The organism is Nocardioides sp. GCM10027114, from assembly GCF_042659625.1.
In the GTDB taxonomy this organism is placed as follows: domain Bacteria; phylum Actinomycetota; class Actinomycetes; order Propionibacteriales; family Nocardioidaceae; genus Nocardioides.
In genome coordinates, this window is record NZ_JBHSSS010000006.1 from 115,036 (window position 1) to 171,089 (window position 56,054).

Consider the following 56,054-nt stretch of genomic DNA (forward strand, 5'->3'; position numbering starts at 1 on the left):
GGTCGTGGTCCTCGGGCCACTCGGGCTCGAGCAGGTCGGTGATCCGGAACCCGTGGCCGGCCAGCACCGCGACCCAGTCGCCCAGGGTGCGGTGGTGCTCGACGTAGGAGGGTTGGCCGGTCTCGTCGTCGACCTCGACGTACGGCGTGCGGTCCCAGTAGGACTGGCTGGCCGTGAGGCCCTCCTCGCCCGGGTCGTCGGGGAACATCCACCGCGTCGGGTGGGTGATCGAGAACGCGAACCGGCCGCCGGTGCGCAGCACGCGGGCGGTCTCGGCGACGCAGCGGTCGAGGTCGCTGACGAACTGCAGCGCGCCGAAGGACGAGAAGACGACGTCGAAGCTGTCGTCGGCGAACGGCAGGTCGGTCGCCGTGCCGAGGACCGAGGGCACCGCGACGCCGGAGGCCAGGTCGATCCGGCGGGAGTGCTGGAGCTGCCGGTGGGACAGGTCGAGGCCGAACGAGCGGCCACCGCGGCTGCGGACCCAGCGCGAGCACTGGCCCGCCCCCGAGCCGACCTCGAGCACGTCGCGCCCGGCGACGTCGCCGAGCACCCCGACCTCCTCCTCGGTGACGCCCTCGGGTCCCCACACGAACCCGGCGTCGCCGAGGAACTCCCCGTGCGTGGCCTGGTACTCGTCGGCGTAGCGGTCCCAGTCGGGCCCGTTGGCGCGTCGTGACTCCGTCTCGTCCACCGGTCGCCGCTCGACCCGGAACGGCGGGTGGGCGGGCGAGTGCGGCGACACCTCCTCCGTGCTCACGCGGGGAGCGTACTTCGGCTCGTGGCAGGGGGCCGGTGACCGGGGGCCTCGTGAGAGGGTCGGAGCCGTGGACGCCGGCGTGGAACTGACACCGCTCCCCGGGGGCTGGTCCGGGGAGACCTTCCTCGCCGAGGCCGGCGGCGAGCGGACCGTGGTGCGGATCTACGCCCGCCCCGGGGACCGGGGCGGGCGGCCCGGCGACGCCGCCCACGAGATCGACGCCTCGCTGCTGCGCCTGGTGCGGGGGCTGGTGCCGGTGCCGGAGGTGCTGGAGGTGCGCCGGGCGGACCCGGCCGCGGGCATGCCCGCGCTGCTCGTGACGTCGTACGTCGAGGGGGTGCGCGGCGACGAGGTCGTGCCGACCCTGGGCGGCCAGGGGCTGGCTGTGCTCGGCCGGAACCTGGGCGAGCTGGCCGCGGACCTCGCCGGCATGCCGATGCTGCGTCCGGGCCCGTTCGTCGACGGGGAGCTGCGGATCGGCAGCTTCGGCGACGTCGACGGCCTGCCTGCGTTCCTGGAGCAGGTCGCCCCTCCGGGGCTCGACGCGGACCGGACCGCTGCCCTGGAGGAGGTCGTGGTCGACGCCCAGGCACTGCTGGACACGGTCGGGCGGACCAGCCTGGTCCACAGCGACCTCAACCCGAAGAACGTGGTGGTGGACCCGGAGTCGCTGGACGTGCGTGCGCTGCTCGACTGGGAGTACAGCCACGCGGGCCACCCGTACACCGATCTGGGGAACTTGCTCCGCTTCGAGCGGGAGCCCACGTGGGAGCGCGCCGTGCTCTCCGCCTGGACCGACCGCCACGGCGGCTCTGCCCGGGAGGCCCTCGACCTCGCCCGGGCTGCGGACCTCTGGGCGCTCATCGACCTGGCCGCGCGGGCGGGGGAGAACCCGGTCGCCGACCGGGCACTGGCGCTGCTGCGCGGGATCGCGGACGATCGGGACGTGCACGCCGGTTGGACTGGGTGAGGCGCGGCGGCGTAGCCTGTGGCATTGCGCCTGCAGTCTGCCTGCGTCCCGGACGGAGTGGACTCTCGCTCGCTATCAGTTCCCCCGGCTTGTCGGGGCCCTCGCGAGACCCTTTGCGAGGAGCAGTCACCGGTAGTGAAAAGACCTCGGGCGCGCCCGTACGACACCTGACCATCCAAGGACTTCTTTCCCTTATGACGAGCAGCATCTCGACTCTTCCTGACACCGACGCCCCGCAGGTGGCGGTCAACGACATCGGTTCGGAAGAGGACTTCCTCGCCGCGATCGACGAGACCATCAAGTACTTCAACGACGGTGACATCGTGGATGGCACCATCGTCAAGGTCGACCGGGACGAGGTCCTGCTCGACATCGGCTACAAGACCGAGGGCGTCATCCCCTCGCGCGAGCTGTCGATCAAGCACGACGTCGACCCGCACGAGGTCGTCGAGGTCGGCGACAAGGTCGAGGCGCTCGTCCTCCAGAAGGAGGACAAGGAAGGCCGCCTGATCCTCTCCAAGAAGCGCGCCCAGTACGAGCGCGCCTGGGGCACGATCGAGCAGGTCAAGGAGGAGGACGGCGTCGTCGAGGGCACCGTCATCGAGGTCGTCAAGGGCGGCCTGATCCTCGACATCGGCCTCCGCGGCTTCCTTCCCGCCTCGCTCGTCGAGATGCGTCGCGTCCGCGACCTGCAGCCGTACGTCGGCCAGACCCTCGAGGCGAAGATCATCGAGCTCGACAAGAACCGCAACAACGTGGTCCTGTCGCGCCGCGCCTGGCTCGAGCAGACCCAGTCCGAGGTCCGCCACGGCTTCCTGACCCAGCTCCAGAAGGGTCAGATCCGCAAGGGTGTCGTCTCCTCGATCGTCAACTTCGGTGCGTTCGTGGACCTCGGCGGCGTCGACGGTCTCGTCCACGTCTCCGAGCTGTCCTGGAAGCACATCGACCACCCGTCCGAGGTCGTCGCCGTGGGCGACGAGGTCACCGTCGAGGTGCTCGACGTGGACATGGACCGCGAGCGTGTCTCCCTGTCGCTGAAGGCGACGCAGGAGGACCCGTGGCAGCACTTCGCCCGCACCCACCAGATCGGCCAGATCGTGCCGGGCAAGGTCACCAAGCTGGTGCCCTTCGGCTCGTTCGTCCGCGTCGAGGAGGGCATCGAGGGCCTGGTGCACATCTCCGAGCTCGCCGAGCGCCACGTCGAGATCCCGGAGCAGGTCGTCCAGGTCAACGACGACGTCATGGTCAAGATCATCGACATCGACCTCGAGCGTCGCCGGATCTCGCTGTCCCTCAAGCAGGCCAACGAGACCGCGACCGCCACGCACGTCGACGAGTTCGACCCGACGATGTACGGCATGACCGCGACGTACGACGAGCAGGGCAACTACGTCTACCCCGAGGGCTTCGACCCGGAGACCGGCGAGTGGCTCGAGGGCTACGAGGAGCAGCGCGCGACCTGGGAGGAGCAGTACGCCAAGGCGCACGCCCGCTGGGAGGCCCACGTCAAGCAGCAGGAGGAGGCCGCCAAGGCCGAGGTCGAGGCCGGCGAGGCCACGTCCTACTCCTCCGGCGGTGCCGACACCGGCCAGGCCGACACCGGCAGCGGCTCGCTCGCCTCGGACGAGGCGCTGCAGGCGCTCCGCGAGAAGCTCACCGGCGGCAACTGATCTGCTGATCGCCGCTGACGCAGCCTGAACGACGCTGACCCGCCCGAAGCTTTCGGGCGGGTCAGCGTCATTTGTGGGGAGGGTTCAGCTGCGGGCGAGCGGGGGGCGGAACCGCGGGTCGTCGAGGTGGGACTGCGGCGGGCGGGACGGGCCGCGCCCGTCGTGGAGCATCATCCGGATCGACTCCGCGGCGAGGACCAGGCCGAGGGCCAGCATGATCAACAGGTAGGTCATGGCATCAATCATGCGTCGTTGAAGATCCTGCCACGAGTGGCAGAGATGCCATCAAGCATTGAAATCCTGCCACTCGTGCGGCATGATCGTCGGGTGCGCAAGGTGGCGGTGCTGGTCCAGGACGGGGTGGAGCCCTTCGGGCTGGGATCGATGTGCGAGGTGTGGGCCGAGCCCTACCACCCCGACGACGACAACCCGGTCTTCGACTTCGTCGTCGCCACGCCGCGGCCGGGGCGGGTAGCGGGGCCCTCGGGCTTCGACCTGCACGTCGAGCACGGCCTGGAGGAGGCACTCGACGCCGACCTCGTGTGCGTCGCGCCGAAGCGCGACTACCTCGAGCCCTCGCCGGAGGTCGTCGAGGTGGTTCGCGCCGTCCACGCGCGTGGCGGCCTGGTGCTCGCCCACTGCTCCGGCGCCTTCGTGCTCGGTGAGGCCGGCCTGCTGGAGGGCCGGCGGTGCACGACCCACTGGCGCCACGTCGACGCCCTCGCCGAGCGCTACCCCGAGGCCATCGTCGACCGTGACGTGCTGTACGTGCAGGACGGCTCGATCGTCACGGGAGCGGGGTCGGCCGCCGGCCTCGATGCCGCGCTCCACCTCGTGCGGCAGCAGTTCGGAGCCCGGGTCGCCGCGACCACGGCCCGCCGCATGGTCGTCCCGCCCCACCGCGAGGGCGGGCAGGCCCAGTTCATCGCCCGCGCCGTGCCCGACGTCGAGGCGGAGACGTTCGGGCCGCTGCTGAGCTGGATCGGCGAGCACCTCGCCGACGACCTCAGCGTCGAGGCGCTGGCCCGACGCTCACACATGTCCCCGCGCACCTTCGCCCGCCGGTTCCGCGCGGAGACGGGCGCCACCCCGCACAGCTGGGTGACAAGTCGCCGGGTGCAGGCCGCCCAGGAGCTGCTCGAGCTGACCCACCACTCCGTGGAGTGGATCGCCGACGAGGTCGGGTTCGGCAACGCCGCCACCCTTCGTCACCACTTCGTCCGGTCGCGCGGTGTCAGCCCGCAGCAGTACCGCCGCACGTTCTGTGGAGCGGTCGCCGCCGGCGAGGCGTCCTGATCACCCCCTGATCAGCCCGGACCACGCAGCAGGTCGCGGCGGACCTTGCCGGTGAGCGTGCGCGGGAGCTCGTCGACGAATGTCCACGACTTCGGCCGCTTCGGTGGCGACAGCCGCTCCCGGACGTACGCCGCCAGCTCCTGCTCGTCCGCGGTGCCCACGACGGCGGCGCAGACGCGCTGCCCCCAGTCGTCGTCGGGCACGCCGTACACCGCGGCGTCCTCGACCCCGGCGTGCTCGCGCAGCGCGTTCTCCACCTCGAGCGGGTAGACGTTGACGCCGCCGCTGATGATCAGGTCCTCGCGCCGGCCGTCGAGGTGGAGGTAGCCGTCCGCGTCGAGGCGGCCGTGGTCCCCGACCGTGAAGGCGTCGCCGCGCCAGGCGGCCGCCGTCTTCTCCGGCGCACCCCAGTAGCTGAACCGCGCGTGGTCCGGGACGCGGCACCAGATGGTGCCGTCGTCGTCGACGCTCAGCGAGCGTCCGGGGCGAGCCCGCCCGACGGTGCCGGGGCGGGCCAGCCACTCCTCGCTGCGGCAGGCGGTGAACTGCCCCTCGGTCGAGCCGTAGAACTCCCAGGTGCTGCCGGACGGGAAGAGCTCGACCAGGCGCCGCTTGACCTCGGGCGGGCAGGGCGCGCCCGCATGGGCGACCAGGCGGAATCCCGAGAGGTCGGGGACGCCGACCCGGTCCCAGTGCGCGAAAAGTCGCTGCAGGTGCGTCGGCACGCAGAACATGGTGGTCGGGCGACCGGTGCCTGCCAGCTCCCGGATCGCGGCCGTGACGCGCTCGGGATCGAACGGCCCGGGGACGACCAGCCGACCGCCGGCGAGCAGCGTTCCCATGGCGAAGCGCAGCGGTGCCGAGTGGTGCAGCGGGCTGAGCACGAGGTTGACGTCGTCGGCGCCGAAGCCCCACAGGTCGCGCTCCTCGCCGAGCAGCGACTCGGCCCGGGCCTCGTCGAGGACCCCGGAGAACACAGCCTTCGGCCGGCCGGTGGTGCCGCTCGTGACGTGCATCGGGCGGCCCAGCGGCAGCCCGGGCGAGAAGTGCGAACGCAGCTCCTCGAGCGTGTGCGCGTCCGTCACCACCAGGGCGGGGTCGACGTCGTCGAGGATGCCTCGCAGCTCCGCCGCGGTGAGGCGCGGGTCGAGCGGGACGGGGAGGACCCCTGCCGCCAGCAGGCCCGTCACGACCTCGACGTACGCCGGGCTGCCCGGCACCAGCAGCGCCACCCGGTCGCCGGGCCGGAGGTCGCTCGTCACGGTGCCGGTCACCGGGACATGCTAGGCACCGGTTCCCCTGATCCGGGGATTCACTTCGGGCGCGCCCGCGACAGAGGGTGGAGGTGCGGGGGAGACCCGGAGGTCACGACATGCGTGTTCCCAACCGCACCATCGCAGCGCTCTTCACGACGGTTCTCACGCTCGGCCTGGTCGTCGGACCGGCCGGCCCGGGCAGCGCGGACCCCCGCCCCGACTCGATCCCCATCCCGGACGACTTCGGCCCGGAGGGGATCGCCGTCGGCGACGGCAACACCTTCTTCGTCGGCTCACTCCTGGACGGGGACGTCTACCGCGGCGACCTGCGCAGCGGGGAGGGCGAGCTGCTGGTCGACGTGGACGGACGCCAGTCCGTCGGCATGCGCGTCGACCGGGCCCGGGACCGGCTCGTCGTCGCGGGCGGCCTCACCGGCAAGGCCTGGGTGTACGACGTCGACGACGGCTCGACACTCGCCGAGCTGCACCTCGGCCCGCCGGGGACGACGTTCAGCAACGACGTGGCGATCGCGAAGCACGCGTTGTACTTCACCGACACCTTCTCGCCCGTGCTCTACCGGGTCCCGATCCTCGCCGACGGCGGCTACGGCACCACCGAGGTCGTCACGGTGACCGGGCCCGCCGGCGCCACCGGCGGTTTCGGCCTCAACGGGATCGACACGACCAACCGGCGCTGGCTGGTCGTCAACCACACCGATCTCGGGATCATCGCCCTGGTCCACCCGCGGACCGGTGAGAGCCGGGAGATCCCGCTCACCGGGCCCCCGCTGGTCCCGGGGACGCTGGACGGGCTCCAGGTCGAGGGCCGGCGGGTGTTCGTCGTGCAGAACTTCGCCAACTCCGTGGCCGAGGTCCGGCTGTCGCCGAAGCTGACGCACGGCCGCGTGGTCGAGGTCATCACCTCCGACCTGTTCCGGGTGCCCACGACGGTGGCGAAGCACGGCAAGCGTCTCGCCCTCGTCAACGCCAGGTTCGACCTCGGCTTCCCGCCGCCGTTCGGGCCCGGTGCGCCGCCCGGCACGGACTACGACGTGGTGCAGGTGCGCTACTGAGACCGACCGGTCGTGATCAGGGGGACGTGAACATCGGCGGAAGCGGGGCGAAACGGGATGGCGCGGCACCCCGGTCGCGGGGCACCATCGTCCGATGACCCCGACCACCCGCCTGTCGCTCGCCGCTGACGACTGGACCGCCTTCCGCCGGATCCGCCTGCGCGCCCTGGCCGACGCCCCCGACGCGTTCGGGGCCACCGTCGCGCAGGCCGCGGCGCAGCCCGACGAGACCTGGCAGGAGCGGGCGGCCGGGCCGGGCCGGATCCTCCTGGCGCTGGAGGACGGCGAGCCGCTGGCGATGGGTGGCGCCTACGCGCCGGAGGGCGCGCACGAGGCGATGATCTGGGGGATGTGGACGGCCCCCGAGGCGCGCGGCCGCGGCCACGCGCAGCGGATCCTCGCCGAGCTGGTCGCGTGGTGCCGCGAGCGCGGTCTCGACGTCCTCCTCCACGTCACCGACGGCAACGACGCCGCGCGGCGGCTCTACCGGCGCCACGGGTTCGAGCCGGTCGGGGAGTGGAGCCCGCTGCGGCCGGGGTCCGACCTGCGGGTGGAGACGCTGCGCCTCGCCCGGTGACTAGGCTGCCGCGCATGCGAGTGGGCCTGACCGGGGGAGTCGCCTCGGGCAAGAGCACGGTGTCGGCGATCCTCGAGGAGCTCGGCGCGGTCGTCATCGACGCTGACGTCCTGGCCCGCGAGGCGGTGGCTCGCGGTACGACGGGGCTCGCCGAGGTCGTGGCGGCGTTCGGACCCGGCGTGCTGACGGGCGAGGGCGACCTCGACCGTCCGGCGGTCGGCACCCTGGTCTTCGGCGACGCCGAGCGTCGGGCCCGACTCGAGGCGATCATCCACCCGCGTGTCCGGGCGCGGGCCGCGGAGATCGAGGCGGCGGCGCCGGTCGGGGCCCTGGTCGTCCACGACATCCCGCTGCTCGCGGAGACGGGCCAGGCATCGACGTTCGACGCAGTGCTCGTCGTGGACGTGCCCGAGGAGGTGCAGGTCCAGCGGATGGTGCACGACCGTGGCTGGTCCGAGGCGGACGCCCGGGCCCGGATCGCGGCGCAGGCCAGCCGCGAGGAGCGGCTGGCCGTCGCCACCCATGTCATCGACAACGCCGGCACCCTCGAGGACCTCCGGGACCGGGTGGCCGAGGTGGTCGAGGAGCTGCGCGGGTAACCTCGCCCGGTGATCACCAAGGCATCTCTCGCAGCGGCGGCCACGCTGGCCCTGCTGGTGACCACCGGCTGCTCGACCTCGGGCCCCGTCGCCGGCCCCACCTCTTCGGACAGGCCGAGCCCCTCGTCGTCCGCCGGCGCGGAGACCGCGACCACGGACCCCGACACCCCGCTGGGTTGGGGGCCGACCACGGGAGAGCTGGCGCAGGCGCAGGAGCTGGTGGCGGGGTGGTCAGCGGAGCAGCTGGCCGGCCAGGTGATCGTGGGTCGCTTCCACGGCACCGACCCCGCCCTGGCGGCCCGGCTCGTGCGCCGCCACCACCTCGCCGGGATGAGCGTCACGACGGAGAACGTCGTCGACGAGGCCCAGGTCCGCGAGCTCACCCGGGCGATCGACCGGGCCGCTCGTGCGGGTGGCCGGGACTTCCCGGCGGTCGTCGGCGTCGACCAGGAGGGCGGCGTAGTCGCCCACCTGCGTGGCGTCGCGACCGACTTCCCCTCCTTCGCCACCGCCGGGGCCGCGGTCGCGCGCGCGCCCCGCGAGGGCCGCAGCGCGGTCGAGGCAGCCGCCGAGGCGACCGCGTGGGAGCTGCGGGACCTGGGCTTCTCCTGGGTCTTCGCACCCGTGGCAGACGTGACCATCGGTGCCGCCGACCCGACGATCGGCTCCCGCTCGCCGTCGAACGACCCGCGCACGGCCGCGGCGACCGTCGCCGCCGCCGTGTCCGGGTACTCCGACGGCGCCGTCGTCTCGACGACCAAGCACTTCCCGGGGCACGGCCGCGCCACCGCCGACAGCCACGAGACCCTGCCGGTCGTGCCGGCGCCGAGGCGGCAGCTCGAGCGTGAGGACCTGGTGCCGTTCCGGCGCGCCGTGGAGGCCGGCGCCCCCGCGGTGATGGTCGCCCACCTCGACGTCACGGCGCTGGCGCCCGGCGTGCCCTCCAGCCTCGCGCCGGAGGTCTACGACCTGCTGCGCGACGACCTCGGCTTCGAGGGCGTCGCCGTCACCGACTCGCTGGGGATGGGTGGCGTGGTCGGCCGGTCCGAGCCTGCCGTGACCGCGCTCGCCGCGGGCGCCGACCTGCTGCTGATGCCGCCGGACCCGGCGCGCACCCATGCCACGGTCACCGACGCGATCGAGTCGGGCCGGGTGACCCGCGAGCGCGCCGAGGAGGCGGCCGCGCGCGTGGTCGCGCTGCAGCTCTGGCAGCAGCGCACGTCCGCGGAGACCGAGGTCCCCGCGGACGTCGCCTCCCGTGCCGCGGCGGCGGCGCAGCGGCTGATGGCCGCCGCCTACGGCTGACGGACTCGTCCGGCGGTCAGGCCGCCATGTCCGGGTCGCCGAGCCGGCGCAGCTTCTGAAGCGCCTCGCGCTCGAGCTGGCGGACCCGCTCGGCGGAGATGCCGTGGCGGGCGCCGATGTCGGCGAGCTTGTGCTGCCGGCCGTCGACCAGGCCGTAGCGGGCCCGGATGATGTCGGCCGACCGCTCGTCGAGCAGCGAGACGAGGGCGTTGAGCCGGTCGCGGGCCTCGTGGTCGAGCACGTTGAGGTCCGGTCCGGGAGCGGTCTCCTGCGCCATCAGGTCGCCGAGCGAGGTGTCGCCGTCCTCGTCCACCGGGGTGTCGAGGCTGACGTGCTCGCGGCCCCAGGACATCAGGTCGAGGACCCGGTCCAGGTCCATGCCGAGCTCCTCGGCGATCTCGCGCGGCTCGGGCTCACGGCCGAGCTGACGCTCGAGGGTGCGCCGCGCGCCGCCCACCTGGTTGAGCTCCTCGACCACGTGGACCGGCAGCCGCACGACGCGTGCCTGCTGGGCGATGCCGCGGGTGATCGCCTGACGCACCCACCAGGTGGCGTAGGTCGAGAACTTGTAGCCCTTGGTGTAGTCGAACTTCTCGACCGCGCGGATCAGACCGGTGTTGCCCTCCTGGATCAGGTCGAGCATCGGCATCTGGGCGCGGCCGTACTTGCGCGCGATCGAGACCACCAGCCGCAGGTTCGCGGTGATGAAGGTGTCGACCGCCTTGCGGCCCTCCTCGGCGAGCCACTCGAGCTCCTCCTGGGTGGCGTAGCCGGGGGCGCCGCCCTTGCGGCGGCCGATGCGGCCGGTGCGCAGCAGGTGCTCGGCCATGAGGCCGGCCTCGATCGTCTTGGACAGCTCCACCTCTGCGGCGGCGTCCAGCAGCGGGTTGCGGGCGATCTCGTCGAGGTACAGCCCGACGCTGTCGCGCCCCTCGATCTCGCGCGTCGCAGTGGTTGCGGTGCGGGTTGCCATGTGAGAACGCCCCTCCTTCGCCGCGGGGCCGCGTCCCACGACCTCGCACAACTTTCAACGACTCCGTACCCCGTTGGATTCCCGGTAGTGCTTCGGAGTCCTCACCAGTTCCGACGGGTGGGAGGGCGAGCGAGTTGCCTCACACCGCAACTCTCAGGGACTTCTCAGGGCTGTTCCGGGCCCCGGACCGCCTCCCGGGTGGTCTAGGCCAGCCCCAGCCGGTCGAGGATCCAGGACAGCGTGAACGCCCGGTCGTGCCACGACTTGTAGCGCCCGGAGACGCCGCCGTGGCCTGCCGCCATCTCGGTCCGCAGCAGGAAGTCGCGCCGGCCGGTCGCGGTCGCCCGGAGCCGGGCCACCCACTTCGCGGGCTCGGCGTAGGACACCCGGGTGTCGTGGAAGGAGGTCTCGGCGAGGATCGGCGGGTAGTCCAGCGCCGCGACGTTGTCGTACGGCGAGTAGCCCGCCATGTAGTCGTAGACGTCCGGGTCCGCCTCCGGGTTGCCCCACTCCTCGTACTCCACGACGGTGAGGGGCAGGCTCGAGTCGAGCATGGAGCCGAGTGCGTCGACGAAGGGGACCCCGGCCACGAAGCCGGCGAACTCCTCCGGCGCGAGGTTGGCGACCGCACCGATCAGCAGCCCGCCGGCGCTCGCCCCCTCCGCCACCGTCGTCGCGGGCGTCGTCCACCCGGCCGCGACCAGGTGGCGGGCGCAGGCGACGAAGTCCGTGAAGGTGTTGCGCTTGCGCAGCAACTTGCCGTCGTCGTACCAGCGGCGGCCCATCTCGCCGCCGCCGCGGACGTGGGCGATGGCGAAGGCGGCGCCGCGGTCGAGCAGCGAGAGCCGCGCCACCGAGAAGTACGGGTCGATCGAGGCCTCGTAGGCGCCGTAGCCGTAGAGCAGCACCGGCACCGGCACCGGGCCGGTGCCGCCGCCGACGTCCTCGCGCGCGCCGCGGCGGACGACGACGGAGATCGGGATCCGCTCGCCGTCGTCGGCGTTGGCCCAGAGCCGGTGCTCCTCGTAGTCGGCCGGGTCGTAGCCGCCGAGCACGGGGGCACGGCGCAGCAGCGTGAGGTCGCGGTTGCGCACGTCGTAGTCGTAGACCGACGACGGCACCGCCAGCGAGGTGAAGCCGAGCCGGACGACGGGCTGGTCGAAGGAGGGGTTGCCGGCGGTCCCGACGGTGTAGACCTCCTGGGGGAACTCGACCAGGTGGTCGTCAGTGACACCGTCCGGCCCGAGCTCGAGGATCCGCAGCTGCGTGAGGCCACGGCTGCGCTGGTGGACCACGAGGTGGCCGGTGAAGGCGTCGACGTCCTCGAGCCGGACCGCGGGGTCGTGGGGGACCAGCGGTCGCCAGGCGGCCGGCGGCGTCGGGCGCACGGGTGCGACCGCGATCTCGAAGTCGGGGCCGGTGCCGTTGTGGTGGACGAGGAAGACGTCCTCCCCGGCGACCACGGCGTGCTCGAGGTTGTACTCGAGCTCGTCCTGCCGCGGGTGGAACACCTGCCAGCCGGCGGCCGGGTCGTCGGCGTCGAGGAAGCGGTACTCGGTCGTCGTCTTGGAGCCGCTCACCACCACGAGGAACCGGTCGCTGCGGCTGCGGCCGACGCCGACCCAGAACCGGCCGTCCTGCTCGTGGTGGACCAGCTCGTCGTCGGCCTGCGTCGTGCCCAGCCGGTGGCGCCAGACCTTGTCGGCGCGCCAGGTCTCGTCGACGGTCGTGTAGTAGAGGTCGAGGCCGTCGCGGGACCAGGTCGCGCCGCCCAGCACGCCGACGATCTCGTCGTCGAGCAGCTCCCCGGTGCGCAGGTCCTTCACCCGGACCGTGTAGCGCTCGTCGCCGGTGGTGTCGGTCGAGTAGGCGAGCAGCGTGGTGTCGGGGCTGACCGAGGAGCCGCCCAGCGAGAAGAAGTCGTGCCCCTCGGCGAGGGCGTCGAGGTCGAGCAGCAGCTCCTCGCCGGGCAGTGCGGGCTCCGCAGGGCTGACGTCCTCGGCGGGACGCGGGGGAGCCCAGTCGGCCTCGTCGAGGACCGGCACCCGGCAGGTGGCGCCGTACTCCTTCCCCTCGAAGCTGCGGCCGTAGTACCAGTAGCCGCGGCTGCGGGTCGGGACCGACAGGTCGGTCTCGAGCGTGCGCGACCGGATCTCCTCGAAGATCTTCTGGCGGAGGTCGGCGAGGTGGGCGGTCCGCTCGCGGGTCCAGGCGTTCTCGGCCTCGAGGTAGTCCCGGACGTCGGGGTGCTCCTTCTCGCGGAGCCAGGCGTAGTCGTCGACCCGCTCGCGGCCGTGGTGGCTGGTGGTGACGGGCCGGCTGGGCGCGACGGGGGACTCCATGGGCGCAGACGATAGCCGCCGGGGATAGCGTCGCCCCATGGCGGAGATCGACCTCAACGCGGACCTCGGCGAGGAGGTCACCGACGACACCGCCCTGCTCGCCGTGGTGACCAGCGCCAACGTCGCCTGCGGCTACCACGCGGGCAGTGTGGCGATCATGCGCGCGGTCTGCGAGGAGGCGGTGGCGCGCGGGGTCTCGATCGGGGCGCAGGTCTCCTACGACGACCGGGAGAACTTCGGCCGGGTGCCGCGCGACGTCCCGCACGGGGTGCTGCGGGAGCAGGTCGCCGACCAGGTCGGCACCCTCGCGGAGATCGCCGCCGCCGCCGGTGGCGAGGTGCGCTACGTCAAGCCCCACGGCGCGCTCTACCACCGCGTCGCCGAGGACGAGGAGCAGGCCGACGCAGTGCTCGCCGGCTCGGTGCTGGCCGGCTCGGTGCTGGCCGGCTCGGTCGGGCTGCCGGTGCTGGGGATGCCGGGCTCCCGGGTGCTGGCGCTGGCCGCCGCGGCCGGCCGCCGCACGCTGCTGGAGGGCTTCCCCGACCGCGGCTACGACGACCGGGGCCGGCTGCTGCCGCGGGACCAGCCGGGCGCCGTGCTGGACGACTCCGCCGTGATCGCGCGCCGCGCCCTCGAGCTCGCCGGCCGGGTCCAGTCGCTGTGCCTCCACGGCGACACGCCGGGGGCGGTGGCCCACGCCCTTGCGGTGCGCACTGCTCTGGAGAAGGCCGGCTGGCGGCTGCGCGGCCTGTGACCGGGCGGGAGACTGGTCGCGTGGACGGCATCGAGATCCGGACGGTGGGCCGCTCGGCGCTGCTGGCCGAGGTGGCCGACGCCGCGGCCGCGCGGTCGCTGGCGCGCTGGGTCCGCCACCTCGACCTCGCCGTCGGCGAGGTCGTGCCGGCGGCGCGCACCGTCCTCCTCGACGACGTCGCGGACCCGGCGGCCCTGCGCGAGGTGCTGGCCGGGTGGTGGCCCGACGCCGAGCCGGACGCCGGGGAGCTGGTGGTGGTCGAGGTCCGGTACGACGGCCCCGACCTCGCCTTCGTGGCGGGGCTGTGGGGGACCGATGAGGCCGGCGTGGTCGAGCGCCACACGTCGGTGGAGTACGTCGCCGACTTCTGCGGCTTCGCGCCGGGGTTCTCCTACCTGTCCGGGCTGGCCGAGGAGTGGGCGGTGCCCCGCCGGGAGACGCCACGGACCCGGGTCCCGGCGGGCTCGGTCGCGCTCGCCGGCGCCTGGTGCGCGGCGTACCCCTCCGCCTCACCGGGCGGCTGGCGGCTGATCGGCACCACGACCGCGCGGCTGTGGGACCCACGGCGCAGGGAGCCCGCGCTGCTGCCGCCGGGGACGCGCGTCAGGTTCGTGCCGGCATGACCCGGGACCGGCTGCTGCGGGTGGAGGACCCCGGCCCGCTGTGCACGGTGCAGGACCGGGGACGCACCGGCCTCGCCCACCTCGGGGTCCCGCGCGGCGGGCCGCTCGACGACGTCGCCGCGGACCTCGCCAACAGGCTCGTCGGGAACCCGCCCGACGCGGCGCTGCTCGAGGTGACCCTGGGCGGGCTCCGGGCCACCGGTCGCGGCGGGCACTGGGTCGCGGTCACCGGGGCGCCGGGCGGCGTCCTCGTCGACGGTGCACCGGTCGCGCACGGCGAGCCGGTGTGGCTGCCCGACGGGTCCCGGCTGGAGGTCGGCGTCCCGGCCACCGGCGTGCGCAGCTACCTCGCCGTCGCGGGCGGCGTCGACGTGCCGCCGGTGCTGGGGTCGCGGGCCACGGACACGCTCGCCTGGGTCGGGCCGCCTCGGGTGGTGGCCGGCGCCGAGCTGCCCGTCGGGAAGCCGGCCGGGCCGCCGCACCCCCAGGAGACGCCCCGGCCGCGCGCCGCCGGGCCGCTGCGGGTCGCGCCCGGTCCGCGCCGCGACTGGTTCGCCGACGACGTGATCGACCGGCTCTGCGACACCACCTGGCAGGTCGCCCCCGACTCCGACCGGGTCGGCCTGCGGCTTGGGGGCGAGCCGCTGGCCCGCCGCCGAGACGCCGGGCTGCCCAGGGAGCTGCCGAGTGAGGGGATGGTGCTGGGCGCCGTCCAGGTGCCCCCCGACGGGCAGCCGGTGGTCTTCCTCGCCGACCATCCGCCGACGGGCGGCTACCCGGTGGTGGCCGTCGTGCGACGGGAGGACCTCTGGGTCTGCGGTCAGCTCCGCCCGGGGGAGTCGGTGCGGTTCACCCCGGACCGGCCGAGCCCTCCGGGTCAGCAGGGTCGTCGGGCGGCTGCCACGCGCTGAGCGCCGGGTCGTCGACGGCGTACGACCGCACCGGCCCGGGCGGGGTGTCCGCGGTCTCGAAGCGGACCGTGACCACGCCCCGGCCCGAGCCCCAGACCCAGCCGCGGCCCATCTCGGCGTGCACCACGTCCATGCCCGGTGCCCACGTGGAGCGGTGCCGCTGCGGCAGGACGCCGTGCGAGGCCGCCTCGGCCTCGGGCGCCGCGGGCTCGTCCTCCTCGCTGCCGAAGAGGTCGTCCTGCACCCAGTCCGCGAGCCCCGTGACCCCGACGCCCAGCAGCCGGACCCCGCCGGAGGTGTCCAGCTCCGTCAGCAGCGACCTGGCCAGCCGGCCGATCGTCGCCGGGTTGTCGGTGGGGGAGGGCAGCGTCGTGGACCGGCTCAGGGTCGTGAAGTCGTGCAGCCTCACCTTGATCGTCACGGTGCGGCCGGAGAGGCCGCCCTTGCGCAGCCGCTCGGCCACCCCGGCGGCCTGCCGGGTGAGCAGCCCCTCCATGAGGCGGCGGTCGGTCAGGTCGGTGTCGTAGGTGCCCTCGGCGCTGACCGACTTGGCCTCGCGCTCGGAGACCACCGGCCGGTCGTCCTCGGCGCGCGCGAGCGCGTGGAGCCCGGCGCCGTGCGCCTTCCCGAGCAGCCGGACCAGCTCGTCGAGGCTGACCGTCTCGAGGTCGGCGACGGTGTGGATGCCGGCGCGCCGCAGCCGCTCGGCGGTGGCGGGGCCGACGCCGGGGATCACGGTCACGTGCATCGGCCGGAGCAGGTCGCGCTCGGTCCCGGGAGCCACCACCACGAGGCCGTCGGGCTTGTCGAGGTCGCTGGCCACCTTGGCGATGAACTTGGAGGTGCCGATGCCCACCGAGGCGGTCAGCCCGCCGGTCACCCCGGTCACCCGGCGCCGCAGGTCCTCGGCGAACGCCGTCACGGTTGCGACCTCGAGGTCGGGCAGGTCCGCGGCCGCGAGGTCGACGAACGCCTCGTCGAGCGAGAGCGGCTCGACCAGCGGCGAGGCCTCGCGCAGCAGCGCCATCACCCGGCGGCTGGTGTCCCGGTAGGCGTGGAAGCGGCCGGACAGGAAGGCGGCGTGCGGGCACCGGGAGCGGGCCTCCCGGGTCGACATCGCCGAGCGGACGCCGTACCTGCGGGCCTCGTAGGAGGCGGTCGCCACGACCCCGCGGCCGCCGACGCCGCCGACGACGACCGGCTTGCCGCGCAGCGAGGGCTTGTCCCGCTGCTCGACGGAGGCGAAGAATGCGTCGAGGTCGAGGTGCAGCACCGAGGCGACCTGACGCATGCGCGCAAGGTACCGCGGGCGGGCCCACGCGCCGTCCACAGCCGCCTGCTCCCGGGCCGCCGTCCCCAGCACCGTCGGGCGGTCCGGCGCGACGGGGCGCGTCGGGGGGACGGTCGGCGCATGACCACGCTCACCGCCCGCACCCCCGAGGACCTGCTCGCCGTCGCTCCCGTCGTGCTCGGCTTCCAGCCGGCCGACTCGGTCGTCATGCTGACCTTCGGCGGACCCCGCTGCTTCCACGCCCGGGTCGACCTGCCGCCGCCGCAGGGGGCGGCCGAGTGGACGGCCGAGCTCGTCGACGCCCTGCTCCGGCCGGCGCTCCAGCACGGGGTGGGCCGCGTCGTCTTCCTCCTCTACACCGACGTCCCGCTCGCGGCCGACCGCATCTGCCGCCGGCTGGTCCGCGGCTTCCGCGAGGCCGGCATCGAGGTGGTGGACGCGCTGCGTGCCGACGGGCGGAGGTGGTTCCCGCTGCTGCGCCACCGCCGAGACGTGCCGGCCGGCGGCGTGCCCTACGACCTGAGCAGCCATCCGTTCACGGCACAGGCGGTCCTCGACGGCCGCGTCCTGCAGCCCTCCCGCGGCGAGCTCGCGGCCACGCTGCGGCCCGTGCCCGCCCGCGTGGCGGCGCTGCTGGCGGCCCGCGAGGATGCACCGGAGCAGCCGGACGGTTGCCCGGACCGGGTGTCGGCGCTCGTCGGCCGGCACGTCGCGGCCGGGACGCTGCCCGACGACGCGGAGGCGGCCCGGCTCCTGGTGGCCGTCACGTCGAGCCCGGTGGTGCGCGACGCGGTCTGGGCGGGGATCCGTCGCGACGACGCCCGCTGCCACGTGGCGGTGTGGACCGACCTGCTGCGACGCGCGCCCGAGGACCTCGCGCCCGCGGCGGCCGCGCTGCTCGCGGTGTCGGCGTGGGTGGCCGGCCACGGCGCGCTTGCCTGGTGCGCCGTCGACCGGGCGCTCGAGCTCGATCCGGGCCACGGCCTCGCGCGGCTGGTCGCCGGCCTGCTCGAGGAGGCCGTTCCGCCGCCCGAGGACCCCGAGGTGCTCGCCAAGGGCGCGTCGCGACCCTAGGGTCACACCATGGGCGAAGAGGTGGAGTCACAGGAGTTCACCAGGGCGGACCGCACCCGGCACCGCGAGAAGGTGCGTCGGTGCCTCGACGTGTTCGCGCGGATGCTGCGCGACGAGGCGTTCGACACCGACGACCCGATGACCGGGCTGGAGGTGGAGCTCAACCTGGTCGACGAGGACGGCGACCCGGCGCTGAAGAACGCCGAGGCGCTGGAGCAGATCGCCGACCCCGACTTCGTCACCGAGCTCGGGCAGTTCAACATCGAGATCAACGTGCCGCCCGCCAAGCTCCGCGAGGGCGGGCTGTCGACGTTCGAGGACCAGCTGCGCAAGAGCCTCAACGACGCGGAGTCGAAGTCGTCGAAGGTCGGCGCCCACATGGTGATGATCGGCGTGCTGCCGACGTTGGCCGAGGGCCACCTCGGCCCCGGGACGCTGAGCGCGAACCCGCGCTACGCCCTCCTGAGCGAGCAGATCATGGCCGCCCGCGGCGAGGACATCGTGATCTCGATCGCCGGCGAGGAGCGCCTCGTCACCACCGCCGACTCGATCGTCCCCGAGGCCGCCTGCACCAGCATGCAGCTGCACGTGCAGACCTCGCCCGACCAGTTCGCTGCCTACTGGAACGCCTCGCAGGCGATCGCGGGCGTGCAGCTGGCCGTCGGCGCCAACTCGCCCTACCTGCTCGGCCGGGAGCTGTGGCGCGAGACCCGCATCCCCCTCTTCGAGCAGGCGACCGACACCCGCAGCGAGGAGCTCAAGGCCCAGGGTGTGCGGCCACGTGTCTGGTTCGGCGAGCGCTGGATCACCTCGGTGTTCGACCTCTTCGAGGAGAACGTCCGCTACTTCCCGGCGCTGCTGCCGATCACCGACGAGGAGGACCCGCTCGAGGCGCTCGAGGACGGCCGGACCCCGGAGCTCTCCGAGCTGCGGCTCCACAACGGCACGATCTACCGCTGGAACCGCCCGGTCTACGACATCGCCGGCGGCACACCGCACCTCCGCGTCGAGAACCGCGTCCTCGCCGCCGGCCCCACGGTCGCCGACATGATGGCCAACGCCGCCCTCTACTTCGGTCTCGTCCGGTTCCTTGCCGAGAGCGAGCGCCCGCTGTGGTCGCAGATGTCCTTCAGCGCCGCGGAGGAGAACTTCCACACCGCCGCCGAGCACGGCATCGAGGCGCAGGTCTACTGGCCGGGCATCGGTCAGGTGCGCGCCACCGAGCTGGTGCTGCGCCGGCTGCTGCCGGTGGCCCACGAGGGCCTCGAGATGTGGGGCGTGGCGGCCGACGAGCGTGACCGGCTTCTCGGCATCATCGAGCAGCGCTGCCTCCAGCACACCAACTCCGCGGAGTGGTTCGTCCGCCGGATGCACGATCGCGACGACCTCGACCGCTACGACGCGCTGCGGGCCACGCTGCTGGAGTACTGCGACAACATGCACACCAACGAGCCGGTGCACACCTGGGACTAGCCGCAGCTGCGGTCCCGGAGCCGCCGCCACGTGCGTCGTGTGCCGCTCCGGGGGTCCCACCACCCCTCCCGGGTGACCACCACCATGGTGAGTGGCCGGCCGGCCTCGCCGAACGAGACGAGGGCAGCCGACAGCCAGGCCGCGTCCGGGTCCTCCCACTCGAGCTCCCCGGCGCGGCCCAGCCACACCAGCGGGTCCGCGCCCGCCACCCCGTGGTCAAGCATCCGGGCGATCACGTCGCAGCGCAGCCCACGGTCGACCGGGCCGGCGCCGGGCGGCTCCGCCCACGACAGCACGGTGCCTCCCGGCCGTCCGAGGTGGAGCCGGGCGGCCGGGTGGCGGCTGCTGCTTCCGGTGCGCCACTGCAGGACTGCTCGCCTGAGCTCGCTGGCGAGGTTGCGGTCGACCGGGTCGAGGAGGAGCGGCACCCGGCCAGCCTGCCCTGCCGCCGCCCCGCGGCTCGCCGTCCTTCCACAGCCTCCCGTCGTTGCCGCATCTCCGATAGCGTGCTCGTGGGCCGACGGCCCACCGGCAGCGTGGCCGGCACTGATGCGAGGAGGGGTCGATGGGGACCGTGGTCGTGGGGTACGTACCGAAGCCTGAGGGCGATGCCGCGCTGGGACGCGCCATCGACGAGGCGAAGCTCCGCGGCGCCAAGGTGGTCGTCGTCAACTCCCACCGCGGTGGTCAGGAGTTCGACGGCGAGACGGCCCGGCAGGCGGAGTCCGACATGGCCGATGTCCGCGGCCGCCTCGAGGAGGCGGGTGTCTCCTTCGACCTGCGCCAGCTCGTGCGTGGCTTCGAGCCGGCCGAGGACCTCATCAGCATCGCCGAGGCCAACGACGCCGAGCTGATCGTCATCGGGCTGCGCCGCCGTTCGCCGGTCGGCAAGCTGATCCTCGGCAGCAACGCCCAGCGCATCCTGCTGGACGCCAAGTGCCCGGTGCTGGCGGTGAAGGCGGGGGAGTGACCCGCCGCTGACGCACTCCGGGCGGGGCCGTCACTCCACCCGGAGCCGCTCCTCGTGGCTCGCGGACCGGAAGACGCCGTCACCGCGGTAGGTCACGGTGACCGGGTAGCGACCCGGCCCGAGCTTGCGGTGCCGGCCGAACCTCACGACGGCGGCCCCGTCCTCCAGGTCGACCGTCTTCGTGCGGTCGCCGACCCGGACGGTGACGCGACCGCCCGGCACGGCGCGGACCTGGTCGGGCGCGGTGACGGCCACCCGGACGCGGGCCACACGGCGGGGGGCGGACGACTCGACCTCGAGGAAAGGATCGGCGGTGACCGTTCCCGTGGGGCCGGCGGTCTGCACGACGGGGTCGCTGCCCGCCTTCTCGAGCGTGACGACGCAGGACAGCGGCTTGCCGACGTCCCACGGCCGCACCCGGTACGTCTGCTCCCGTGCCCCGCGGATCCGGCGGTCGCCGCGCAACCAGCGGTAGTCGACCGAGGCGTCCTCGGGTCGGTAGCTGCCCGGGTCGACCCGCAGCTCCTCGCCGAGGTGGGCGCTGCCGGTCACCCGGGCCCGCTCCTCCACCTCGATCTGCGGCTGCTGCGCCTCGGCGATGATCCTGGCCGCGCGCCGGCGGACCTTGGGGAGCGCGGCGTACAGGTGCTTGCCGGGGCAGGCGGTCAGGTTGGTGTCGCGGTGGCCGTCGATCACGGGCAGCCGCACCGTGCGCCCGGCGGGGTAGCGGTCGCTGCCCTCGGACTCCACCCGCACCTCGCCCCGCGGGTTGCGGCCGTACGGCGCGAGCTTCCACGCCGCCAGCGCGGCCAGGCCGTTGAGGGTCGCGTTGCTGGGCGTGGCCGACTCGTGGTTGCCGATGACCGCGATGCCCGTGGACTCGTGGTTGAAGCCCAGGGTGTGGGCGCCGCGCACGAGCTTGTGCGGCCCGCCCGCGCGGCCGACGAAGCAGCGGCCGAAGCGGTCGACCAGGAAGTTGTAGCCGATGTCGGACCAGCCGAGCGTCTGCGTGTGGTAGGCGTACATGCCCCGGATGAGGGCGGGCACCTCGTCGCGGCGGTAGCTGTTGGAGTTCACCGTGTGGTGGACGTGGACCTGCTTGAGCCGGCTGAGGTACGACGGCCGGCCGTCACGCAGCGACTCGTTGGCGCCCCACTGCTCGCGGGTCACCAGGCGCGGCTTCGCGACGGTGCCCGGTTCGGACCGCGCGGACTCCTCGGTCCCGGTGGTGGCGGCGCGACCGACCGGGGCGGCGCCGAGCAGCGGGTCGCCCGGCCGCCGGCCGGGATGGAGCAGCACGAGTGCGAGGTCGGCGGGACGCTCCCCGTCCACGCGGATCTGGATGCCGTCGGCCCGGCCGATCCAGACGAGGTCGGTGCCGGTCAGCGAGGCTCCCGCGACCTCGTCCTCGGGCACGTCGTGGAGCATCGGGACGCCCTGCCACGGACCCCAGCTCCCGCCGGTGCGGCTCCGGACGGCCACGGCGGGGGCGGCCTGGCCGATGCCCCAGGTGAACGCGACCATGGAGTGGGTGGAGGTCGGCAGCCTGCTGGACTCCCACCGACCGGCCGCGGTCCTGGGGAGCAGGTCGTCGCCGAGCGGGAGGTGCAGCCGCTCCACGTCGCTGCCGGGGAATGTCGAGAGGGACAGCGCGGCCCCGGGCGCGTCGTCGTCGCGCCCCTCGAGCCGGACGAGCGCCCCGACGGACGCGATCGCAACGCCCCCCGCAGCCAGCTTCAGCAGCGGGCGCCGCGCAGCGGTCCGTGTCCGGTCTCCGTCCCCATGAGTCACAGGAGTCACCCTAGATAACTGTGGTGAACCATCGGCGGACGTGCAACCGGGGTGTCAGATACTGGGGCGCATGGCCCTCCACCTCACCGGCGACCCCGCCAGCGACGCCGTGCTCGACGAGCATCCCTTCGCGCTCCTGGCCGGCATGATGCTCGACCAGCAGTACCCCATGGAGCACGCGTTCCGCGGCCCCGCGAAGGTGCTCGACAGGTTCGGCACCCTCGACCCAGCGCGCATCGCCGAGGCCGACCCGGAGGAGTTCGCGGCGCTGTGCGCGACAGCCCCGGCCGTCCACCGATTCCCCGGCTCGATGGCAGGGCGGATGCAGGCGCTCGCCGCCCTCGTGGTCGAGCGGTACGACGGTGACGCGTCGCGGCTGTGGACCGAGGCGTCGTCCGGCAAGGACCTGCTGAAGCGGGTGATGGAGCTCCCGGGGTTCGGCAAGCAGAAGGCCCAGATCTTCGTCGCCCTGCTGGCCAAGCAGCTCGGCGTGCGCCCGGAGGGGTGGGAGGCCGCGGCCGGCGCCTACTCCGAGGACGGGCACCGGTCGGTGGCCGACGTCGTGGACGAGGTCTCGCTGCAGAAGGTGCGCGACTTCAAGAAGCAGAAGAAGGCCGCAGCCAGGGCTTCCGGCGGGTGAGTTCGGGTTCCTGGCGACGTGCGTGGCACAATTGCGGGCGCGGCTCTTGACGATACCGGGTCTTGCCGCGCCCCGAAGTCCTGACGAGAGGTGTTCGTGTCCTCGAACGCGCGCAAATCCGTTCCCGCAGATGTCCTGTCGCACCCCGCTGTCGTTGCCCTCATCGAGGAGGGCTCTCCCAGCGGCTCGGTCACCCCGGAGGCCGTCCGGCAGGCCAGTGAGGACGCGTCGATCGAGCCCAAGCACCTCAAGGGGCTCCTGGCCCACCTGAGCAGCCTGGGCATCTCGGTGCACCTTCCCGCGGCGTCGTCGCGCGCAGTCGCCGCGCGGGCCGCCCGCAAGACCACCACGGCCAGCACGGCCAAGAAGGCCGCCGCGAAGAAGACCGCGGCCAAGCCGGCCGAGGCCGGCGCCGCGACCGCCACCGAGGCGAAGCCCGCGAAGAAGACCGCGGCGAAGAAGACCACCGCCAAGAAGGCGACGGCGAAGAAGGCCGCCGCGAAGGGCGAGGCCCCCGACGTCGACGCGGTCGAGGTCGAGGTCGAGGTCGACGTCGAGCCGGCGGCCGTCGTGGGCCCCGACGGCAAGAAGGTGCTGCCCGACATCTCCGACGAGCAGTTCGAGAAGGACGTCAAGTCCGACCCGACGATCGAGGAGGACGAGAAGGAGGCGTCGTTCGTCGTCTCCGACGCCGACGACACCGGCGAGCCCGAGCAGCAGGTCATGGTCGCGGGCGCGACCGCCGACCCGGTCAAGGACTACCTCAAGCAGATCGGCAAGGTGCCGCTGCTGAACGCCGAGATGGAGGTCGAGCTCGCCAAGCGGATCGAGGCCGGCCTGTTCTCGGAGGAGAAGCTCGCCAAGGGCGGCAAGATCTCGCCGAAGCTCCTCGAGGAGCTCGAGTGGATCGCCGAGGACGGCCGCCGCGCCAAGAACCATCTCCTCGAGGCCAACCTGCGACTCGTCGTCTCGCTGGCCAAGCGGTACACCGGCCGCGGCATGCTCTTCCTCGACCTGATCCAGGAGGGCAACCTCGGCCTGATCCGTGCGGTCGAGAAGTTCGACTACACCAAGGGCTACAAGTTCTCGACGTACGCCACCTGGTGGATCCGTCAGGCGATCACCCGCGCCATGGCCGACCAGGCCCGCACCATCCGGATCCCGGTCCACATGGTCGAGGTCATCAACAAGCTGGCCCGCGTCCAGCGGCAGATGCTGCAGGACCTCGGTCGGGAGCCCACCCCCGAGGAGCTCGCCAAGGAGCTCGACATGACCCCCGAGAAGGTCATCGAGGTCCAGAAGTACGGCCGCGAGCCGATCTCGCTCCACACGCCGCTCGGCGAGGACGGCGACTCGGAGTTCGGCGACCTGATCGAGGACTCCGAGGCGATCGTCCCGGCGGACGCCGTCTCCTTCACGCTGCTGCAGGAGCAGCTGCACGCCGTCCTCGACACGCTCTCCGAGCGTGAGGCGGGCGTCGTCAGCATGCGCTTCGGCCTCACCGACGGCCAGCCGAAGACCCTCGACGAGATCGGCAAGGTCTACGGCGTCACGCGTGAGCGGATCCGGCAGATCGAGTCCAAGACGATGTCGAAGCTGCGTCATCCGAGCCGCTCCCAGGTGCTGCGCGACTACCTCGACTGACGCCAGGTCCCCTCCGGGGCGGGTCGACGGTTGGGTTTGCCGGCCACATGCGATAGGCATGTGCACGGGCCGACCGGCCCGGACCTGGAGGGGGCGGATGACCGCTCAGACGCTCGGCAGCCCGACCACGGACCCGCCCGTCGACCTCGACTCGGCCCGGGCGCACGTCGCCGCCGTGGCCCTGAGTCCCGGCGACGAGCGCCGCGTCGGGCTCGAGCTCGAGCTGCACGTCGTCGACCTCGCCGTCCCCGGCCGACGTCCCGCCTGGTCGACCGTCGCCGCGCTCGTCCGCGACGCGCCCCCGCTGCCGGCGGGCAGCGCGCTCTCCCTGGAGCCCGGGGGCCAGGTCGAGCTGTCGACCCAGCCGGCCCCCGACCTCGCGACGGCGGTCGAGGCGCTGCGGACCGACCTTGCCGTGCTGCGTGCTGCGCTGCGCTCCCGCGGGCTGGGCGGCGCCGGGCTTGGTGCCGACCCGGCGAGGCCGGCGCTGCGCACCAACCCCCACCCGCGGTACGCCGCCATGGAGGCCCACTTCGACACCGTCGGGTGCGGGCCGGCCGGCCGGGAGATGATGACCGCCACCGCGGCCCTCCAGGTGAACCTCGACGCCGGCCGCGCCCCCGACTGGGCAGGACGGCTGTCGCTGCTCCACGCGCTGGTGCCGGTGCTGGTCGCCGCCTCGGCCGGGTCGCCGTGGCTCGCCGGCCGGCGCTCCGGCTGGCACTCCATGCGCCAGGAGGCGTGGTACCGCATCGACCACGCTCGCACCGGCCCGGTGCCCGAGGCGACGGTGACGCACGGCTGGCCGGACCGCTGGGCCGACTACGCCCTCGCGGCGCCGGTGATGCTGGTCCGCGACGGCGACGGCCTGACTCCGGCCCGTCGCCGGTTCTCGTTCGCCGAGTGGACCGCGCGTCCCGCCCTGGTCGGCCGGCCCCCGACGTCGTCGGACCTCGACTACCACCTCAGCACGCTGTTCCCGCCCGTCCGGCCCCGCGGGTACCTCGAGATCCGCTGCCTCGACTCGCTGCCGGACCGCTGGTGGCCGGCGATGGCCGCGCTGGCCGTGACCCTGGTCGACGACCCGGTCGCCGCCGACCGGGCGGCCGAGCTCTGCGAGCCCGTGGCCGCCCGGCTCGAGCACGCCGCCCGCGACGGGATCGCCGACCCCGTCGTCCGCGCGGCGACCCTCGGCTGTGTCGAGGTGGCCGCTGCCCGCTGCCCGGTGCCGCTGCGAGACGGCGTCGAGCGACTGGCGGCGCTGCTCGGGGCCGGCCGCACGCCCGGTGACGAGCTGCACACGCGTGCCGACGCCCACGGACCGCTGCGGCTGCTGGAGGAGGAGGCCAATGCGTGAGGAGACCGCCCGACGGCTGGAGGCCGCCCGGGCGCGCACCCGGTGGCTGACCGACGAGGTCGACGACCGGGAGCTCACCACCCAGCACAGCCCCATCATGAGCCCGCTGGTGTGGGACCTCGCCCACGTCGGCCAGCAGGAGGACCTGTGGCTGCTGCGCGACGGCAACGCCGCCGCGCAGGGCCTGCTCGCCGCGGACGTCGAGCGTCTCTACGACGCGTTCGAGCACCCCCGCCGGGTCCGCGCCGCCCTGCCGCTCCTCACGCCCGTCGAGTCGCGTGGCTTCCTCGCCGACGTCCGGGGGCGGGTGCTCGACCGGCTCGACGCGGTCGGCGGGGACGCCGAGCCCTCCGACTACTTCGTCTACGCCATGGTCGAGCAGCACGAGCAGCAGCACGGCGAGACGATGCTCGCCACCCACCAGCTGCGCGAGGGCGAGCCGCTGCTCGGCGCCGGCAGCCCGCTGCCGCCCGGCCGCCCCCTTCCCGCGGGGGCCGACCGGGCCGTGCTGGTGCCTGCAGGCCCGTTCGTCCTCGGGGTCGACGGTGACCAGGAGCCCTGGTCACTCGACAACGAGCGGCCCGCCCACACCGTCGACCTCCCGGCCTTCCGCATCGCCCGGACCCCCGTCACCAACACCGAGTGGCAGGAGTTCGTCGACGCCGGCGGCTACGACGAGCCGCGGTGGTGGTCCGCCCGCGGGTGGCAGCACCGGCTCGACGAGGGTCTCGAGCGCCCGTTGTTCTGGTCGGCGGACGGGTCGCGCCGCCGGTTCGGCCACGTCGAGGAGATCCCCGCCGACGAGCCGGTGCAGCACGTCTGCTTCTTCGAGGCCGAGGCGTACGCCGCCTGGGCGGGTGGGCGGCTCCCCACCGAGCAGGAGTGGGAGAAGGCCTGCGCCTGGGACCCCGATGCCGGGCGTCGGCGCCGGTGGCCGTGGGGGGACAGCGAGTGGACACCCGCGCTGGCCAACCTCGGCGGCCGCGGCCTGCGACCGGCACCCGTCGGGGCCTACCCGGCCGGCGCGTCGGCGTACGGCGTGGAGCAGATGATCGGGGACGTCTGGGAGTGGACCACGTCGTCGTTCGAGCCGTGGCCCGGCTTCACCCCGATGCTCTACGAGGCCTACAGTGCGCCGTTCTTCGGCGGCGACCACCGCGTCCTCCGGGGCGGCTCTTGGGCTGTCGACGGCGCCGCGGTGCGACCCTCCTTCCGCAACTGGGACCTGCCGGTGCGCCGGCAGATCTTCTGCGGCGTCCGGCTGGCGTGGGACGTTGTGTAGGCACCTGTGCTGGCTGGGGGAGCCCCGGTCGGTCTCGTCCCTCGTCCTCGAACGGCCCCACGGGCTGCTCCAGCAGTCGTGGGCGCCCCGGCGCCAGCGTCGCGGCCTGATGAACGCCGATGGCTGGGGTGTGGGCCTCTATGCCGACGGCCGGCCGGAGCCCGTCCGCTGGCGGTCGGGACGTCCGCTCTGGAGCGACACCTCGTTCGCCTCGGTTGCGCCCGTACTGCGGTCCGGAGCGGTGCTCGCGGCGGTGCGCTCGGCCTCCGAGGGGATGCCCGCCGACGAGACCGCCAGCGCGCCGTTCACCGACGGCCGCTGGCTGCTGTCCCACAACGGCCGCGTCGACCGCGCCGTCCTGCCCGCCACCCACGCCGCCGAGTCCACGTGCGACTCCGCCGTCCTCGCCGCCCACGTCTTCGAGCGAGGCGCGGAGAAGGTAGCCGACACGGTGCGGGGGGTCGCGGAGCGCGACCCCGACGCGTTCCTCAGCCTGCTGCTCACCGACGGCGCCTCGATCACGGCCGTGAGCTGGGGGGACACCCTGAGCTACCTCGTGGAGCCCGACGGCGTCGTCGTGGCCAGCGAGCCCTGGGACGACGACCCGCGGTGGGTCGACGTGCCCGACCGCCAGCTGCTGAGGGTGAGCCCCGACGGGGTCACCGTGACCGGGATGGAGAACCCATGACCGCCCCCGACCACGACGTCCACCTCGACGCCGCCGCCCTCACCGAGCAGATGGCCGTCGACGTGCGGGCGGGGCTGAGCATGTCGCACAAGGCGCTGCCACCCAAGTACTTCTACGACGCCAGGGGCAGCGAGCTGTTCGACCGGATCACCCGCCTGCCGGAGTACTACCCGACCCGCACCGAGCGGTCGATCCTCGAGGAGCGGGTCGACGAGATCGCGGCGGTCACCGGGGCAGAGACCCTCATCGAGCTCGGCAGCGGCACCTCGGAGAAGACCCGGCTGCTGCTGCGTGCGCTCACGGAGGCGGGCTCGCTGCGCAGGTTCGTGCCCTTCGACGTCGACCCGGCCGTGCTGTCCGACGCTGCGTCCGCCGTCGCGACGGAGTTCCCCGGCCTCGAGGTCGCGCCCGTCGTCGGGGACTTCGAGGCCCACCTCGGGGAGCTGCCGCGCGGACAGGTCCGGCTGCTGGCGTTCCTCGGCTCGACCATCGGCAACCTCGACCCGGCCCAGCGGGCGGCGTTCCTCACCGACGTGCGCGCCGGTCTCGACCCGGGGGACGCCTTCCTCCTCGGCACCGACCTGGTCAAGGAAGCCGCCCGGCTGGTGGCCGCCTACGACGACGCCCAGGGCGTCACGGCGGCCTTCAACAAGAACGTGCTGGCGGTGCTCAACCGCGACCTCGGCGCCGACTTCGACCTCGAAGCCTTCGACCACGTCGCGGTCTGGGTCCCCGAACGTGAGTGGATGGAGATGCGGCTGCGCTCGCGCCGCGCGCAGACGGTGCGGCTGCCGCGTATCGACCTCGAGGTCCGGTTCGACGCGGGGGAGGAGCTGCGCACCGAGATCTCCGCGAAGTTCCGACGAGATGGCGTCGCCGCCGAGCTCGAGCAGGCCGGCCTGCGCCTGACCCACTGGTGGACCGACCCGGCCGGCGACTTCGCGCTGTCGCTCTCCGAGCCGGCGGTCGACGCGCCGGGCTGATGTCGCGTCCCGGTGCTGCCCTCGCAGCCGCGGCCCTCCTGGTGGCCGGGTGCAGCACCGCGCCGGATCCGCCGCCGGACCCCGAGCCGGATCGGACGTCGGCCCCTGCGTCCGTCCTGCCCGGCCCGACCCTGGCGAGGACACCACTCGTCGCCCCCGACGACCTTCGGGTCGGCGTGGCGGTCGACGCCGTGCACCATCTCGCGGGCGTCGTCGGCCCCCGGCACGCGACCAGCCCTGCCTACCGGCGCTCGGCTGCGTGGGTCGCGGGCCGGCTGCGCGAGCTCGGCTACACGGTCCGGAGACAGCGCTTCACCGTCCCGGGCGGGGACTCATGGGGCGTGCCGGTGGGAGCAGGGACATCCCTCAACCTGGTTGCCCGTGCCCACGGCGTCGACCCGGACATGCCACACCTGGTCGTCGGGGCCCACCTCGACACGGTGCCGGGCTCGCCCGGGGCCGAGGACAACGGCTCGGGCGTGGGGGTGCTGCTGGCCGTGGCCGAGGCGCTGCAGGCTCGTCGGAGCCGGTTGCCGGTGGTGCTGCTCGCGTTCGGCGCCGAGGAGCCCCGCGGGCCGACCGACGCCGACCACCACTACGGGTCGCGTGCCTACGTCGCGTCGCTCGGCGCCGACCAGCGGCGCGCGGTCCGCGGCATGGTCTCGCTCGACCGCGTGGGTGTCGGCGACGCCCTCGGCAGGGTCCCCGTGTGCAGTGCCCTCGACCCGCCGGGCCAGGACCCGGCGCAGGCGCGCGTACTGCATGCTGCCGCCCGCGCGGGCGTCCCCGCCACGGCCTGCCGGAACCGCTCCTCGGACCACTGGTCGTTCGTCCGCGACGGGCTGCCGGGCGTGCGCATCGGCAGCACGCCGTACGCCGAGTACCACGCCGCCGGCGACCTTCCCCGGGTGGTGGACCGCACCCAGCTGGCCCGGGTCGGGCGGGTCGTGCTGGCCTGGCTGGCGGGCGGCCGCTGACCGGCAGCGGCCCGGCACGTCGCCCCGGTCACCGTGCGGCGAAGGGACCGGTGCTGTGGGCCCACACGTCTGCCAGGACGTCGCGGGCGGCGTCCCCCCGGAGCAGCCGGGGGGCGAAGCGGTCGTCCATCCGGTAGGCGGCCGGGACCACCGAGACCAGCCGGTCGCCCCAGAACGTCGCCGTGAGGGTGATGCCCTCGAGGGTCTGCTCCATGAAGTCCATGTCGAAGACGAGGTTGCCGAGCGAGTGCGCGACCACGGCGTCGCCGGCCCGCTCCAGTCCCTGTACCCAGTGCGGGTGGCCACCCACGACGAGGTCTGCCCCGGCCGCCGCGAGCCGCCGGGCGACGAGGCGCTGGACCGGCTCGGCCCGGTGGGTGTACTGGGTGCCCCAGTGTGGGAGGACCACCACGACGTCGACGCGGCGCGAGAGATCTCGCACCAGCAGCTCGACGCGGGCGAGGTCGACCTCCGACAGCGGGCCCGTTCGTGGCGGCATCCTCACCGAGAGGGCGCCGGGCCGGCCCGGCGCGGCCGCGGGGGTCTCGCCGATCGCGTTGAACCCGAGGAATCCGAAGCGCACCCCACGGTGGCGCAGCACCACGGGCCGGGACGCAGCGGCGAGGTCGCGACCGGCGCCGAACGCCGGGAGGCCGGCCTCCCGGAGCCGGCGCACGGTCCGTGTCAGAGCCAGGTCGCCGAAGTCGCCGCTGTGGTTGTTGGCCAGCGAGACGGCGTCCACGCCGAGCTGCACGAGTCCGTCCGCCACGGCCGGGTCGACCGCGAACGAGTCGCTGCCCTGCCGCGGCGGCCCCGCCGTCGACAGGGTGCTCTCGAGGTTGCCGACGGTCAGGTCCGCGCTGCGCAGGTGCCGCGCGAGGGGGCGGAGCGCGGCCACCGGGTCGTCGGCCGGCGAGACGGCGGCCACTCGTCGGCCGAGCATGATGTCGCCGAGCAGCCGCAGCGTGGTCACCTCGCCAGGTGCCGGACCCGGGACCTGGAGCGGGTAGGCCGCGGGGTCGCCCCAGGGGTCCACCCCCGCCACCGCCACGGCGCGCACGAGGGGCCCCGCGCGCGACGCGGGCACGACGGCCAGGGCGTCGCGGTCGCTGCGCACGCGGGCCGGGCGGCGGACGAGTCGCAGCGGTTCGCCGGTGCCGTCGATCCGGTGCCACGTGTCGACCCGTCCGGCCGCGATCCGGCGCGCCAGGCTCAGCAGCACGTCGAGGTCCCCGCGGCTGTGGTGCGTGACCAGCAGCAGCGGCTCGGTGGTCGGGGGGCCGGACGGGGCCCGTGACGCGGGCGGCGCGGAGGAGGGCGCAGGGAGCGGGTCCGTGGACGGAGGCGGCGCGTCTGTGCTGCAGGCGCACACGAGCAGCGCCAGCAGCAGGCCGGCGAGCCCCGGTCCGACGCCGGCTCGCATGCCGACAGGCTACGAGGGCGGGCCTGACCGGCTCAGGTGACCGCGACCCCGACCAGCCAGGTGCCGGCCGCGAGCAGGGCGGCGGTGAGCTCGATGACCACCGCGAGGCCGACGGCGCGCAGGGCGGCCCGGGTGGACGGCCAGGCCCGGTCGGCGCCGAGCCTCCGGTGCTCGGCGAGGTAGACGCCGAGCACGAACCCGACCGGGAGGCCGACCAGCGGGAGCACGAAGAAGCCGACGACCCCGACCCCGGCGCCGCTCCACAGCGTGGCCGACGGGATGCCGGCCTCCTGCAGCCGTCGTCCGGGCACGACGTACTTCACGACGGCGCCGAGGGTCACGAGCGCCGTGACGACCGCGAGCACCGTCCAGGCCCGCGTCCCGCCGGTGTCGAGCGCCCACACCAGCACCGCGGCCACGACGAGGGCGCCGCCGGGCAGCACGGGGACGAGCGTCCCGAGCACCCCGACCAGGACGGCCACACCGACCAGCACCTCGAGCGTCGTCACGGCGGGAGCCTCTCACAGGCGGGCGCCACCACCCCGGGACGCGCCGCGGCCCCGGACCTGCTGGTCCGGGGCCGCGACGGAAGTCTGGTCGGGGGTGGTCAGGTGCTGGTCAGCGCTCGTCGTCCGGGGCGCTCGCGGGAGTGGCCTCGAGCTTGTGCGTCTCGTCGACGACGTGGGCTGCGACCTCGCGCAGCTTGTCACCGTGCTCGCGGGCGTGGTGCGCGCAGAACAGGAGCTCACCGCCGGTCTGGAGCTCGACACGAAGGTAGGCCTGGGCTCCGCAACGGTCGCAACGGTCCGCAGCGTTGAGCTGGGCGGGGGCTACGGCTGTAGTAGTCACTTCGGCCTCATTTCTCTCTCGGTGTCTGGCTCAACGTAGCTGCGGGTCTCAAAGATTCCCTCGGGGGTGTTGTGCTCGACACGTTCATGCAATCACCAAGTCCCTTCCCGCTCGCGGCGCTTTCCACACCTCGATACCCGATTTGGGGGATGCCGGGACTAGACCTGACAGTGTGACGTCACAGGGTCCCATCTGGTTGACGGGAGGCGGCATCGGGGCCGGATCGTGTCCACATCGTGACGCGGTGCGCGTCGCCGGTGTGACGGGACCCACGTGGTGTCGTGGTGGTGTCCTGGTGCTGTCGCTGTGAAGTTCTCGCTCGACCTACCGTTCGACCAAACTAGACCCGACCTGAGGGGATCCCCGGTACGCGAGCCTCCGTCGGCCGTCGGCGTGTCGCAGGTAGATTCGGACCCGCAGGACGGACGGATTTAGCGCACGCTGGGAGCCCCACGATCGACAACACGTACAACGCGGCACACCTCCTGGTCCTCGAGGGCCTGGAGGCGGTCCGCAAGCGGCCCGGCATGTACATCGGCTCGACCGACACCCGCGGTCTGATGCACTGCCTGTGGGAGATCATCGACAACGGGGTCGACGAGGCCCTCGCCGGCCACGCCCGGCGCGTCGAGGTCACCCTCCACCGCGACGACTCGGTCGAGGTCCACGACGACGGCCGCGGCATCCCCACCGACAAGGAGCCCAAGACCGGGCTCCCCGGCGTCGAGGTGGTCGCGACCAAGCTGCACGCCGGCGGCAAGTTCGGCGGCGGGTCCTACAACGCCACCGGCGGCCTCCACGGCGTCGGCCTCTCGGTGGTCAACGCGCTGTCGTCGCGGATGGACATCGACGTCGAGCGGTCGCCCAGCCAGCAGGGCCTGAGCTTCCGTCGCGGCACCCCCGGCGTCTTCGACGGTGACGGGCCCACGGCGGCCTTCACCGCGAAGTCCGGCCTCACCCGCAAGGGCGGGCGCGTCGCCAAGGGGAAGTCCGGCACCCGCATCCGCTTCTGGCCCGACCGGCAGATCTTCACCAAGGACGCCCGGTTCGAGCTCGAGGGCCTGCTCGGCCGCGCCCGGCAGACCTCCTTCATCGTCCCGGGCCTCGAGCTGGTCATCCGCGACCTGCGCGGTGAGACGCCGGTGGAGGAGAAGTTCCGCCACGACGGTGGCATCGCCGAGTTCGCCGAGTTCCTCGCCCGCGACGAGCCGGTCACGAGCGTGCTCCGCCTGCAGGGCCAGGACACCTTCACCGAGACGGTGCCGCTGCTCGACGACAAGGGCCACATGACGCCCCAGGAGGTCGAGCGCGAGCTGACCGTGGACATCGCCGCGCGCTGGGGCACCGGCTACGAGTCCGAGCTGCGCTCGTTCGTCAACGTCATCGCCACCCCCAAGGGCGGCACCCACGTCAGCGGCTTCGAGCAGGCGCTCACCAAGACCTTCAACGACGTCATGCGGCAGACCAAGGCGCTCAAGGTCAACGACGCCGACGTCATCAAGGACGACGTGCTGGAGGGGCTCACCGCGGTCGTGACCGTGCGCCTTGCCGAGCCGCAGTTCGAGGGGCAGACCAAGGAGATCCTCGGTACGCCGGCCGCGCGCAGCGTCGTGCGCAAGGTCGTGACGGCCGAGCTCAAGAAGTTCCTGACCTCGACGAAGCGCGACGAGAAGGCCCAGGCCAAGCTGCTGATGGAGAAGGTGGTGGGCGCGTCGAAGACGCGTATCGCCGCCCGCCAGCACCGCGAGACGCAGCGCCGCAAGAACGCCCTCGAGTCGTCCGCGCTCCCGTCGAAGCTGGCGGACTGCCGCGCGGCCGACAACGAGCGCACCGAGCTCTTCATCGTCGAGGGTGACTCGGCGCTCGGCACCGCCAAGCTGGCGCGCGACTCCGAGTTCCAGGCGCTGCTGCCGATCCGGGGCAAGATCCTGAACGTCCAGAAGGCCTCGGTCGGCGACATGCTGAAGAACACCGAGTGCGCCTCGATCATCCAGGTCGTGGGTGCCGGCTCCGGCCGCACCTTCGACCTCGAGGCGGCCCGCTACGGGCGCATCATCTTCATGGCCGACGCGGACTCCGACGGCGCCCACATCCGCTGCCTGCTGGCGACGCTCTTCTACAAGTACATGCCCGACCTGATCCGCGAGGGACGCGTCTACTCCGCGGTGCCGCCGCTGCACCGCATCGAGCTGACGAACCCCAAGAAGGGCATGGACAAGTACGTCTACACCTACTCCGACGCCGAGCTGCAGCGGAAGCTGGCCGAGCTGACGAAGAAGGGCGTGCGCTGGAAGGACCCCGTGCAGCGCTACAAGGGTCTCGGCGAGATGGACGCCGACCAGCTCGCGGAGACCACGATGGACCCGCGCCACCGCACCCTGCGCCGCATCACCGTCGACGACGCCGACGCCGCGACCCGGATCTTCGAGCTGCTGATGGGCTCGGAGGTCGCGCCGCGCAAGGAGTTCATCGTCCAGGGCGCCTACGAGGTCGACGTCGAGGCGCTCGATGCCTGAGGGCCGGCGCCGGCCTAGCGCCGGCGCAGCAGCTTCACGCCCGCCCAGACGACGAGCGGGAACCCGATGAGGAGCAGCAGCAGTCCTTCGAGGGGCATCGCGGTCAGACCTTCCGCTCGATGAGGCCGGTGTCGACGTCGTAGATGAACCCGCCGACCTGCACGGAGTCCGGGATCAGCGGGTGGCTCTGCACCTTGCGGACGTCTTCACGCAGGCCGGCGACCTGATCGGTGATCACGTGGAAGCGGTGCCAGGTGGCGTCCGTGCCTGCGGACCGGCCGACCTTCTCCCGCAGCTCGGACTCGGTGTAGGCCGTCATGGCGCAACGCGTGTGGGGCACCACGAGGACCCGCTGGACGTTGAGCAGGTGGACGCCGAGCACCAGCGCCTCCAGGGCGGCCTCGGTGACCCGGCCGCCCGGGTTGCGGAAGATCTTGGCGTCGCCGTGGCGCAGCCCCAGCATCCGCAGCGGGTCGATGCGTGAGTCCATGCAGGTCACGATCGCGACGCCGGCGTGGGCGACGCCGTCGAACCCGCCGAGGTCGAACTCGGCGGCGAAGGAGCGGTTGGCAGCGAGGAGGTCGTCGAAGTCAGCCACGGGGTAGAAGGTAGCGGAGGCTCAGCCGGCCGAGCGCAGCATCTCGCGCGCGTCCACCGTTCGGGTGCCCGCGGAGCGGAACAGCACGAGCGCCAGGAGGCCGGCCACGACCGCGCAGAGCGCAGCGCCGGCGAAGACCGTCTGCTCCTGGGCGATGCCCGCCAGGCGGAGCAGGTCGGTGAACTCGTCGCAACGGCTGGCGCCCTCGCAGACGTCCCGCACGTTGGGCAGGTCCGCCTGCTCGGCGTAGTAGCTGCGCAGCCCCACCGTCGTGAGCGTCGAGATGCCGACGAGCATGCCCACCATGCGGGCGACGACGACGAGGGCGCTCGCCACCCCGTGGACGGCGTGCTCGGTGGTGGCGAGGACGGCGGCGTTCACCGGGGCGAGGGCGAGGCCGAAGCCGAGCCCGCCGAGCAGCAGCGGCACGTTGGAGGAGGCCTGGTCGAGCGAGGTGAGCCCCCAGTCGCTCATCATCCAGAAGGCGACGGCCGCCGCCCCCATCCCGGCCGCCGTGACAACGCCGGCGGGGAGCACCCGCGTGAGGTAGCCGCCGGCCACGGCGCCGACCGGCAGGGCGACGAGGAAGCGCACCAGCACCAGCGCCGCCATGAGCTGGGACTCGCTGTGCACCGTCGTCCTGGCGAACAGCGGGATGTCGATGAGCGCGGCGATGAGCGCCGCGCCGACGAAGAAGCTGACCAGCAGTGCGCCCCACGCAGGGGTACGCCGCATCGCACCGCGGGGGATCAGCGGTGCCGGGGCCCGGCGGACGTGGAGGACGAAGGCCACCGCAGCCACGGCAGAGGCCAGGAGGTACCAGAGGCCCTGGTCGGAGAAGACCTGGATCTCGGGGTCGGCGGTCGCGAAGGCGAGGATCACGCCGCCGAGCGTGGCGGCGAGGAACAGCGAGCCGACCAGGTCCGCCTCGCGCATGCTGCGCCACCAGCGGGGCAGGTCGACCAGCGGCCGCGCCGCGATGAGCGAGCGGACGAGGAAGAGGGCCGAGGCCACCATCGCGGTGACGCCGACGGGGGAGAGCCAGCGCCCGTCGGCGACGAACGGGATGAAGAGCTGGCCCCAGGTGAGGTCGCGCAGCAGCGCCCCGGGCTGGACGAAGGTGAGGACGCCGGCGACCAGCGCGAGCACCAGCAGGCCCGCGCCCAGCAGGTCGGGAGACGGCGTTCGCTCCCGGTCCGGTCGGTGTGGTCCGGGCTCGAGGGGGCGGGCCAGCGCCCGGATCGCCGCGGCGAGCACGAGCCCGACCACGAGGTTGATGGCGAAGATCGCCCGCCAGTCGGCCACGGCAAGCACCACGGCGCCGAAGAGGGGCCCGAGGACGCTGCCGATCTCCTGCACGGCGGAGACGACGCCGAGCGGGACGCCGCGCCGGTCGACGGGGTAGAGGTCGGCGACCAGGGCGAGGGTCGCCGGCACCAGCCCCCCGCCGCCGACTCCCTGCAGGAAGCGGCCGGTCACCATCGACGGCATGTCGTAGGCGACCGCCGTGACCAGCGAGCCGAGCGCGAACACGACGAGCGCGGCCACCAGCACCGGCACCCGGCCCCGCAGGTCCGCGATGCGGCCGATCAGCGGCAGCATCGCGACGTAGCCGAGCAGGAAGCCCGACACGATCGGGGCGGCGCGCTGGAGCTCGTCGATCGGCACCCCGACGGCGTTCATCATCTCGGGCAGCGCGAGCACCACGACGTAGGTGTCGGCGGCCGCGAAGGCCACCGCCACGGCGGCGAGGCCCAGCAGGAGGCGAGGTCGACCGGTCATCACGCAGTCATCGGTGGGTCGTCGGCGCCGGCGGGGTCATGGGGCGGTGATGTCCTGCTCGGTGCCGTAGCCCTCGAACGTGAGCGTGTAGGTCATCGACTCCGTGCCCGGGTAGAACACCCCGGTCAGGTCGGCCTGGCGAAGCTCGCCCTCCTCCGTGACCAGGAACGTCGCGGCGAAGTCGGACTCGGCGTCCGCGCTCGGGATGATCCGCTGCACCTCGGGACCGGACAGCACGCCGGCGTACTCGGTGAGCACCTCGCGGTTGTCCTCGCCGCCGCGGACGCTCTCGCCCGCCACGAGCTCCTCGGCGTCGGTGAGCAGCGAGGAGATGCCGTCCTCGGTGCTCATCAGCCGCGCGGGGTCCGGGGCGCCGTACTCGGCCGGGTCGACGTCGGACCAGCCGGACGTGAGCGGGATCTGGGCGTAGACCGTCCCGTCGACGGCGATCACGGGGACGTTGAAGTCCGTGCCCCCGAGCACGACGGTGATCGTGCCGTCGAAGGCGGCCGGGTGCACCCCGACCCCCTCCGCGGAGCGCAGGGCGGTGACACCGTCCGGCAGGTCGTCGGTGGCCAGCTCGATCCGTACCCCGCTCGTCTCGTCGAGGGTGGTGCGGGCCAGCTCCATGACCTCCTCGGGCGTCTGCTCGTCGGAGGCTGCCTCGCCGTCGTCGGAGCATCCGGCCAGGCCGCCGGCGAGCAGGAGCAGTCCCGCTGCCGCGGCGGCCGTCCGGGTGGCCCGGCGGAGGGGCGTGCGCGTCGTAGGCATGCGATCAGCCTTCCACACCGGCGGTGGCACCCAGCCGGTCCGCAACCGGCCCGGCGCACGCCACGATCGGCTGGCTGCCCGGGACACCGGAGCCGTCTCGACGGCCGGTCGGCTCGGGCAGGTCGACCGGGGCGCCGCTGGCGGCCGCGGCGCGGGCCGGGGCGGTGCCGGCCCAGGCGAAGACCAGCCCGTCCTCGCCCTTGAGGAAGCGGTGGCAGCGGACGCCGCCGGTGGCCCGGCCCTTGGCGGGGTACTCGCTGAAGGGGGCCACCTTGACCGAGCCGGGCTCGGTGCCGGGCAGGGCCGTCGCCGACCCGGAGACCGTCACCACGACGGACTCGGCCGCACCGACCGCGCCGAACCAGACGATCTCGTCGCCGGTCCCGAGCTTGATGCCCGCCATGCCGCCGCCGGCGCGGCCCTGGGGCCGCACGACCGAGGCGGCGAAGTGGAGCAGCTGGGCCTGGCCGGTGATGAAGCAGAGCGCCTCGTCGCCCGTGACCAGCTCGGTGGCGCCGACCACCTCGTCGCCGTCCTTGAGGCCGATGACCTCCCACTCGTCGCGGCTGAGCACCTCGGGGTTGACCCGCTTGACCACGCCCTGGCGGGTGCCGAGCGCCAGGCCCGGCCCGTCGGTGGCGAGGGACGAGAGTGCGAGCGCGCGCTCGCCGGACTCGAGCGACAGCACCTCGCTCAGCGGCAGGCCGCCCTGGAGGTTGGGCTCGTTGGCGCCCGCGGGCAGGGCGGGCAGGTCGAGCACGCCCAGCTTGAGCAGCCGGCCGCGGGAGGTGACCACGCCGATCTCGCCGCGCGCGGTGGTGCGCACCGCGGAGACGATCACGTCGTGGTTGGCCCGGCCGCCGCCGGTCCCGGGGTGCTCGGCGCTGCTGGTGCGGGCGAGCAGCCCGCTGGACGACAGGAACGCGAAGCACGGGTCGTCGGCGACCTCGAGCGGCACCGCGGCGGTGGCCACGGAGGTGCCTGCGGACTCCAGCAGCACGGTGCGGCGCGGGGTGCCGTAGGTCTTGGCGACCTCGCCCAGCTCCTCGGAGACGACCTTCCGCAGCAGGCCGTCGTCGGCGAGGATCGCGTCGAGCTCCTCGATGGTGCGCTGCAACTCCTCCTGCTCCTTCTCCAGCTCGATGCGGGAGAACTTCGTGAGCCGGCGCAGCGGCATGTCGAGGATGTAGTCGGCCTGGACCTCGCTGAGGTCGAAGATCTCGATGAGGCGGGCCTTCGCCGCGGCGGCGTTGTCGGACCCACGGATCACCTGGATGACCTCGTCGATGTCGAGGATCGCGACGAGCAGTCCCTCGACGAGGTGGAGCCGGTCCGCCGCCTTGCCACGGCGGAACACCGAGCGGCGTCGTACGACGTCGAAGCGGTGCTGCAGGAAGACCTCGAGCAGCTCCTTGAGCCCGAGGGTGCGGGGCTGCCCGTCGACGAGCGCCACGCTGTTGATGCCGAAGGAGTCCTCCATCGGCGTCTGCCGGAAGAGCTGCTCGAGCAACGCCTCGGGGTGGAAGCCGTTCTTGACCTCGATGACGAGGTGGAGACCCTTCTCGCGGTCGGTCAGGTCCTTGATGTCGGCGATGCCCTGGAGCTTCTTGCCCTGCACCAGGGTCTTGATGCGCTCGATGACCTTCTCGGTGCCGACTCCGTAGGGGAGCTCGGTGACGACGATCCCCTTGCGTCGGCCGATGGTCTCGATCCGGGTGGTGGCGCGCATCTTGAAGGTGCCGCGGCCGGTCTCGTAGGCGTCGCGGATGCCGTCGAGGCCGACGATCTTGCCGCCGGTGGGCAGGTCGGGGCCGGGGATGAAGCGCATCAGGCCGTCGACCGAGGTCTCGGGGTGCTTGATGAGGTGCCGCAGCGCCTGCACCACCTCGATGAGGTTGTGCGGGGCGATGTTCGTCGCCATGCCGACCGCGATGCCCGTCGCGCCGTTGACGATCAGGTTCGGGATCGCGGAGGGCAGCACCGACGGCTCGAGCTCGCGGCTGTCGTAGTTGGGCTTGAAGTCGACGGTGTCCTCGTCGATCGAGGCGGTCATCGCGACGGCGGGCGGCGCCATCCGGCACTCGGTGTACCTCATGGCGGCGGGGGAGTCGTCGGGCGACCCGAAGTTGCCGTGCCCGTCGACCATGGGGAGCCGCAGCGACCACGGCTGGGCCATCCGGACGAGTGCGTCGTAGATCGCGCCGTCGCCGTGGGGGTGCAGCCGACCCATCACGTCGCCGACGACGCGGGCGCTCTTGACGTGGCCGCGGTCGGGCCGCAGGCCGTTGTCGTTCATCGTGTAGAGGATCCGGCGCTGCACCGGCTTCAGGCCGTCCCGCGCGTCGGGCAGGGCGCGGGAGTAGATGACGGAGTAGGCGTACTCCAGGAACGACGACTCCATCTCCTGGGTGATGTCGGTGTCGAGGATGTGCTCCTCGAAGTCGTCGGGGGGCTCCTGCGTCGTCTTCCGTCGTGCCATGGCCCGCATTCTCCCCGGCGGCCTCGCGCGTTCGGCCGCGGGCACGCCGGATTCACCCGCGCACGCTAGATTTCGCCACGTGACCGGTCCGGAGCCCACTGACCAGGACGCGCCGCGAGCCCCCCGCCACTGGGCGGCGGACGTGCTGCTGCGCGACGGCGGGACCGCGCACATCCGCCCGATCGGGCCCGATGACGCCGACCTGCTGGTGGACTTCTACGGCCGGGTCTCGGACGAGTCGAAGTACTACCGCTTCTTCAGCCCCATGCCGCGGCTCTCCGAGCGCGACGTCGCCCGCTTCACGCAGGTCGACCACAGGGAGCGCGTCGCGTTCATCCTCATGCTCTCGGGCGAGATGATCGCGGTCGGCCGCTACGACGTGCTCGAGCCGGGGGAGGCCGAGGTCGCGTTCCTCGTCGAGGACCGCCACCAGGGCCGCGGGATCGGGCAGGTGCTGCTCGAGCACCTCGCCCAGGCCGGCCGCGAGAACGGCGTCGAGAAGTTCGTCGCGGAGGTCCTGCCCGACAACCTGCGGATGATCAACACCTTCCGCGACGCCGGCTACAAGGTCGCCACCGAGTACGACGACGGCGTCGTCGCCCTCGAGTTCCCCATCGACCCCACCGACACCGCCATCGGGCTCATGGCCAACCGCGAGCACCACGCCGAGGCCGCGTCCATCGAGAAGTTCTTCACCCCGCGCTCCGTGGCGGTCATCGGCGCCAGCCGCCGCCAGGACACCATCGGCCAGACGCTGGTGCGCAACCTCGTGATGGGCAACTTCAGCGGGCGGGTCTACGCCGTCAACCAGAACACCCACGCGGTCGCCGGCCTGCCGGCGTACCCCACCGTCAACGACATCCCCGACGAGGTGGACCTCGCGGTCGTCGCCGTCCCCGCCGAGGCGGTGGAGGACGTCGTCCTGGACTGCGCCGCGAAGGGCGTCCACGGCCTGGTCGTGATCTCGTCGGGCTTCGCCGAGACCGGCGAGGAGGGGCGGCAGCGGCAGCGGCGGCTGGTGGGCCTCGCCCGGTCCTACGGCCTGCGCCTCATCGGCCCCAACTGCCTCGGCATCATCAACACCGCGCCGGACCGCTCGCTCAACGCCTCGCTGTCGACGCTGATGCCGCCCCGCGGCCGCGCCGGGTTCTTCTGCCAGTCCGGCGCCCTCGGCTCGGCGATCCTCGAGAAGGTCAACAACCGGGGCCTCGGCCTCTCGACGTTCGTCAGCGCCGGCAACCGCGCCGACGTCTCGGGCAACGACCTGCTGCAGTACTGGGAGGAGGACGACAGCACCGAGGTCGTCCTGCTCTACCTCGAGTCCATCGGCAACCCGCGCAAGTTCTCCCGGATCGCACGCCGGGTCTCGCTGCGCAAGCCGATCATCGCGGTGCGCTCGGGCCGCACCACCCAGGGCGTGCCGATGGGCCACGCCGTGCGGCAGATCGCCGCGCCGCCGCAGGCCGTGGACGCGATGTTCCGGCAGGCCGGCGTGATCCAGGTCGACACGCTCGAGGAGATGTTCGACGTCGCCCAGCTGCTGGCCCACCAGCCGCTGCCGCGGGGGCGCCGGGTCGCCATCGTCGGCAACTCCGACGCGCTCGGCCTGCTCGCCGCCGACGCCGCGGCCGCCGTCGGGCTGGTGGTCAACAAGTCCGTCGCGCTCGGCGCCGATGCGACCGCCGAGGACTTCGAGGACGCCCTCGACGACGCCATCGACGACCCGGACGTCGACTCCGTGGTCGCGGTCTACATCCCTCCCCTCAACGTCTCCGGCGAGGACGTCGCGAACGTGCTGGCCGCCGTCGGGGAGCAGTCCGACAAGCCGCTCGTCTCGTCGTTCCTCGGCGCCGAGGGCGTCCCGGAGCTGCTGCGCGTCCCCGACGTCGCCGGCAACACCGCCGGCCGCGGTTCCGTCCCGTCGTACCCCGCCGTCGAGGCGGCGGTCCGCGCGCTCGCCCGCGTCGTCGGGTACGCCGTGTGGCTGCGCACCCCGGACGGGCCGCCGGTCGACCTCGAGGACGTCGACCCGCCGACCGCGAAGCGGCTGGTGATGCAGGTGCTCACCCGCGAGCCCGACGGTGCCGAGCTCGACCAGGACGAGCTCACGGAGCTGCTCGGCGCCTACGGCATCCACCTGTGGCGGACGCTGCCGGTCGAGGACCCGAAGGCCGCGGTCGAGGCGGGTGCCGAGCTCGGCTGGGACGTGGTGCTCAAGGCGACGGCCGAGCACCTGCGCGAGCGGCCCGACCTCGCCCACGTGTGGCGCAACATCGACACCCCCGAGGAGATGCTCGACGCGTGGGAGTCGCTCAACGAGCTGATCACCGAGCCGGAGAAGGCCGGCTTCGTGGTGCAGAAGAACTCCCCGCCGGGCGTCCCGGTCGCGATCCGCAGCATCGAGGACCCGCTCTTCGGCCCGGTCGTCTCGTTCGGCATCTCGGGCCCCCTCGTCGAGCTCGTCGAGGACAAGGCCTACCGGATCCCGCCGCTGCTCGGCGGCGACGCGGCGGCGATGGTCCGGGAGATCCGGTCCTCCCCGATGCTGTTCGGCTACCGCGGCAGCGAGGTCGTCGACGTGGCCGAGGTGGAGCGGCTGATCCTGCGGGTCTCGCAGCTGCAGAACGACCTGCCGCAGGTCAGCTCGCTGGACCTGTCGCTGGTGCTCGCCGGCGCGGACGGCGTCAAGGTGCTCACCGCGGGGGCGCGGGTCGACCAGGTTCTCGACCCGCGGTCGGACTGGTTCGTGCGGCGGCTCTCCCGCGCGCCGGGGGACACGCTGCCCACCTGACGGGCGCGTGACAGACTTCTGGCATGCGTACACGCACGACCGACGACCGCGACCGCACGCTGGAGCTGCGGGAGGCGATCCACCGGACCGGCTACTACCCCGAGGTGGTCGCCGACGGTGTCGAGGGTGCCGTCGCGGGGGAGCAGGTGGTCTCCTTCTTCGTCCACCACGAGCCGACGTTCGAGCGTGACGAGGTCCGCCGCCACCTCACCGTGGTGGTGCTGACGCCGAGCCGGCTGGTCGTGGCGCACACCGACGAGCACCCGGGCGACGACCTGCTGCCGGAGCCCTACACGTCCACGTCCACCGAGGCGATCAGCTTGACGGCGGTGAAGTCCGTGGTCGTCACGCGGATGACCACCAACCCGACCTCCGGGCCCACCCCGCCTGCCGAGGCGGTCATGACGATCGGCTGGGGCGGGGTGAGCCGGATCGACCTCGAGCCGGCCGGCTGCTCGGACCCCCAGTGCGAGGCCGACCACGGCTACACCGGCGTGCTGTCCTCCGACGACTTCTCGCTGCGGGTCTCGGCCGCGGCCGACGGCGGTGACGCCGTGGGCGGGCTGCTGGCCTTCGCCGAGTCGCTCTCGGCGCGGACGCAGGGGTGACGCACGGGTGACCGGCCTCACGGGGGTGGGGGCCTTCGTCGAGCCGGCCTACCACCAGCGCTCGCTGGGTGACGTGGTCCCCGCGGTCGCCGCGGCGCTCGGCAGTCCCATCGACGAGCAGCCGTCGGGCCTGCTGCTGCCGGGGGCCCCGTCGTACGTCGTGTTCCTGGTCGACGGCCTCGGCGCCGAGCTGCTGCGCCGCTACGCGCACGCCGCGCCCTTCCTGTCCTCCCTGCTCGAAGGCGACCTGCTCGAGGGCGGAGCCGTCGGCACCGCCGGGGTGCCCTCGACCACGGCGACCAGCCTGACCTCCTTCGGGACGGGCCTGACTCCGGGCGCGCACGGCCTCGTCGGCTTCACCTCGCGGGTCCCGGGCACCGACCGGCTGCTCAACGCGCTGGCGTGGGACAAGCAGGTCGACCCGGTCGAGTGGCAGCCCCACCCCACGGCGTTCGCGCGCCTCATGGCGGCCGGCGTCACGGTGACGGTGGTCAACAAGCGGGAGTTCCGGGGCAGCGGACTCACCGTCGCCGCCCACCGCGGCGCTGAGTACGTCGGCGCCGACCGGGTGGGGGAGCGGATCGCCGCGGTGGCCGCCACCTCGTCCGTGCGCCCCTCGATGACCTACATGTACGACGGCGACCTCGACTGGACCGGGCACCGGTTCGGGGTGGCGTCGAGCCAGTGGCTCCAGCAGCTGTCGATGGTCGACGCGGAGGCCGAGCAGCTGCGCGAGACGCTGCCCGCCTCGACCCGGCTGGTGGTCGTCGCCGACCACGGGATGGTCGACAGCCCGCCCGAGGCCCGTGTCGACGTCGACGAGGTGCTCGAGATGCGGGACGGGGTGGTACTGCTCGGCGGCGAGGCGCGGTTCCGGCACGTCTACTGCGCCCGCGGCGCCGTCGACGACGTGGTCGCGACCTGGCGGGCGGTGCTCGGCGACCGTGCCGAGGTGCTCAGCCGCGACGAGGCCGCCGCCCGCGGCTGGTTCGGCCCCCTGACGCCTGCCGTCCGGCCGCGGATCGGCGACGTGGTCGTCGCCTGCCGCGGGGACGCCGCGGTCATCTCCACCGCCGACTTCGGCTACGAGGCCACGCTCGTCGGCCTCCACGGCTCGCTGACGCCGGCCGAGATGCTCATCCCGATGCTCGTCTGCTGACAGGTCCGTCGGGGCGGTCACAGCCGCGACGGGTCCACCTCGATCGAGACGGTGACCTCGTCGCCGTCGTCCTTGCCGCCGCGGATCCGGGCGGGGACGGGCAGCAGCCAGCCGGCCTTCGTGTCGCGCCAGACACTGGTCGACCACGACCGGCCGTCGACCACCGCGGTGACCGGCACCCGGCCGAACGGGCCGGCCTGCTCCGGGGCGTGCTCCTCGGGCACCGGCGCGAACACCCAGGCGGCCTCGCCGGTCCAGCGCACGAGGGTCGCGGTGAACTCCACGGGGACATCCTGCACCCCGCCACCGGCCTGCTCAGCCGAACGGCAGCGGCTCCGGGGCGAGGCTGACAGCCTTGGCGCGGGCGGCGGTCAGCCGGCGCCGGTGGTGCTGGCGGCAGAGCACCTCGTAGGCGACCTCGGGGGGCCCGGACTGGGGGCCGGCCTCGGGGTCCCCCTGGCTCTCGACGTCGCCGACGACGACCACGTCGCCCTCGACCACCATCGTGCCGTTCTCGGTACGGGCGTTGTGGGTGGCGCGCTTGCCGCACCAGCAGAGCGCCTCGACCTGGAGCACGTTCATCCGGTCGGCCAGCTCGACGAGCCGGCGGCTCCCGGGGAAGAGCTCGCTGCGGAAGTCGGTGAGGATGCCGAACGCGAAGACGTCGATCTGGAGCTCGTCGACGATCTTGGCGAGCCCGTCGATCTGGTCGGGCGTGTAGAACTGGGCCTCGTCGCAGATCAGGTAGTCGATCCGGCCGCCCGCCGTGAGCGAGGTGACAACGTACTTCCAGAAGTCGAAGTCCGCGTCGACCTCGATCGCCTCGTGGGTGAGCCCGAGCCGGCTCGACAGCAGCGCGGTCCCGGCGCGGTCGTGGGTGGTGAAGATCCGGCCCTCGCGGCCCCGCGCCGCGTGGTTGTGGTTCACCTGCAGGGCCAGCGTGCTCTTGCCTGAGTCCATGGTGCCGGTGAAGAAGTGCAGTTCAGCCACGGGGGGAGATCCTGTCACAGCCGACTCGGGCAGGATGGGGCGCCATGACCAGTCCGCTCATCTCCGTCGACGAGCTGCGCGCCCTGCCGACGGCCCCGGTCCTGCTGGACGTGCGCTACCGCACCGGCGGCCCCTCCGGGTACGACGAGTACCTCGCCGGGCACCTGCCGGGCGCCGCCTACGTCGACCTCGACGCCGACCTGGCCGCGCCGCCAGGTCCCCGCGGCCGGCACCCGCTGCCCGAGGTCGCGGACCTCGAGGTGGCGCTGCGGCGCGCCGGGGTCCGTGGCGACCGCACCGTGGTCGTGTACGACGACTGGGAGGGCCGGGCCGCGGCCCGCGCCTGGTGGCTGCTCCGCTTCCACGGCCACCCCGACGTCCGCGTCCTCGACGGCGGCTGGTCCGCCTGGAGTGCCGCCGGCGGGGAGGTCGCGACCGGTCCGGTCTCCCCGGAGCCCGGCGACTTCGTGGCGGCCCCCGGCGCGATGCGAGTCGTGGGGCCGGAGGCGGTGCCGGAGGTGGCCGTGCTCGTCGACGCCCGGGCGCCCGAGCGCTACCGGGGCGACGTCGAGCCGCTGGACCCGGTCGCCGGGCACATCCCGGGCGCCGTCAACGTGCCGACGACCGTCAACGTCGACGCTGTGGGCCGGTTCCGCCCGGCGGCGGAGCTCCGCGCGGTGTATGCCGCGGTCGGCGCCGTGCCGGGCGCCGACGTGGCGGCGTACTGCGGCAGCGGCGTGACCGCGGCGCATGACGTGCTCGCCATGGAGCTCGCCGGGATCGACGCCGCGCTCTACCCGGGCAGCTGGAGCGAGTGGGTGGCCGACCCCGCGAGGATGGTGGAGGCGGGATGACGGACACGCTGCTCGTGCTCGGTGCCGACGGGGACCTGACCCGTCGGCTGCTCTTGCCGGGGCTGGGGACCCTGCTGGCCGGTGACCGGCGTGAGGGGAGGCGTCCCCCGGTGCTGCTCGGTGCCGGCCTGCGGGACCTCAGCGCGACCGAGTGGCGGCAGCGGGTCCGCGGCGGCCTCTCCGACGGGGGTGCGCGGGGCGGTCCTTCGAAGGAGGTCGTGCGGAGCACCCGTTACCGCAACGTGGACGTCACCGACGTCACGGCGCTCGCCCAGCTGCTCGACGAGTGCGAGGGGCGAGCCGCGATCTACTTCGCCCTGCCGCCCTCGGTCACCGCCGCCGCGTGCGAGGCGCTGCTCGGGCTGGAGCTGCCGCCCGGCACCGTGCTCGCGATGGAGAAGCCCTTCGGCACCGACCGGTCGTCGGCGGCGCGCCTGAACGGCCTGGTCACCTCCCTCGTCCCGGAGGGGCAGGTGTTCCGGGTCGACCACTTCCTCGGCCGGGCCGACGTCCTCAACGTGCTCGGTGTGCGTTTCGCCAACCGCCTCCTGGAGCCCGTCTGGAACAACCAGCACGTCGAGTCGATCGAGATCGTCTACGACGAGGATCTCGCGCTGGAGGGGCGAGCGGGCTACTACGACCGCGCGGGCGCGCTGGTCGACATGGTCCAGAGCCACCTGCTGCAGGTGATGGCGCTGGTCATGATGGAGCCGGTGGCCTCGATCGACAGCCACAGCTTCCGGGAGGCCCGCAACGCGGTGCTGCGCGCCACCCGGCTCGCCGGTCCGCCGGCCGACGTCAGCCGGCGGGCGTGTTACACGAAGGGGCGGATCGGGCGGCGGGAGGTGCCGGCGTACACCCGGGAGCCCGGGGTCGACGTGTCCCGGCGCACCGAGACGCTCGCCGAGGTCACGGTCGAGGTGCGGAACCCGCGCTGGGCCGGTGTCCCGGTGACCCTGCGGTCCGGCAAGGCGCTCGGAGCCCCGCGCAAGGAGGCGGTGGTCCGGCTGCGGCCGGTCGCGCACCTGCCCGCGGGCCTGGTGGGGCACGAGACCCCCGACACGGTCACCATCGGCTTCCGCCCGCCGCGGCTCGGTATCCACCTCGACGTCTCGGGCGAGGGGGACCCCTTCGACCTCTCGTCGACCGCGCTCGCCGCCGAGCTCGACCCCGGCGAGCTCACCGCCTACGGCGAGGTGCTGGCCGGGATCCTCGACGGTGACCCGCTCCTCGCGGTGCGCGGCGACACCGCAGAGGAGTGCTGGCGGATCCTGGAGCCCGTGATCGAGGCGTGGCGGGAGGACGAGGTGCCGATGGACACCTACCCCGCCGGAAGCGCGGGGCCGCCGGCCTGGTGACGGGACGGCATCACCAGTGGACGCCCTTGAGGACCCGGGCGAGCATGATCTGCTCGGACTCCCGGCCCGCCTCGGCGTCGCCCTTGGCCGCGGCCGAGTCCGGGAAGACGTGGTAGGCCATGTTGAGGATCCGGAACATCGTCTTGGGAGCGAGCGTGTGTCCCACCGAGCCGACGTTCCCGAGCAGGGTGTTGATCTCGTGGGGGCGCTCCACCAACGCCTTGACCACCAGGTTGGCGGCCTGCGCCGGTGAGATGGTGGGGACCTTGTCGTAGAGCTTGGTCGGGGCGATCATCGGCGTCCGCACGAGCGGCATGTGGATGGTCGTGAAGGTGACCCCGTCGCCGACCAGCTCGCTGGCGACGACGTTGCTCCACGCGTCGAGTGCGGCCTTGGAGGCGATGTAGGCGCTGAACCGTGGCGGGCTGGTCTGCACGCCGATCGACGAGATGTTGACGACGTGGCCGCGGCCCTGCTCCTGCATGGTCGGCAGCAGGCCCATGACCAGCCGGATGGCGCCGTAGTAGTTCAGCTGCATGGTGCGCTCGAAGTCGTGGAAGCGGTCCTGCGACAACCGCAGCGAGCGCCGGATGGAGCGGCCTGCGTTGTTGACCACGAAGTCGACCGAGGGCACCTCGGCGACGATCTGCTCGACGAGGCGGTCGATCGCGTCGAGGTCGGTGAGGTCGCACGGGAAGACGTACGCCGTGCCGCCGCGCTGCTCGATGGTCGCCCGGGTGTCCTCGAGCTTGTCCTTGCTGCGCGCGACGAGGACCGGCACGCCGCCGGCCTGGGCGACCTTGAGCGCGGTCACCAGCCCGATGCCGGACGAGGCGCCGGTGATCACGACGTGCTTGCCGGCCAGGGCCTCCCGGTTCTTCGGGTCGCGGCCGGTGGCGGTGTCGAGGTGGTCCTCCCAGTAGCCGAACAGCGTGTCGGCGTAGGACTCGAGGTCGGGCACGGAGATGCCGGACCCGGCCAGCGCCTTCTCGGTCCGGCGCGAGTCGAACTCGGCGGTGAAGCTGGTGTGGGCCAGTACCTCGGCGGGGATGCCGAGCCGGCCGATCGTCTGGTCGAGGAGCAGCTGCGCGGGGGCGGACTTCACGACGCTGTTCAGCACCGAGAGAGGGCGCACGGCGCGCGGGAGCAGCCCGAGCGGGCCCGCGTTGGTGACGGACCGGTCGACCGGGGTGGCGAACTGCGGCGCCCCGGCGGCCTTGCAGAAGAGGTTGATGACGTCGACGACCGGCTGCGGGTCGGGGTTGACGAGGTGGAACGCCTCTCCGTCGAGCCCCGGCTGGTGGGCGAGGTGGTCCATCGCCTTGACGACGTAGTCGACCGGCACCACGTTCGTGTCGCCGAGGTCGACGCCGACCATCGGCAGCCAGCCCGGCAGGGTGCGCAGCCGCTTCATGAGCGGGAAGAAGTAGTAGGGGCCGTCCACCTTGTCGATGGCGCCGGTCTGGCTGTCGCCGACGACGATGGAGGGCCGGTAGACCCGCCACGGCACCGTCGCCTCGTCGCGGACGAGCTTCTCCGACTCGTACTTCGTGCGGTGGTACGGCGAAGGGAGGAGCTGGCCCTCCTCGAACATCGTCTCGTCGAAGTGGCCGTGGTACTCGCCGGCCGCTGCGACGGACGAGACCTGGTGGAAGCAACCGACCTTGAGCTGGTCGGCGAGCTGCAGGGCGTGGCGCGTGCCCTCGACGTTCATGACCTGGTTGGTCTCGTCGTCCGCGGTCATGTCGTAGACGGCCGCGACGTGGAAGAAGTGGTCGATGCTGCCGGCGTGCTCGGTGACCCAGCGCTTGGCGACCCCGAGGTTGCGCGCGGAGAGATCGCCCACGACCGGGATCACCCGTCGGGTGTCCCAGCGGCGGATGAGCGCCTCCATGCGTGGCAGCGACCCCTTGCGGACGAGGACGTAGATGTCCCCCTCGCGGTGGTCGAGCAGCTCCTGGACCAGGAACCTGCCGATGAACCCGGTCGCTCCCGTGACGAAGTACGACATGGGCGTGACACTACCGCTGAGTAGTCCTGATGAGGAGGTCCGCGGCGATGTGAGGACGGTCGCCGTAGCGCCGGCCGGAACCCGTCGTTAGCCCGGCCCTACTCGGCCTTGCCGCCGCCGAACATGATCTCGTCCCAGCTCGGCACGGACGCGCGGCCCTTGCGCTTGGCGGGGCGACGCGGGCGCTCCGGCTCCGCCGCAGGCTCCGGCTCGGGGGTGGCCTCGGCGGCGGGCTCGGGCCGGGCCTGGGGCTGGGCCTGGGGCTGGGCCTGCGGCTCGGGCTGGGGGGCCGCGGGCTCGTCGAGGAACGCCTCGGCCGGCTGGTCGGTCACGAGCTCGATCGCGTCGTCGCCCAGCTCGTCGCCCAGCTCGTCACCCAGCTCGTCACCCAGCTCGTCACCCAGCGGCAGCTGCTCGGCAGCCACGGCCGAGAGCCGACGCTGCCGGGCCTGCTGGAGGTCGTCGCGGGCCGGTTCCCCGTCCGGGACCGGCTTCTCGACCTGCTCGCCGAGGAGCCAGCGTGCCTCCTCGTTCTCCGCGACCACGTAGTTGCCGGGAGGATCGAAGGCGAAGGTCGCCTGCCCGCTGCGCTGCGAGGTCGAGAAGTCGCCGACGAGGGACCAGCGGCCGTCCTCGCGGCGCCACGCGTCCCAGTTCACGGTGGTGGGGTCGACGTTGAGCGAGCGCAGGTGGAAGGCGACGACGTCGCCGAGCGTGCGGGCCCCTCCGGCACCGCCCGCACCACCTCCCTGGTCGCCGCCGCGGCGGCGCACGGAGGACCGCTGGGCGCGGTCGGCGACGTGCTGCCGCTCGGCGAGCACCGGGGCGGCGAAGGCCATGATCCGGTCCACGGTCGTCTGCGCGGCCTGGGCCACGGCCTCGGGGGTCTCGCCGGACCGGATCCGCGCTTGGATGTCGCGGGGGCGGAGTGCGCTGTCCATCTTGATCTCCATTCGTCGTCCGGCGCCTTCTCCGCGCAGTGCGGCCCGGAGCCGGGCGTCGATGTCGAGCGTGAACTCGACACCCTTGTCACTGACGAGGAGCAGGCGCTTGCCGTCGTCGCTCAAGCCAGTGAGCGTGAGGTGCGCCATCGGTTGTCCCTGCTCCTGCCGTGTCTCCGGGGTCTGCCGTCCGGTTCGCCCGAGCCTACGCCAGCGAGCGGCCCCGACGTCGCTCCCGTGGCGGCGTGCCCCGGTAACCTCGTGGCCCGTGCAGCCCGAGCCCTCGACGACCCTGGTGGTGCTGGACCTCCTGGGCATCTTCGTGTTCGCGATCTCCGGCGCGCTCGTCGCGGTTCGCAAGGAGCTCGACGTCTTCGGCGTGCTGGTGCTGGCCGGCACGACCGGGCTCGGGGGCGGCTTCCTGCGCGACGTGCTGATCGACGCGACGCCGCCGGCGGCGCTGGCCGACTGGCGCTACCTGCTGGTGCCGGTCGCCGCTGGTCTGCTGACGTTCGTCTACCACCCGGCGCTGGGCCGCATGGAGCGGCAGGTGAACGTGTTCGACGCCTTCGGACTGGCGCTCTTCTGCGTGACCGGCGCACTCAAGGCCCTCGAGTTCGGGCTCGGCCCGGTGCCCGCCGCGCTGATGGGCATGGTCACCGGGATCGGGGGCGGCATGGTCCGTGACGTGCTGGCCGGCCGGGTGCCGGTCACCTTCCGCGGCGAGCTCTACGCCACTCCGGCGCTGGCGGGGGCCGCGATCGCCGTGGCCTCCGTGTCCTGGGTCGACCTGCCCACGCTCGTCGTGGCGCTGCTGGGCGGCGGCACCTGCCTGACGTGGCGGCTGCTGGCGATCTGGCGGCACTGGCAGGCCCCCGTGCCGACAGGTCCCGCGTCGGTCTGACGACGGCTCGCCCTGCTGAGTGGTCTGGTCGGGCTGGCGCTCACGTCGTCGCGGGTGTAACTCAGAGGAGTGCATCGGCTCCGGGGCGTGGCCGTTGCCGCACGGGCCATCTCCACCACCGTCGTGCTGTGCGTGCTCAGCGCGCTGCTGGTGTCCTCGACGGCTGCCGTCGCGAGCGGTCCCACGCCGACCTCCACCACCTGGACCTACGACCAGGCTGCCCACCAGCTCGTCGGGCCGCCCGGCACCGAGCCGTTCGCGATCAAGAACGGCACCGCCGTGGGCGACGGCTACGGCGAGTGGGCCGTCCGGTTCACCACCGCGCCAGGGCTGGCGTACTTCACCGGCTCCGGGTTCCCTGCCCCCGGCGCCGACGACTTCGCCTGGACCGTCGACCTCGCGGTGGACTGGATCCGGGCCAAGTCCACCGCCAACGTCGCCCAGGCCGGTCTGTACTCGGAGCAGCAGATCAAGCTGCAGCTCACCCGGACCGGGGTGCCGCAGTGCGTGCTCAACGGCACCGGCGGACGGGTCTTCGTCACCTCCGCGGGCGCGAGCCTCGCCGATGGCGGGCTGCGCCACACCGTCTCGTGCTGGCGCAGCGGCGGCACCGTCGGGATCACCGTCGACTGCGTGAGCACCACCAGCACGTTCGCGCTCGGCAGCATCGCGCCGACGACTGCACCGACGGTCGGCAACCGCTCACTCACCGGCAAGGCCGGTGACCAGCTCTACGGTCGTGTCTGGCGACTGACCGTCGACACCGGCCCCGGGGCAGGCCCGCCGTGCTGAGCCGCCGGCCGGGGGCTCAGTCGCCGAGCGTCCGCCGCAGGTAGGCGTTGCCGAACAGCCGTGCCGGGTCGAGCCGTTCGCGCAGCGCGAGGAAGTCGGCGAACCTCGGGTAGAGGTCGGCCAGCTCCTCGGCGCCCAGCGAGTGCAGCTTCCCCCAGTGAGGGCGGCCACCGTGCGCCCGCAGCACGGGCTCGACCCCGGCGAAGTACGCCGTGTGGTCGGCGTCGCGGTGCGTGTGGAACGCGAGGTACACGGTGTCCCGCTCGTACGCCGTCGACAGCGGCACGTCGTCGGCCGGCGCGGCCCGGATCTCCACGGGGAAGCCCACCCGCCACCCGGACCGCTCGATCACCCGCCGCGCTTCGCGGAGCGCAGCGAGCCCCTGCTCGCGCGGCACGGCGTACTCCATCTCCCGGAAGACCACCCGGCGCGGGGAGGTGAGCACCCGGTGGGCCACGTCGCTGTAGGTGCGTGCCGAGAGCAGGCGGGCGTTGACCCGGTTCATGCGGGGGATCACCGCCGGGACCCGGTTGGCGCCGGCGAGCACCGCACCGAAGAGGGTGTTGGCGAGCAGCTCGTCGTCGAGCCAGGCCCGCCAGCGGGGGAGCGGCGCCGCCTCGGCGACCGGGGCCGCGAGCCGGTCGTTGCGCTTGGTGAGCAGCCGGTCGGTGTGGGGGAACCAGTAGAGGTCGACGTGGTGGTGGGTGTCGACCAGCTCGTCGAACGACCCCAGCGCCCGGTCCCACGACATCGGCTCCTCCGTCGCCTCGAGCAGGAAGATCGGCTCGACCCGGAACGTGACCGTGGTCAGCACGCCCAGCGCGCCGAGCCCGACCCGGGCGAGGTCGAGGACGTCGGGGTTCTCGGTCGCGGTCGCGCGCAGCACCTCGCCCTCGCCGTTGACCAGCTCGAGGGCGGCCACCTGGGCCGCGAGCCCCGCGGTCACTCCGCCCGCGCCGTGGGTGCCGGTCGAGATGGCGCCGGCGACGGTCTGCTCGGCGATGTCGCCCATGTTGTGCAGCGACAGCCCGTGGGCCTCGAGCTCGGCGTTCAGCACGTGCAGGGGGGTGCCGGCCCGGACGGTGGCGGTCATGGCGTCCCGGTCGACGGCGACGAGGCCGGTCAGCCGGCGCGGCGAGAGGAGCGTGTGCTCGGGCCGCGCGATCCCGGTGAAGCTGTGGCCGGTGCCGACCATCTTGACGGGCGTGCCCTCGTCGCGGGCCCGCGCCACGGCCGTGGCGACGGCGTCGGTGTCGACGGGGTGCAGGACCCGGGCCGGTCGCGCGGACTCGAGCCCCGACCAGCTGCGCCACTCCACGGGAGGAGCCTAGAGGGGGCCAGGGGGGCCTAGAGCGGTGTGGTGGGCGCCGGCACGGGCTCGCGCAGCGGCAGCCGGCGCGGGATCGCCTGCGCCGCGACCGCGGCCACGGCACCCGCGCCGGCGGCGACGAGGTACGCCGGGGACGCGCCGGAGGCGTCCACGACGACGCCGGCCAGCGTGGCGCCGGGGGCGACGCCCGCCACGATCCCCGTGTGCATGACCATCATCCCCTCGGTCAGCCGCCCCGGCGGCACGACCTGCTCGGTGAGCGACATGGTGGCGATCATGGTCGGCGCGATCGCGAAGCCGGCGACGAAGAGCGCTGCGCCCATCACCCAGACCGATCCGACGAAGGCCAGCGGCAGCATCGCCACCATCATCCCGGCTGCGCCCCAGCGGACCCGGTGGTCGGGGCCACGGCGCCAGTGCACGGCGCCGGTGAGCACGCCCGAGACCAGGCTGCCGAGGGCGTAGAGCGCCAGCAGCACGCCGGCGTACCCCTTGCTGCCGGCCTCCTCGGCGAAGGCGACCGTGGCCACCTCGGCGGCGCCGAAGAGGGTGCCGAGGGCCGCCGAGACGAGGGCCAGCGGCAGGACCGTGGCCCACGGCATGGCCGGCCGTGGGCCCTTCGGCCCGGTCGGCCGCTCGACCGGGGGCTCCGTCCCGCGCTGCGCGGCGAAGGCGAGCGTGCCGACCACGCCGGTGACGACCGCGGTGCCGAGGCCGGCCACCGGGTGCCACGACGTGGCGAGGACGGTGACGAGGATGGGCCCGAGGATGAAGACCGCCTCGTCGGCGACCGCCTCGAGGGCGAACGCCGTCTGCAGTTGGTCGGGGGAGCGGACCGCATGCGACCAGCGCGCGCGCACGCACGCGCCCACGGACGGGAGCGTCGCGCCGGCCACCACGGCGAGCGCGTAGGCCAGCGGCAGCGGGGAGTCGGCCTCGACCGCCCACATCATCAGCGACAGGCTGACGCCGAAGACCACGATCAGCACGGCGAGCACCCGTGCCTGCCCGAAGCGGTCGAGCAGCCGGCCCTGCACGATCGCGGCGCCGCCGTTGGCGACGAGGTAGGCCGCGGAGACCGAGCCGGCGAGGCCGTAGGAGCCGGTGGCCTCGGAGACGAGCAGCACGATGCCGAGGCTGACCATGGCGATCGGGAGGCGCGCGACGAGGCCGGTCGCGCTGAAGAGGGCAGCGCCCGGCAGCGCGAGGATCCGGCGGTACGACGCGAGCATGGCAGGAGTGAGCGTAGGGCTCGGTGACAACCGCACCCAACCGGATATCGAGGGGCGACCACCCAGTCCGGGGTATGACGGGACCGGGGCTCCGTCGCTGTTGCGCGCGCTCCCTACGATGGGGCGCATGCTGCACGACGTCGCGCCGTACGACGCCCTGCTCCTGGTCTCCTTCGGGGGCCCGGAGAAGCCCGAGGACGTGGTCCCGTTCCTCGAGAACGTCACCAGGGGCCGGGGCATCCCGCGGGAGCGGCTCAAGGAGGTCGGCGAGCACTACTTCCTGTTCGGGGGCCGCTCGCCGATCAACGACCAGAACCGCGAGCTGCTCGCCGCGATCCGCGAGGACCTGCGCGGCGCCGGCATCGACCTCCCGGTCTACTGGGGCAACCGCAACTGGGACCCCTACCTCCGCGACGCCGTGGCCGAGATGAAGGCGGACGGGGTGACCCGGGCCGCGTGCTTCGTCACCAGCGCCTACTCGTCGTACTCCGGCTGCCGCCAGTACCGCGAGGACCTCTTCGACGCCGTGTCGGACGTCGAGGGGGCGCCGCGCCTCGACCGGCTGCGCCAGTACTTCAACCACCCGGGCTTCATCGAGCCGGTGGTCGACGCCACCCTCGCTGCCCTCGCCGACCTGCCCGAGAAGGCCCGCGACGGCGCGCACCTGACGTTCGTGACGCACTCGATCCCCGAGGTGATGAACGACTCCAGCGGCCGCAGCGGCGGCGCCTACGTGCTGCAGCACCGCAGTGCGATGGCCGAGGTCGTCGACCGGGTCCGCCAGGAGACGGGCCGCCGCAACCCCCACGGCCTCGTCTACTGCTCCCGCTCCGGGCCACCGCACGTGCCCTGGCTGGAGCCGGACGTCAACGACCACCTCGAGGACCTCAAGGCGCAGGGCGCACCCGGCGTGGTGATGATCCCGCTCGGCTTCGTCTCCGACCACATGGAGGTCATCTACGACCTCGACACCGAGGCCGTGGCCACCGCCGAGAAGCTCGACCTGCCGGCCGTCCGGGCCGCCACCCCGGGCGTCGACCCCCGCTTCGTGGCGATGATCCGCGACCTGCTGGTCGAGCGCGCCGCGACCGAACGCGGCGAGGAGCCGACACGCACGGCCGTCGGCAGCATGCCCGCGTGGTTCGACGTCTGCGGCGTGGGCTGCTGCCCGAACCCGCGGGGCCCGCGGCCGGCGCTGTGCGGCCTGGACTCCTGAGCGCGGACTCGTGAGCGGGGACGTCGACCACCGGGAGCTGCTGCGCCTCGCCGAGTCGGTGGCCCGCGAGGCAGCCGCGCTGGTCCGCGAGCGGCGCCGAGACGGCGTCGAGGTCACCGGCACCAAGTCCAGCGACATCGACATCGTCACCCGGGTCGACCAGGAGTCCGA

At 73.4% G+C, this 56,054-nt stretch carries 51 protein-coding genes (2 of these 51 only partly in view); 30 read left to right on the plus strand and 21 right to left on the minus strand.

Features of this window, described 5'->3' with window-relative positions:
* A protein-coding gene (locus tag ACFP2E_RS03690; protein WP_378521224.1) for a class I SAM-dependent methyltransferase crosses the window boundary here: on the minus strand, positions 1 to 760 show its 5' portion. Its footprint begins 83 nt before the window's first position; 760 of the gene's 843 nt are visible here — the first part of the coding sequence; the start codon lies at positions 758 to 760; its stop codon lies beyond the left edge, outside the window.
* Between the two features lie 67 nt (positions 761 to 827).
* On the opposite strand from ACFP2E_RS03690, the gene ACFP2E_RS03695 reads away from it, so the two are divergent.
* Both ACFP2E_RS03695 and rpsA read left to right on the plus strand, forming a co-directional pair.
* Entirely contained in the window at positions 828 to 1,730 is a 903-nt protein-coding gene (locus tag ACFP2E_RS03695; protein ID WP_378521223.1) for a phosphotransferase family protein, read from the plus strand.
* A gap of 194 nt (positions 1,731 to 1,924) precedes the next feature.
* The gene (rpsA, locus tag ACFP2E_RS03700; RefSeq protein ID WP_378521222.1) at positions 1,925 to 3,400 is read left to right on the plus strand and encodes a 30S ribosomal protein S1; all 1,476 of its coding nucleotides are present in this window, start codon (positions 1,925 to 1,927) and stop codon (positions 3,398 to 3,400) included.
* 84 nt (positions 3,401 to 3,484) lie between these two features.
* Here rpsA and ACFP2E_RS03705 read toward each other — a convergent pair whose 3' ends face one another.
* Positions 3,485 to 3,634: a hypothetical protein gene (locus ACFP2E_RS03705; protein WP_378521221.1), complete on the minus strand. Its 150-nt coding sequence runs from the start codon at positions 3,632 to 3,634 to the stop codon at positions 3,485 to 3,487.
* A 93-nt stretch (positions 3,635 to 3,727) separates the two neighbouring features.
* Here ACFP2E_RS03705 and ACFP2E_RS03710 point away from each other — a divergent pair, with 93 nt between their 5' ends.
* Positions 3,728 to 4,696, plus strand: a complete 969-nt coding sequence (locus ACFP2E_RS03710; RefSeq protein ID WP_378521220.1) for a GlxA family transcriptional regulator — start codon at positions 3,728 to 3,730, stop codon at positions 4,694 to 4,696.
* A gap of 11 nt (positions 4,697 to 4,707) precedes the next feature.
* On the opposite strand, the gene ACFP2E_RS03715 is transcribed toward ACFP2E_RS03710, so the two are convergent.
* On the minus strand, positions 4,708 to 5,970 hold the full coding sequence (locus tag ACFP2E_RS03715) for a class I adenylate-forming enzyme family protein (protein ID WP_378521219.1): 1,263 nt from the start codon (positions 5,968 to 5,970) through the stop codon (positions 4,708 to 4,710).
* 98 nt (positions 5,971 to 6,068) lie between these two features.
* On the opposite strand from ACFP2E_RS03715, the gene ACFP2E_RS03720 reads away from it, so the two are divergent.
* From ACFP2E_RS03720 to ACFP2E_RS03735, 4 genes are all read left to right on the plus strand, one after another.
* Positions 6,069 to 7,025, plus strand: coding sequence for a hypothetical protein (locus tag ACFP2E_RS03720; RefSeq protein ID WP_378521218.1), 957 nt, complete (start codon positions 6,069 to 6,071; stop codon positions 7,023 to 7,025).
* Between the two features lie 94 nt (positions 7,026 to 7,119).
* Positions 7,120 to 7,602, plus strand: a complete 483-nt coding sequence (locus ACFP2E_RS03725; protein WP_378521217.1) for a GNAT family N-acetyltransferase — start codon at positions 7,120 to 7,122, stop codon at positions 7,600 to 7,602.
* A gap of 14 nt (positions 7,603 to 7,616) precedes the next feature.
* Positions 7,617 to 8,201 carry a dephospho-CoA kinase gene (coaE, locus tag ACFP2E_RS03730; protein WP_378521216.1) on the plus strand — a complete coding sequence of 195 codons (585 nt, stop codon included), beginning with the start codon at positions 7,617 to 7,619 and terminating at the stop codon, positions 8,199 to 8,201.
* 9 nt (positions 8,202 to 8,210) lie between these two features.
* Entirely contained in the window at positions 8,211 to 9,506 is a 1,296-nt protein-coding gene (locus ACFP2E_RS03735) for a glycoside hydrolase family 3 N-terminal domain-containing protein (RefSeq protein WP_378521215.1), read from the plus strand.
* A 16-nt stretch (positions 9,507 to 9,522) separates the two neighbouring features.
* On the opposite strand, the gene ACFP2E_RS03740 is transcribed toward ACFP2E_RS03735, so the two are convergent.
* Both ACFP2E_RS03740 and ACFP2E_RS03745 read right to left on the minus strand, forming a co-directional pair.
* Positions 9,523 to 10,479 (minus strand): RNA polymerase sigma factor RpoD/SigA, encoded by a 957-nt coding sequence (locus ACFP2E_RS03740; protein ID WP_378521214.1) that lies wholly within the window; start codon positions 10,477 to 10,479, stop codon positions 9,523 to 9,525.
* 203 nt (positions 10,480 to 10,682) lie between these two features.
* Entirely contained in the window at positions 10,683 to 12,821 is a 2,139-nt protein-coding gene (locus tag ACFP2E_RS03745) for a S9 family peptidase (RefSeq protein ID WP_378521213.1), read from the minus strand.
* 37 nt (positions 12,822 to 12,858) lie between these two features.
* Here ACFP2E_RS03745 and ACFP2E_RS03750 point away from each other — a divergent pair, with 37 nt between their 5' ends.
* From ACFP2E_RS03750 to ACFP2E_RS03760, 3 genes are read left to right on the plus strand one after another with little or no spacing between them, the layout of a single operon-like run.
* Positions 12,859 to 13,575, plus strand: coding sequence for a LamB/YcsF family protein (locus ACFP2E_RS03750; protein WP_378521212.1), 717 nt, complete (start codon positions 12,859 to 12,861; stop codon positions 13,573 to 13,575).
* Positions 13,576 to 13,595: 20 nt separating this feature from the next.
* Positions 13,596 to 14,198 (plus strand): allophanate hydrolase subunit 1, encoded by a 603-nt coding sequence (locus ACFP2E_RS03755; RefSeq protein ID WP_378521211.1) that lies wholly within the window; start codon positions 13,596 to 13,598, stop codon positions 14,196 to 14,198.
* Positions 14,195 to 15,109, plus strand: coding sequence for a biotin-dependent carboxyltransferase family protein (locus tag ACFP2E_RS03760; protein ID WP_378521210.1), 915 nt, complete (start codon positions 14,195 to 14,197; stop codon positions 15,107 to 15,109). The genes ACFP2E_RS03755 and ACFP2E_RS03760 overlap by 4 nt, the downstream gene beginning before the upstream one ends.
* Here the strand turns inward: ACFP2E_RS03760 and ACFP2E_RS03765 are convergent.
* Positions 15,048 to 16,400, minus strand: a complete 1,353-nt coding sequence (locus tag ACFP2E_RS03765) for a DNA polymerase IV (RefSeq protein ID WP_378521209.1) — start codon at positions 16,398 to 16,400, stop codon at positions 15,048 to 15,050. The two genes, ACFP2E_RS03760 and ACFP2E_RS03765, sit on opposite strands and share 62 nt — an antisense overlap.
* 120 nt (positions 16,401 to 16,520) lie before the next feature.
* Between ACFP2E_RS03765 and ACFP2E_RS03770 the strand changes: the two genes are divergently transcribed.
* Both ACFP2E_RS03770 and ACFP2E_RS03775 read left to right on the plus strand, forming a co-directional pair.
* Complete coding sequence (locus ACFP2E_RS03770) at positions 16,521 to 17,474, plus strand: DUF4192 domain-containing protein (RefSeq protein WP_378521208.1); 954 nt, start codon at positions 16,521 to 16,523, stop codon at positions 17,472 to 17,474.
* A 9-nt stretch (positions 17,475 to 17,483) separates the two neighbouring features.
* Positions 17,484 to 18,947, plus strand: coding sequence for a glutamate--cysteine ligase (locus ACFP2E_RS03775; RefSeq protein WP_378521207.1), 1,464 nt, complete (start codon positions 17,484 to 17,486; stop codon positions 18,945 to 18,947).
* Here the strand turns inward: ACFP2E_RS03775 and ACFP2E_RS03780 are convergent.
* Positions 18,944 to 19,375, minus strand: coding sequence for a hypothetical protein (locus ACFP2E_RS03780; RefSeq protein ID WP_378521206.1), 432 nt, complete (start codon positions 19,373 to 19,375; stop codon positions 18,944 to 18,946). The genes ACFP2E_RS03775 and ACFP2E_RS03780 overlap by 4 nt on opposite strands.
* 137 nt (positions 19,376 to 19,512) lie before the next feature.
* Here ACFP2E_RS03780 and ACFP2E_RS03785 point away from each other — a divergent pair, with 137 nt between their 5' ends.
* Entirely contained in the window at positions 19,513 to 19,917 is a 405-nt protein-coding gene (locus ACFP2E_RS03785; protein ID WP_378521205.1) for a universal stress protein, read from the plus strand.
* A gap of 30 nt (positions 19,918 to 19,947) precedes the next feature.
* Here the strand turns inward: ACFP2E_RS03785 and ACFP2E_RS03790 are convergent, their stop codons facing one another.
* Positions 19,948 to 21,708, minus strand: coding sequence for an N-acetylmuramoyl-L-alanine amidase (locus ACFP2E_RS03790; protein WP_378521204.1), 1,761 nt, complete (start codon positions 21,706 to 21,708; stop codon positions 19,948 to 19,950).
* Between the two features lie 70 nt (positions 21,709 to 21,778).
* On the opposite strand from ACFP2E_RS03790, the gene ACFP2E_RS03795 reads away from it, so the two are divergent.
* From ACFP2E_RS03795 to ACFP2E_RS03825, 7 genes are all read left to right on the plus strand, one after another.
* On the plus strand, positions 21,779 to 22,348 hold the full coding sequence (locus ACFP2E_RS03795) for an HhH-GPD-type base excision DNA repair protein (RefSeq protein ID WP_378521203.1): 570 nt from the start codon (positions 21,779 to 21,781) through the stop codon (positions 22,346 to 22,348).
* Between the two features lie 90 nt (positions 22,349 to 22,438).
* Positions 22,439 to 23,992: an RNA polymerase sigma factor gene (locus tag ACFP2E_RS03800; RefSeq protein WP_378521202.1), complete on the plus strand. Its 1,554-nt coding sequence runs from the start codon at positions 22,439 to 22,441 to the stop codon at positions 23,990 to 23,992.
* A 97-nt stretch (positions 23,993 to 24,089) separates the two neighbouring features.
* Positions 24,090 to 25,349, plus strand: a complete 1,260-nt coding sequence (gene egtA / locus ACFP2E_RS03805) for an ergothioneine biosynthesis glutamate--cysteine ligase EgtA (protein ID WP_378521201.1) — start codon at positions 24,090 to 24,092, stop codon at positions 25,347 to 25,349.
* Positions 25,342 to 26,631 carry an ergothioneine biosynthesis protein EgtB gene (gene egtB, locus ACFP2E_RS03810; protein ID WP_378521200.1) on the plus strand — a complete coding sequence of 430 codons (1,290 nt, stop codon included), beginning with the start codon at positions 25,342 to 25,344 and terminating at the stop codon, positions 26,629 to 26,631. Before egtA ends, egtB begins: the two co-directional genes overlap by 8 nt.
* Entirely contained in the window at positions 26,624 to 27,319 is a 696-nt protein-coding gene (gene egtC, locus ACFP2E_RS03815; RefSeq protein WP_378521199.1) for an ergothioneine biosynthesis protein EgtC, read from the plus strand. The genes egtB and egtC overlap by 8 nt, the downstream gene beginning before the upstream one ends.
* The gene (gene egtD / locus ACFP2E_RS03820) at positions 27,316 to 28,302 is read left to right on the plus strand and encodes an L-histidine N(alpha)-methyltransferase (protein WP_378521198.1); all 987 of its coding nucleotides are present in this window, start codon (positions 27,316 to 27,318) and stop codon (positions 28,300 to 28,302) included. Before egtC ends, egtD begins: the two co-directional genes overlap by 4 nt.
* Positions 28,303 to 28,478: 176 nt before the next feature.
* The gene (locus tag ACFP2E_RS03825) at positions 28,479 to 29,279 is read left to right on the plus strand and encodes a M28 family metallopeptidase (protein WP_378521197.1); all 801 of its coding nucleotides are present in this window, start codon (positions 28,479 to 28,481) and stop codon (positions 29,277 to 29,279) included.
* A gap of 28 nt (positions 29,280 to 29,307) precedes the next feature.
* Here ACFP2E_RS03825 and ACFP2E_RS03830 read toward each other — a convergent pair whose 3' ends face one another.
* The 3 genes from ACFP2E_RS03830 to ACFP2E_RS03840 form a co-directional block, all read right to left on the minus strand.
* Positions 29,308 to 30,702: a CapA family protein gene (locus tag ACFP2E_RS03830; protein ID WP_378521196.1), complete on the minus strand. Its 1,395-nt coding sequence runs from the start codon at positions 30,700 to 30,702 to the stop codon at positions 29,308 to 29,310.
* Between the two features lie 32 nt (positions 30,703 to 30,734).
* A complete protein-coding gene (locus ACFP2E_RS03835) occupies positions 30,735 to 31,211 on the minus strand; it encodes a DUF456 domain-containing protein (RefSeq protein ID WP_378521195.1) in 477 nt (158 codons plus the stop codon).
* A gap of 109 nt (positions 31,212 to 31,320) precedes the next feature.
* Complete coding sequence (locus tag ACFP2E_RS03840) at positions 31,321 to 31,551, minus strand: hypothetical protein (RefSeq protein ID WP_378521194.1); 231 nt, start codon at positions 31,549 to 31,551, stop codon at positions 31,321 to 31,323.
* A 455-nt stretch (positions 31,552 to 32,006) separates the two neighbouring features.
* Between ACFP2E_RS03840 and ACFP2E_RS03845 the strand changes: the two genes are divergently transcribed.
* Positions 32,007 to 34,067 carry a type IIA DNA topoisomerase subunit B gene (locus ACFP2E_RS03845; protein ID WP_378521330.1) on the plus strand — a complete coding sequence of 687 codons (2,061 nt, stop codon included), beginning with the start codon at positions 32,007 to 32,009 and terminating at the stop codon, positions 34,065 to 34,067.
* A gap of 103 nt (positions 34,068 to 34,170) precedes the next feature.
* Here ACFP2E_RS03845 and ACFP2E_RS03850 read toward each other — a convergent pair whose 3' ends face one another.
* The 4 genes from ACFP2E_RS03850 to ACFP2E_RS03865 are packed head-to-tail and all read right to left on the minus strand — an operon-like array spanning position 34,171 to position 39,697.
* Positions 34,171 to 34,665: a beta-class carbonic anhydrase gene (locus ACFP2E_RS03850; RefSeq protein ID WP_378521193.1), complete on the minus strand. Its 495-nt coding sequence runs from the start codon at positions 34,663 to 34,665 to the stop codon at positions 34,171 to 34,173.
* 21 nt (positions 34,666 to 34,686) lie between these two features.
* Positions 34,687 to 36,447: an MFS transporter gene (locus ACFP2E_RS03855; RefSeq protein ID WP_378521192.1), complete on the minus strand. Its 1,761-nt coding sequence runs from the start codon at positions 36,445 to 36,447 to the stop codon at positions 34,687 to 34,689.
* Positions 36,448 to 36,483: 36 nt separating this feature from the next.
* Positions 36,484 to 37,218, minus strand: a complete 735-nt coding sequence (locus ACFP2E_RS03860) for an LppX_LprAFG lipoprotein (RefSeq protein ID WP_378521191.1) — start codon at positions 37,216 to 37,218, stop codon at positions 36,484 to 36,486.
* A 4-nt stretch (positions 37,219 to 37,222) separates the two neighbouring features.
* Positions 37,223 to 39,697: a DNA topoisomerase (ATP-hydrolyzing) subunit A gene (locus tag ACFP2E_RS03865; RefSeq protein WP_378521190.1), complete on the minus strand. Its 2,475-nt coding sequence runs from the start codon at positions 39,695 to 39,697 to the stop codon at positions 37,223 to 37,225.
* 79 nt (positions 39,698 to 39,776) lie between these two features.
* On the opposite strand from ACFP2E_RS03865, the gene ACFP2E_RS03870 reads away from it, so the two are divergent.
* Genes ACFP2E_RS03870 through ACFP2E_RS03880 form a run of 3 tightly spaced genes read left to right on the plus strand, consistent with a single transcriptional unit; the run spans position 39,777 to position 44,255 of the window.
* Positions 39,777 to 42,488 (plus strand): GNAT family N-acetyltransferase, encoded by a 2,712-nt coding sequence (locus ACFP2E_RS03870; RefSeq protein WP_378521189.1) that lies wholly within the window; start codon positions 39,777 to 39,779, stop codon positions 42,486 to 42,488.
* A gap of 23 nt (positions 42,489 to 42,511) precedes the next feature.
* Positions 42,512 to 43,096 (plus strand): DUF5998 family protein, encoded by a 585-nt coding sequence (locus tag ACFP2E_RS03875; protein ID WP_378521188.1) that lies wholly within the window; start codon positions 42,512 to 42,514, stop codon positions 43,094 to 43,096.
* Between the two features lie 7 nt (positions 43,097 to 43,103).
* Positions 43,104 to 44,255: an alkaline phosphatase family protein gene (locus tag ACFP2E_RS03880; RefSeq protein ID WP_378521187.1), complete on the plus strand. Its 1,152-nt coding sequence runs from the start codon at positions 43,104 to 43,106 to the stop codon at positions 44,253 to 44,255.
* A gap of 17 nt (positions 44,256 to 44,272) precedes the next feature.
* Here the strand turns inward: ACFP2E_RS03880 and ACFP2E_RS03885 are convergent, their stop codons facing one another.
* Positions 44,273 to 44,539, minus strand: coding sequence for a DUF1905 domain-containing protein (locus ACFP2E_RS03885; protein WP_378521186.1), 267 nt, complete (start codon positions 44,537 to 44,539; stop codon positions 44,273 to 44,275).
* A 31-nt stretch (positions 44,540 to 44,570) separates the two neighbouring features.
* Positions 44,571 to 45,245 carry a thymidine kinase gene (locus ACFP2E_RS03890; protein ID WP_378521185.1) on the minus strand — a complete coding sequence of 225 codons (675 nt, stop codon included), beginning with the start codon at positions 45,243 to 45,245 and terminating at the stop codon, positions 44,571 to 44,573.
* 44 nt (positions 45,246 to 45,289) lie between these two features.
* On the opposite strand from ACFP2E_RS03890, the gene ACFP2E_RS03895 reads away from it, so the two are divergent.
* Both ACFP2E_RS03895 and ACFP2E_RS03900 read left to right on the plus strand, forming a co-directional pair.
* Positions 45,290 to 46,099: a sulfurtransferase gene (locus ACFP2E_RS03895; RefSeq protein ID WP_378521184.1), complete on the plus strand. Its 810-nt coding sequence runs from the start codon at positions 45,290 to 45,292 to the stop codon at positions 46,097 to 46,099.
* Positions 46,096 to 47,457, plus strand: a complete 1,362-nt coding sequence (locus ACFP2E_RS03900) for a glucose-6-phosphate dehydrogenase (RefSeq protein ID WP_378521183.1) — start codon at positions 46,096 to 46,098, stop codon at positions 47,455 to 47,457. Before ACFP2E_RS03895 ends, ACFP2E_RS03900 begins: the two co-directional genes overlap by 4 nt.
* A 10-nt stretch (positions 47,458 to 47,467) precedes the next feature.
* Here ACFP2E_RS03900 and ACFP2E_RS03905 read toward each other — a convergent pair whose 3' ends face one another.
* Together ACFP2E_RS03905 and sepH are read right to left on the minus strand one after the other, a co-directional pair.
* Positions 47,468 to 49,468: an SDR family oxidoreductase gene (locus ACFP2E_RS03905; RefSeq protein WP_378521182.1), complete on the minus strand. Its 2,001-nt coding sequence runs from the start codon at positions 49,466 to 49,468 to the stop codon at positions 47,468 to 47,470.
* Positions 49,469 to 49,566: 98 nt separating this feature from the next.
* Positions 49,567 to 50,727, minus strand: a complete 1,161-nt coding sequence (gene sepH, locus ACFP2E_RS03910; RefSeq protein ID WP_378539273.1) for a septation protein SepH — start codon at positions 50,725 to 50,727, stop codon at positions 49,567 to 49,569.
* Between sepH and ACFP2E_RS03915 the strand changes: the two genes are divergently transcribed.
* Positions 50,678 to 51,313: a trimeric intracellular cation channel family protein gene (locus tag ACFP2E_RS03915; protein WP_378521180.1), complete on the plus strand. Its 636-nt coding sequence runs from the start codon at positions 50,678 to 50,680 to the stop codon at positions 51,311 to 51,313. The genes sepH and ACFP2E_RS03915 overlap by 50 nt on opposite strands.
* An 87-nt stretch (positions 51,314 to 51,400) precedes the next feature.
* On the plus strand, positions 51,401 to 52,105 hold the full coding sequence (locus tag ACFP2E_RS03920; RefSeq protein ID WP_378521179.1) for a hypothetical protein: 705 nt from the start codon (positions 51,401 to 51,403) through the stop codon (positions 52,103 to 52,105).
* Between the two features lie 16 nt (positions 52,106 to 52,121).
* Here ACFP2E_RS03920 and ACFP2E_RS03925 read toward each other — a convergent pair whose 3' ends face one another.
* Positions 52,122 to 53,423 carry a D-arabinono-1,4-lactone oxidase gene (locus ACFP2E_RS03925; protein ID WP_378521178.1) on the minus strand — a complete coding sequence of 434 codons (1,302 nt, stop codon included), beginning with the start codon at positions 53,421 to 53,423 and terminating at the stop codon, positions 52,122 to 52,124.
* Positions 53,424 to 53,452: 29 nt separating this feature from the next.
* On the minus strand, positions 53,453 to 54,667 hold the full coding sequence (locus ACFP2E_RS03930) for an MFS transporter (protein ID WP_378521177.1): 1,215 nt from the start codon (positions 54,665 to 54,667) through the stop codon (positions 53,453 to 53,455).
* Between the two features lie 127 nt (positions 54,668 to 54,794).
* Here ACFP2E_RS03930 and ACFP2E_RS03935 point away from each other — a divergent pair, with 127 nt between their 5' ends.
* Positions 54,795 to 55,883, plus strand: coding sequence for a ferrochelatase (locus ACFP2E_RS03935; RefSeq protein WP_378521176.1), 1,089 nt, complete (start codon positions 54,795 to 54,797; stop codon positions 55,881 to 55,883).
* Positions 55,884 to 55,893: 10 nt separating this feature from the next.
* Positions 55,894 to 56,054, plus strand: partial view of an inositol monophosphatase family protein gene (locus ACFP2E_RS03940; RefSeq protein ID WP_378521175.1) — the beginning only. Its footprint extends 673 nt past the window's final position; the window shows 161 of its 834 coding nt (coding positions 1–161); it begins with the start codon at positions 55,894 to 55,896; its stop codon lies off the right edge, out of view.

What these genes read in the sequence shown, in the direction of transcription:
- ACFP2E_RS03725 (WP_378521217.1), top strand. Translation starts at nt 7,120, where the DNA reads ATGACCCCGACCACCCGCCTGTCGCTCGCCGCTGACGACTGGACCGCC.
- ACFP2E_RS03765 (WP_378521209.1), bottom strand. Translation starts at nt 16,400, where the DNA reads ATGCGTCAGGTCGCCTCGGTGCTGCACCTCGACCTCGACGCATTCTTC.
- ACFP2E_RS03865 (WP_378521190.1), bottom strand. Translation starts at nt 39,697, where the DNA reads ATGGCACGACGGAAGACGACGCAGGAGCCCCCCGACGACTTCGAGGAG.
- coaE (WP_378521216.1), top strand. Translation starts at nt 7,617, where the DNA reads ATGCGAGTGGGCCTGACCGGGGGAGTCGCCTCGGGCAAGAGCACGGTG.
- ACFP2E_RS03795 (WP_378521203.1), top strand. Translation starts at nt 21,779, where the DNA reads ATGGCCCTCCACCTCACCGGCGACCCCGCCAGCGACGCCGTGCTCGAC.
- ACFP2E_RS03720 (WP_378521218.1), top strand. Translation starts at nt 6,069, where the DNA reads ATGCGTGTTCCCAACCGCACCATCGCAGCGCTCTTCACGACGGTTCTC.
- ACFP2E_RS03875 (WP_378521188.1), top strand. Translation starts at nt 42,512, where the DNA reads ATGCGTACACGCACGACCGACGACCGCGACCGCACGCTGGAGCTGCGG.
- ACFP2E_RS03775 (WP_378521207.1), top strand. Translation starts at nt 17,484, where the DNA reads ATGGGCGAAGAGGTGGAGTCACAGGAGTTCACCAGGGCGGACCGCACC.
- ACFP2E_RS03770 (WP_378521208.1), top strand. Translation starts at nt 16,521, where the DNA reads ATGACCACGCTCACCGCCCGCACCCCCGAGGACCTGCTCGCCGTCGCT.
- egtB (WP_378521200.1), top strand. Translation starts at nt 25,342, where the DNA reads ATGCGTGAGGAGACCGCCCGACGGCTGGAGGCCGCCCGGGCGCGCACC.
- ACFP2E_RS03760 (WP_378521210.1), top strand. Translation starts at nt 14,195, where the DNA reads ATGACCCGGGACCGGCTGCTGCGGGTGGAGGACCCCGGCCCGCTGTGC.
- egtA (WP_378521201.1), top strand. Translation starts at nt 24,090, where the DNA reads ATGACCGCTCAGACGCTCGGCAGCCCGACCACGGACCCGCCCGTCGAC.
- ACFP2E_RS03740 (WP_378521214.1), bottom strand. Translation starts at nt 10,479, where the DNA reads ATGGCAACCCGCACCGCAACCACTGCGACGCGCGAGATCGAGGGGCGC.
- sepH (WP_378539273.1), bottom strand. Translation starts at nt 50,727, where the DNA reads ATGCCCAGGAGGTCCAGCACCACCAGGGTCGTCGAGGGCTCGGGCTGC.
- ACFP2E_RS03860 (WP_378521191.1), bottom strand. Translation starts at nt 37,218, where the DNA reads ATGCCTACGACGCGCACGCCCCTCCGCCGGGCCACCCGGACGGCCGCC.
- ACFP2E_RS03895 (WP_378521184.1), top strand. Translation starts at nt 45,290, where the DNA reads ATGACCAGTCCGCTCATCTCCGTCGACGAGCTGCGCGCCCTGCCGACG.
- egtD (WP_378521198.1), top strand. Translation starts at nt 27,316, where the DNA reads ATGACCGCCCCCGACCACGACGTCCACCTCGACGCCGCCGCCCTCACC.
- ACFP2E_RS03900 (WP_378521183.1), top strand. Translation starts at nt 46,096, where the DNA reads ATGACGGACACGCTGCTCGTGCTCGGTGCCGACGGGGACCTGACCCGT.
- ACFP2E_RS03745 (WP_378521213.1), bottom strand. Translation starts at nt 12,821, where the DNA reads ATGGAGTCCCCCGTCGCGCCCAGCCGGCCCGTCACCACCAGCCACCAC.
- ACFP2E_RS03905 (WP_378521182.1), bottom strand. Translation starts at nt 49,468, where the DNA reads ATGTCGTACTTCGTCACGGGAGCGACCGGGTTCATCGGCAGGTTCCTG.
- ACFP2E_RS03830 (WP_378521196.1), bottom strand. Translation starts at nt 30,702, where the DNA reads ATGCGAGCCGGCGTCGGACCGGGGCTCGCCGGCCTGCTGCTGGCGCTG.
- ACFP2E_RS03935 (WP_378521176.1), top strand. Translation starts at nt 54,795, where the DNA reads ATGCTGCACGACGTCGCGCCGTACGACGCCCTGCTCCTGGTCTCCTTC.
- ACFP2E_RS03705 (WP_378521221.1), bottom strand. Translation starts at nt 3,634, where the DNA reads ATGACCTACCTGTTGATCATGCTGGCCCTCGGCCTGGTCCTCGCCGCG.
- rpsA (WP_378521222.1), top strand. Translation starts at nt 1,925, where the DNA reads ATGACGAGCAGCATCTCGACTCTTCCTGACACCGACGCCCCGCAGGTG.
- ACFP2E_RS03930 (WP_378521177.1), bottom strand. Translation starts at nt 54,667, where the DNA reads ATGCTCGCGTCGTACCGCCGGATCCTCGCGCTGCCGGGCGCTGCCCTC.
- ACFP2E_RS03855 (WP_378521192.1), bottom strand. Translation starts at nt 36,447, where the DNA reads ATGACCGGTCGACCTCGCCTCCTGCTGGGCCTCGCCGCCGTGGCGGTG.
- ACFP2E_RS03750 (WP_378521212.1), top strand. Translation starts at nt 12,859, where the DNA reads ATGGCGGAGATCGACCTCAACGCGGACCTCGGCGAGGAGGTCACCGAC.
- ACFP2E_RS03785 (WP_378521205.1), top strand. Translation starts at nt 19,513, where the DNA reads ATGGGGACCGTGGTCGTGGGGTACGTACCGAAGCCTGAGGGCGATGCC.